The 57,671-nt window shown below is 37.8% G+C and carries 57 protein-coding genes and 5 tRNA genes (1 of these 62 running past the window's edge); 41 read left to right on the forward strand and 21 right to left on the reverse strand.

What is annotated here, in order from left to right; translation table 11 throughout:
- Positions 1 to 231: 231 nt before the first annotated feature.
- Positions 232 to 681 (reverse strand): hypothetical protein, encoded by a 450-nt coding sequence (locus E0W68_RS00005; RefSeq protein WP_135217367.1) that lies wholly within the window; start codon positions 679 to 681, stop codon positions 232 to 234.
- Between the two features lie 449 nt (positions 682 to 1,130).
- On the opposite strand from E0W68_RS00005, the gene E0W68_RS00010 reads away from it, so the two are divergent.
- Positions 1,131 to 2,966: a trehalase family glycosidase gene (locus E0W68_RS00010; protein ID WP_225990321.1), complete on the forward strand. Its 1,836-nt coding sequence runs from the start codon at positions 1,131 to 1,133 to the stop codon at positions 2,964 to 2,966.
- Positions 2,967 to 3,193: 227 nt separating this feature from the next.
- Positions 3,194 to 3,682 (forward strand): hypothetical protein, encoded by a 489-nt coding sequence (locus tag E0W68_RS00015; RefSeq protein WP_135217369.1) that lies wholly within the window; start codon positions 3,194 to 3,196, stop codon positions 3,680 to 3,682.
- 42 nt (positions 3,683 to 3,724) lie between these two features.
- On the opposite strand, the gene E0W68_RS00020 is transcribed toward E0W68_RS00015, so the two are convergent.
- The gene (locus tag E0W68_RS00020; protein ID WP_135217370.1) at positions 3,725 to 5,224 is read right to left on the reverse strand and encodes a reverse transcriptase domain-containing protein; all 1,500 of its coding nucleotides are present in this window, start codon (positions 5,222 to 5,224) and stop codon (positions 3,725 to 3,727) included.
- A 459-nt stretch (positions 5,225 to 5,683) separates the two neighbouring features.
- Between E0W68_RS00020 and E0W68_RS00025 the strand changes: the two genes are divergently transcribed.
- The 5 genes from E0W68_RS00025 (at position 5,684) to rplT (ending at position 9,782) form a co-directional block, all read left to right on the forward strand.
- Positions 5,684 to 6,394 (forward strand): hypothetical protein, encoded by a 711-nt coding sequence (locus tag E0W68_RS00025; RefSeq protein WP_135217371.1) that lies wholly within the window; start codon positions 5,684 to 5,686, stop codon positions 6,392 to 6,394.
- Between the two features lie 90 nt (positions 6,395 to 6,484).
- On the forward strand, positions 6,485 to 8,431 hold the full coding sequence (gene thrS, locus E0W68_RS00030) for a threonine--tRNA ligase (RefSeq protein ID WP_135217372.1): 1,947 nt from the start codon (positions 6,485 to 6,487) through the stop codon (positions 8,429 to 8,431).
- A gap of 32 nt (positions 8,432 to 8,463) precedes the next feature.
- Positions 8,464 to 9,012 carry a translation initiation factor IF-3 gene (gene infC / locus E0W68_RS00035; protein ID WP_205435313.1) on the forward strand — a complete coding sequence of 183 codons (549 nt, stop codon included), beginning with the start codon at positions 8,464 to 8,466 and terminating at the stop codon, positions 9,010 to 9,012.
- A gap of 132 nt (positions 9,013 to 9,144) precedes the next feature.
- The gene (gene rpmI / locus E0W68_RS00040) at positions 9,145 to 9,342 is read left to right on the forward strand and encodes a 50S ribosomal protein L35 (protein ID WP_135217374.1); all 198 of its coding nucleotides are present in this window, start codon (positions 9,145 to 9,147) and stop codon (positions 9,340 to 9,342) included.
- Positions 9,343 to 9,437: 95 nt separating this feature from the next.
- Positions 9,438 to 9,782 (forward strand): 50S ribosomal protein L20, encoded by a 345-nt coding sequence (rplT, locus tag E0W68_RS00045; RefSeq protein ID WP_135217375.1) that lies wholly within the window; start codon positions 9,438 to 9,440, stop codon positions 9,780 to 9,782.
- A 118-nt stretch (positions 9,783 to 9,900) separates the two neighbouring features.
- Here rplT and E0W68_RS00050 read toward each other — a convergent pair whose 3' ends face one another.
- A complete protein-coding gene (locus tag E0W68_RS00050; RefSeq protein WP_162845780.1) occupies positions 9,901 to 10,413 on the reverse strand; it encodes a DUF4833 domain-containing protein in 513 nt (170 codons plus the stop codon).
- 89 nt (positions 10,414 to 10,502) lie between these two features.
- On the opposite strand from E0W68_RS00050, the gene E0W68_RS00055 reads away from it, so the two are divergent.
- Positions 10,503 to 10,823, forward strand: coding sequence for a hypothetical protein (locus E0W68_RS00055; protein WP_135217377.1), 321 nt, complete (start codon positions 10,503 to 10,505; stop codon positions 10,821 to 10,823).
- Between the two features lie 254 nt (positions 10,824 to 11,077).
- On the opposite strand, the gene E0W68_RS00060 is transcribed toward E0W68_RS00055, so the two are convergent.
- A complete protein-coding gene (locus E0W68_RS00060) occupies positions 11,078 to 12,340 on the reverse strand; it encodes an asparagine synthetase B (RefSeq protein WP_162074517.1) in 1,263 nt (420 codons plus the stop codon).
- A 252-nt stretch (positions 12,341 to 12,592) separates the two neighbouring features.
- On the opposite strand from E0W68_RS00060, the gene ppsA reads away from it, so the two are divergent.
- Positions 12,593 to 15,040 carry a phosphoenolpyruvate synthase gene (gene ppsA, locus E0W68_RS00065; protein WP_135217379.1) on the forward strand — a complete coding sequence of 816 codons (2,448 nt, stop codon included), beginning with the start codon at positions 12,593 to 12,595 and terminating at the stop codon, positions 15,038 to 15,040.
- Between the two features lie 80 nt (positions 15,041 to 15,120).
- Here ppsA and E0W68_RS00070 read toward each other — a convergent pair whose 3' ends face one another.
- From E0W68_RS00070 to tgt, 6 genes are all read right to left on the reverse strand, one after another.
- Positions 15,121 to 15,315 (reverse strand): tRNA pseudouridine synthase A, encoded by a 195-nt coding sequence (locus E0W68_RS00070; RefSeq protein WP_135217380.1) that lies wholly within the window; start codon positions 15,313 to 15,315, stop codon positions 15,121 to 15,123.
- 143 nt (positions 15,316 to 15,458) lie between these two features.
- Complete coding sequence (gene dnaB, locus E0W68_RS00075) at positions 15,459 to 17,006, reverse strand: replicative DNA helicase (RefSeq protein ID WP_135217381.1); 1,548 nt, start codon at positions 17,004 to 17,006, stop codon at positions 15,459 to 15,461.
- A 153-nt stretch (positions 17,007 to 17,159) separates the two neighbouring features.
- The gene (locus E0W68_RS00080; protein WP_135217382.1) at positions 17,160 to 18,113 is read right to left on the reverse strand and encodes an acetyl-CoA carboxylase carboxyltransferase subunit alpha; all 954 of its coding nucleotides are present in this window, start codon (positions 18,111 to 18,113) and stop codon (positions 17,160 to 17,162) included.
- 78 nt (positions 18,114 to 18,191) lie between these two features.
- The gene (locus E0W68_RS00085; protein WP_135217383.1) at positions 18,192 to 19,076 is read right to left on the reverse strand and encodes a DMT family transporter; all 885 of its coding nucleotides are present in this window, start codon (positions 19,074 to 19,076) and stop codon (positions 18,192 to 18,194) included.
- Positions 19,063 to 20,136 (reverse strand): LptF/LptG family permease, encoded by a 1,074-nt coding sequence (locus E0W68_RS00090; RefSeq protein WP_135217384.1) that lies wholly within the window; start codon positions 20,134 to 20,136, stop codon positions 19,063 to 19,065. Before E0W68_RS00090 ends, E0W68_RS00085 begins: the two co-directional genes overlap by 14 nt.
- A gap of 97 nt (positions 20,137 to 20,233) precedes the next feature.
- Positions 20,234 to 21,364, reverse strand: a complete 1,131-nt coding sequence (gene tgt / locus E0W68_RS00095; protein WP_135217385.1) for a tRNA guanosine(34) transglycosylase Tgt — start codon at positions 21,362 to 21,364, stop codon at positions 20,234 to 20,236.
- 145 nt (positions 21,365 to 21,509) lie between these two features.
- Here tgt and E0W68_RS00100 point away from each other — a divergent pair, with 145 nt between their 5' ends.
- From E0W68_RS00100 to E0W68_RS00115, 4 genes are all read left to right on the forward strand, one after another.
- The gene (locus E0W68_RS00100) at positions 21,510 to 23,087 is read left to right on the forward strand and encodes a DUF4435 domain-containing protein (protein ID WP_135217386.1); all 1,578 of its coding nucleotides are present in this window, start codon (positions 21,510 to 21,512) and stop codon (positions 23,085 to 23,087) included.
- A gap of 88 nt (positions 23,088 to 23,175) precedes the next feature.
- Positions 23,176 to 24,024: a transketolase gene (locus E0W68_RS00105; RefSeq protein WP_135217387.1), complete on the forward strand. Its 849-nt coding sequence runs from the start codon at positions 23,176 to 23,178 to the stop codon at positions 24,022 to 24,024.
- 100 nt (positions 24,025 to 24,124) lie between these two features.
- The gene (locus E0W68_RS00110; protein WP_135217388.1) at positions 24,125 to 25,078 is read left to right on the forward strand and encodes a transketolase family protein; all 954 of its coding nucleotides are present in this window, start codon (positions 24,125 to 24,127) and stop codon (positions 25,076 to 25,078) included.
- Between the two features lie 74 nt (positions 25,079 to 25,152).
- Complete coding sequence (locus E0W68_RS00115; RefSeq protein WP_135217389.1) at positions 25,153 to 25,779, forward strand: hypothetical protein; 627 nt, start codon at positions 25,153 to 25,155, stop codon at positions 25,777 to 25,779.
- 54 nt (positions 25,780 to 25,833) lie between these two features.
- On the opposite strand, the gene E0W68_RS00120 is transcribed toward E0W68_RS00115, so the two are convergent.
- Positions 25,834 to 26,724 (reverse strand): FKBP-type peptidyl-prolyl cis-trans isomerase, encoded by an 891-nt coding sequence (locus tag E0W68_RS00120; RefSeq protein ID WP_135217390.1) that lies wholly within the window; start codon positions 26,722 to 26,724, stop codon positions 25,834 to 25,836.
- An 80-nt stretch (positions 26,725 to 26,804) separates the two neighbouring features.
- Between E0W68_RS00120 and E0W68_RS00125 the strand changes: the two genes are divergently transcribed.
- Genes E0W68_RS00125 through E0W68_RS00135 form a run of 3 tightly spaced genes read left to right on the forward strand, consistent with a single transcriptional unit; the run spans position 26,805 to position 28,278 of the window.
- A complete protein-coding gene (locus E0W68_RS00125; RefSeq protein ID WP_135217391.1) occupies positions 26,805 to 27,200 on the forward strand; it encodes an RNA-binding S4 domain-containing protein in 396 nt (131 codons plus the stop codon).
- A complete protein-coding gene (locus E0W68_RS00130) occupies positions 27,187 to 27,771 on the forward strand; it encodes a methyltransferase (RefSeq protein WP_135217392.1) in 585 nt (194 codons plus the stop codon). Before E0W68_RS00125 ends, E0W68_RS00130 begins: the two co-directional genes overlap by 14 nt.
- A gap of 9 nt (positions 27,772 to 27,780) precedes the next feature.
- Positions 27,781 to 28,278 (forward strand): phosphoribosyltransferase family protein, encoded by a 498-nt coding sequence (locus E0W68_RS00135; RefSeq protein ID WP_135217393.1) that lies wholly within the window; start codon positions 27,781 to 27,783, stop codon positions 28,276 to 28,278.
- Here E0W68_RS00135 and E0W68_RS00140 read toward each other — a convergent pair.
- Complete coding sequence (locus E0W68_RS00140; protein ID WP_135217394.1) at positions 28,275 to 28,790, reverse strand: shikimate kinase; 516 nt, start codon at positions 28,788 to 28,790, stop codon at positions 28,275 to 28,277. The two genes, E0W68_RS00135 and E0W68_RS00140, sit on opposite strands and share 4 nt — an antisense overlap.
- 129 nt (positions 28,791 to 28,919) lie before the next feature.
- Here E0W68_RS00140 and E0W68_RS00145 point away from each other — a divergent pair.
- The 3 genes from E0W68_RS00145 to E0W68_RS00155 all read left to right on the forward strand — a co-directional run bounded on the left by E0W68_RS00145 (position 28,920) and on the right by E0W68_RS00155 (position 29,231).
- A tRNA-Lys gene (locus E0W68_RS00145) sits at positions 28,920 to 28,992 on the forward strand.
- A 29-nt stretch (positions 28,993 to 29,021) separates the two neighbouring features.
- Positions 29,022 to 29,094: transfer RNA gene (locus E0W68_RS00150), tRNA-Lys, on the forward strand.
- Positions 29,095 to 29,149: 55 nt separating this feature from the next.
- Positions 29,150 to 29,231: transfer RNA gene (locus E0W68_RS00155), tRNA-Leu, on the forward strand.
- A gap of 64 nt (positions 29,232 to 29,295) precedes the next feature.
- Here the strand turns inward: E0W68_RS00155 and E0W68_RS00160 are convergent.
- Positions 29,296 to 29,664: a winged helix-turn-helix transcriptional regulator gene (locus E0W68_RS00160; RefSeq protein WP_135217395.1), complete on the reverse strand. Its 369-nt coding sequence runs from the start codon at positions 29,662 to 29,664 to the stop codon at positions 29,296 to 29,298.
- Between the two features lie 157 nt (positions 29,665 to 29,821).
- On the opposite strand from E0W68_RS00160, the gene E0W68_RS00165 reads away from it, so the two are divergent.
- From E0W68_RS00165 to E0W68_RS00195, 7 genes are all read left to right on the forward strand, one after another.
- A complete protein-coding gene (locus E0W68_RS00165) occupies positions 29,822 to 30,460 on the forward strand; it encodes a DUF2306 domain-containing protein (protein ID WP_135217396.1) in 639 nt (212 codons plus the stop codon).
- 106 nt (positions 30,461 to 30,566) lie between these two features.
- Positions 30,567 to 30,890: an ArsR/SmtB family transcription factor gene (locus E0W68_RS00170; protein ID WP_135217397.1), complete on the forward strand. Its 324-nt coding sequence runs from the start codon at positions 30,567 to 30,569 to the stop codon at positions 30,888 to 30,890.
- Between the two features lie 7 nt (positions 30,891 to 30,897).
- Positions 30,898 to 31,365 carry an SRPBCC family protein gene (locus tag E0W68_RS00175; RefSeq protein WP_135217398.1) on the forward strand — a complete coding sequence of 156 codons (468 nt, stop codon included), beginning with the start codon at positions 30,898 to 30,900 and terminating at the stop codon, positions 31,363 to 31,365.
- A 7-nt stretch (positions 31,366 to 31,372) separates the two neighbouring features.
- Entirely contained in the window at positions 31,373 to 31,759 is a 387-nt protein-coding gene (locus tag E0W68_RS00180; RefSeq protein ID WP_135217399.1) for a DoxX family protein, read from the forward strand.
- Between the two features lie 172 nt (positions 31,760 to 31,931).
- Positions 31,932 to 33,050 carry a M20 metallopeptidase family protein gene (locus E0W68_RS00185; RefSeq protein ID WP_135217400.1) on the forward strand — a complete coding sequence of 373 codons (1,119 nt, stop codon included), beginning with the start codon at positions 31,932 to 31,934 and terminating at the stop codon, positions 33,048 to 33,050.
- Positions 33,050 to 34,195 (forward strand): alanine racemase, encoded by a 1,146-nt coding sequence (alr, locus tag E0W68_RS00190; RefSeq protein WP_135217401.1) that lies wholly within the window; start codon positions 33,050 to 33,052, stop codon positions 34,193 to 34,195. Before E0W68_RS00185 ends, alr begins: the two co-directional genes overlap by 1 nt.
- 347 nt (positions 34,196 to 34,542) lie before the next feature.
- Positions 34,543 to 35,325: an endonuclease/exonuclease/phosphatase family protein gene (locus E0W68_RS00195; RefSeq protein ID WP_205435303.1), complete on the forward strand. Its 783-nt coding sequence runs from the start codon at positions 34,543 to 34,545 to the stop codon at positions 35,323 to 35,325.
- 9 nt (positions 35,326 to 35,334) lie between these two features.
- On the opposite strand, the gene E0W68_RS00200 is transcribed toward E0W68_RS00195, so the two are convergent.
- The 5 genes from E0W68_RS00200 to proS form a co-directional block, all read right to left on the reverse strand.
- A complete protein-coding gene (locus E0W68_RS00200; protein WP_135217403.1) occupies positions 35,335 to 35,667 on the reverse strand; it encodes a hypothetical protein in 333 nt (110 codons plus the stop codon).
- 212 nt (positions 35,668 to 35,879) lie between these two features.
- On the reverse strand, positions 35,880 to 36,131 hold the full coding sequence (rpsT, locus tag E0W68_RS00205; protein WP_135217404.1) for a 30S ribosomal protein S20: 252 nt from the start codon (positions 36,129 to 36,131) through the stop codon (positions 35,880 to 35,882).
- Positions 36,132 to 36,168: 37 nt separating this feature from the next.
- Positions 36,169 to 36,240, reverse strand: a tRNA-Glu gene (locus E0W68_RS00210).
- 58 nt (positions 36,241 to 36,298) lie between these two features.
- Positions 36,299 to 36,370 (reverse strand) — tRNA-Glu (locus E0W68_RS00215).
- A gap of 80 nt (positions 36,371 to 36,450) precedes the next feature.
- A complete protein-coding gene (gene proS / locus E0W68_RS00220; RefSeq protein ID WP_135217405.1) occupies positions 36,451 to 37,926 on the reverse strand; it encodes a proline--tRNA ligase in 1,476 nt (491 codons plus the stop codon).
- A gap of 103 nt (positions 37,927 to 38,029) precedes the next feature.
- Between proS and E0W68_RS00225 the strand changes: the two genes are divergently transcribed.
- From E0W68_RS00225 to E0W68_RS00240, 4 genes are all read left to right on the forward strand, one after another.
- Positions 38,030 to 39,079 carry a hypothetical protein gene (locus tag E0W68_RS00225; RefSeq protein ID WP_135217406.1) on the forward strand — a complete coding sequence of 350 codons (1,050 nt, stop codon included), beginning with the start codon at positions 38,030 to 38,032 and terminating at the stop codon, positions 39,077 to 39,079.
- 66 nt (positions 39,080 to 39,145) lie between these two features.
- Positions 39,146 to 40,627, forward strand: coding sequence for an OmpP1/FadL family transporter (locus tag E0W68_RS00230; protein WP_225990319.1), 1,482 nt, complete (start codon positions 39,146 to 39,148; stop codon positions 40,625 to 40,627).
- Between the two features lie 147 nt (positions 40,628 to 40,774).
- Complete coding sequence (gene rimO, locus E0W68_RS00235) at positions 40,775 to 42,094, forward strand: 30S ribosomal protein S12 methylthiotransferase RimO (RefSeq protein ID WP_135217407.1); 1,320 nt, start codon at positions 40,775 to 40,777, stop codon at positions 42,092 to 42,094.
- Positions 42,095 to 42,167: 73 nt separating this feature from the next.
- Positions 42,168 to 42,596 (forward strand): hypothetical protein, encoded by a 429-nt coding sequence (locus tag E0W68_RS00240; RefSeq protein ID WP_135217408.1) that lies wholly within the window; start codon positions 42,168 to 42,170, stop codon positions 42,594 to 42,596.
- Here E0W68_RS00240 and E0W68_RS00245 read toward each other — a convergent pair.
- Positions 42,593 to 44,809: a B12-binding domain-containing radical SAM protein gene (locus tag E0W68_RS00245; protein WP_135217409.1), complete on the reverse strand. Its 2,217-nt coding sequence runs from the start codon at positions 44,807 to 44,809 to the stop codon at positions 42,593 to 42,595. The two genes, E0W68_RS00240 and E0W68_RS00245, sit on opposite strands and share 4 nt — an antisense overlap.
- 93 nt (positions 44,810 to 44,902) lie before the next feature.
- On the opposite strand from E0W68_RS00245, the gene E0W68_RS00250 reads away from it, so the two are divergent.
- From E0W68_RS00250 to E0W68_RS00270, 5 genes are all read left to right on the forward strand, one after another.
- Positions 44,903 to 45,619 (forward strand): hypothetical protein, encoded by a 717-nt coding sequence (locus tag E0W68_RS00250; RefSeq protein ID WP_135217410.1) that lies wholly within the window; start codon positions 44,903 to 44,905, stop codon positions 45,617 to 45,619.
- A gap of 79 nt (positions 45,620 to 45,698) precedes the next feature.
- Entirely contained in the window at positions 45,699 to 46,502 is an 804-nt protein-coding gene (gene rluF, locus E0W68_RS00255) for a 23S rRNA pseudouridine(2604) synthase RluF (protein WP_135217411.1), read from the forward strand.
- 17 nt (positions 46,503 to 46,519) lie between these two features.
- Positions 46,520 to 46,687 (forward strand): alkylphosphonate utilization protein, encoded by a 168-nt coding sequence (locus tag E0W68_RS00260; RefSeq protein WP_306786357.1) that lies wholly within the window; start codon positions 46,520 to 46,522, stop codon positions 46,685 to 46,687.
- A gap of 394 nt (positions 46,688 to 47,081) precedes the next feature.
- Positions 47,082 to 47,984, forward strand: coding sequence for a helix-turn-helix domain-containing protein (locus E0W68_RS00265; RefSeq protein ID WP_135217412.1), 903 nt, complete (start codon positions 47,082 to 47,084; stop codon positions 47,982 to 47,984).
- A gap of 96 nt (positions 47,985 to 48,080) precedes the next feature.
- Positions 48,081 to 48,929 (forward strand): SDR family NAD(P)-dependent oxidoreductase, encoded by an 849-nt coding sequence (locus E0W68_RS00270; RefSeq protein ID WP_135217413.1) that lies wholly within the window; start codon positions 48,081 to 48,083, stop codon positions 48,927 to 48,929.
- Between the two features lie 181 nt (positions 48,930 to 49,110).
- Here E0W68_RS00270 and E0W68_RS00275 read toward each other — a convergent pair whose 3' ends face one another.
- Both E0W68_RS00275 and ffh read right to left on the reverse strand, forming a co-directional pair.
- On the reverse strand, positions 49,111 to 49,995 hold the full coding sequence (locus tag E0W68_RS00275) for a bifunctional 5,10-methylenetetrahydrofolate dehydrogenase/5,10-methenyltetrahydrofolate cyclohydrolase (RefSeq protein WP_135217414.1): 885 nt from the start codon (positions 49,993 to 49,995) through the stop codon (positions 49,111 to 49,113).
- A 78-nt stretch (positions 49,996 to 50,073) separates the two neighbouring features.
- Positions 50,074 to 51,414 (reverse strand): signal recognition particle protein, encoded by a 1,341-nt coding sequence (gene ffh / locus E0W68_RS00280; protein WP_135217415.1) that lies wholly within the window; start codon positions 51,412 to 51,414, stop codon positions 50,074 to 50,076.
- Between the two features lie 402 nt (positions 51,415 to 51,816).
- On the opposite strand from ffh, the gene E0W68_RS00285 reads away from it, so the two are divergent.
- The 6 genes from E0W68_RS00285 to E0W68_RS00310 form a co-directional block, all read left to right on the forward strand.
- Positions 51,817 to 53,361, forward strand: coding sequence for a hypothetical protein (locus E0W68_RS00285; protein WP_135217416.1), 1,545 nt, complete (start codon positions 51,817 to 51,819; stop codon positions 53,359 to 53,361).
- Between the two features lie 17 nt (positions 53,362 to 53,378).
- Positions 53,379 to 53,885 (forward strand): hypothetical protein, encoded by a 507-nt coding sequence (locus E0W68_RS00290; protein ID WP_135217417.1) that lies wholly within the window; start codon positions 53,379 to 53,381, stop codon positions 53,883 to 53,885.
- Positions 53,886 to 53,891: 6 nt separating this feature from the next.
- A complete protein-coding gene (locus E0W68_RS00295; protein WP_135217418.1) occupies positions 53,892 to 54,422 on the forward strand; it encodes a DUF6705 family protein in 531 nt (176 codons plus the stop codon).
- Between the two features lie 588 nt (positions 54,423 to 55,010).
- Complete coding sequence (locus E0W68_RS00300; protein ID WP_135217419.1) at positions 55,011 to 55,532, forward strand: RNA polymerase sigma factor; 522 nt, start codon at positions 55,011 to 55,013, stop codon at positions 55,530 to 55,532.
- A 44-nt stretch (positions 55,533 to 55,576) separates the two neighbouring features.
- A complete protein-coding gene (locus E0W68_RS00305; protein ID WP_135217420.1) occupies positions 55,577 to 56,479 on the forward strand; it encodes a FecR family protein in 903 nt (300 codons plus the stop codon).
- Positions 56,476 to 57,671, forward strand: partial view of a TonB-dependent receptor plug domain-containing protein gene (locus tag E0W68_RS00310; protein WP_135217421.1) — the 5' end (the start) only. The gene runs 1,345 nt beyond the window's last position; 1,196 of the gene's 2,541 nt are visible here — the first part of the coding sequence; the start codon lies at positions 56,476 to 56,478; its stop codon lies off the right edge, out of view. The genes E0W68_RS00305 and E0W68_RS00310 overlap by 4 nt, the downstream gene beginning before the upstream one ends.

The raw sequence follows: 57,671 nt of genomic DNA on the forward strand, positions 1-57,671 counted from the left end.
TTTGCCTTTTTTTATTCTCAGTTTTTTTCAGAGCGTTGCCTTGATTGCGGGTGCAAATGTAAGTACTTTTTTTTCTCTCGCAAGGAATAGTATGGCTTTTTTTAATACACTCTCGTAACTTTTTTTTAATACTCTGGCTACTTTATGGTTACATTGAAATATTTTTTACAAAATTTTAAAAGCAATAAAAAAACCTTGCAAAGGCAAGGTTTTATGGAATACAAAAATTTATTATTTATTTTTCTTACCAAACAACTTATCAACTTGTTTGTAATTTAGCCAAGGTAGTTTGCGAGTACCGTAAATATCTTTGTGCTCTACATAAGCATAGACTTTTCCCATGGTTTTCCTGTATGAAATAAACAAAATGCTTTCATCTTCCAATTCAATCGTTTTATCAACCCCGTCCTCAGCATTTATGTTATTTCTAAACATATCATATAGCGCGTCTAAATCTGACTCTTTAAATGTAAATGATTTGTAAACATCAGTAGTTTGGTAATTCGAATCCTTGTATTCAAACTTACACACACCATTACTTTTAGTGATTCTTGCGTTGTAAGGAAGTCCAAACGCACCAACTTTACCAACTTCGTCTATGTATTCTGTATCGCTAACTTTTAATTGCGCAAAAGATGATAAAGCAATAAACATCATTAGAATTGTAGTAATTTTCTTCATTGTTAAATATTTTACTGGTTTGTTAATTTTTATGCTGCTAATATAAAAATTAATTTAAAAACAAAAAATCGTCAATTCGAATTTTGATTAAAAGTTAATATTGGATTTCAATCTACGATTTCTTCGATAACAAAGTATTTCCGTATTTACTATTAAACAATAACAAATATTTAAAAATTACGCCAAGAATTTTTCAATCCGTTAAAAACGCGCTAAGGATATGTTAAGCAAAGCGTGTAAATAGTTTAAACTACAGAAATTTATTACTTTTATGGTTTAGCTTTTTTTTAATTTATTTAATGATTGCCTACCCAAAAACAATATTAATTTATAACATTAAGAAGGTTGGTTTACTTTTAGCCACGCTTCTTACAGTATGCTTGTGTATGAATTGCAGTAAAAAATTTATTGAAAATCAAACTGTTTTTAACTTACCTGTAAATAAGACTATGGAGGACTTACTGGCAGGCTATGATACTGACGGTGATAAAAAAATAACTAAAGATGATGCTCCGCAAAAGGATTATTATATGGTGAGCACTAATGGCGACACTGTGATACTACGGAATATTTACTATTTATCTAACCTTTTGCAGGAACTTGCCATTGCCCATGAGGAGCATCAGGAAAACCTCATTATTACATTAAGCCAAATACAGGAGCCTCCTGCCGAGCGTATATCCCGGCGCATTCGCACTCATTTTTGGGACGACCTTACCCGCACCATAGATGCAACGGGGTTGGAGCGTATTATGGAAGATGAAAAAATGCACGATGAGCATCAGCGCATTTATGTACCTTATAAGGATAGTGTGGGTATTGATTATTTTATGGAACTGCAAAAAACGAGGCGTAACCTGGAAGTGGTAATACTGCCACCTGTAATTACTCCTGAATATGTACGCTCTATTAATAGGCATCCCGGTATATTATCGTTAAAAATAGAAAATGGTAAAGGCGTGCCTTTTGTAGTACCCGGCGGACGCTTTAATGAGATGTACGGCTGGGACAGCTATTTTGAAGGCGTAGGGCTTCTTTTGGATGACAGGTTAGACCTTGCCAAAGCAATGGTAGATAACTTTTGCTATCAGGTAGAACATTATGGTAAAATATTAAATGCCAACCGTTCGTATTACCTTACGCGTACCCAACCGCCATTTTTATCATCTTTTATACGGGAGGTATACGCCGCTATGCCCGATAAAGAAGCAAACAGAGAGTGGCTTGCCTACAGCCTTTCGATAGCCATAAAGGAATATGAGCAGGTATGGATGAGCGGTAAACGTTATACGCCGAAAACGGGACTGAATCGGTATTATGCCGAAGGTATTGGCATTCCGCCCGAAACGGAACCGGGTCATTTCAGGACTATATTACAGGAGTATGCCGACGATTATGGTTTATCTGTACTTACTTTTGAAGAAAAATATAAAAGTGGCGAAATTAAAGATGCCGACCTCGACCGCTATTTTGTGCATGACCGCACGCTTCGCGAAAGCGGGCACGATACTACATGGCGATTGGATAATGTGGCTGCCGACCTGAACTGTGTAGATATCAACTCATTATTATATAAGTATGAAAAAGATTTTGAGTTTTTAATCACTACTTATTGTAACGGGAGTTTTACCGCCCAAAACGGAACAACTTATACTGACAAATACTGGCACGAAAAAGCCGCTACTCGAAAAGTGCGTATGAAGCAGTACTTGTGGGATAACAAAAAACAATGCTATTTTGACTATAATACCAAAACGGAAAGGCGAACCGATTTTATGGCTGCCACTAACTTCTTTCCGCTTTGGGCAGGTTTGTGTACCGATGAAGAGGCTGCTAAAATAGTACCCATATTAATGAGTGAGCTAAAAGCACAAGGCGGCATACTTGCCTCGAGCAGGGCTTCGACAGAAAAATATGCTGCCAACGAGGTGCAACGCCAGTGGGACTACCCCAACGGATGGGCTCCGCACCAAATGCTGTTATGGAAAGGACTTATAAATTATGGATATAATGACGAAGCTATCGAAATGATATACCGCTGGCTGTGGACCATAACCCAAAATGCGGTAGATTATAACGGTACAATACCCGAAAAATATGACGTAGTGGCAAGTACCCATAAAGTATATGCCGAATATGGCAATGTAGGTACTGAGTTTGCCTATATAACCAAATCGGGTTTTGGGTGGATGAATGCTTCCTACCAGTACGGGCTTAGCCTACTGCCACAGGAGTATGTGCAAAAGCTGGATAATTTAGAAAACCCTAATGCGGTGTTTAAATAGTTTCGGGTTGCGGATTTGTCATGCTGAGGAACGAAGCAGCTATATGAAGAATATGCTGCAAAAGGAACGCGGATAACACGGATTTAGCTGATTGAACGGATTTTTATATGCTAATTGATAATCAACAAAGTATCCTGCCCGATTCTTAAAGGTTGCTTATTTCTTAACGCATCATACACGCTAAAGTATAAAAATCGCTACTTTTATACTATCAAAAATCAGTTATTATGAACGATGCACATTTTCATCTTGTGGTAAACCACCTCCCTATTATTATTCCTGTAGTTGGCTTTCTTGTTATGGCTGGCGGTTTGCTTACGCGTTCGGCTATTGTACAGCGTGTGGCATATTGTATTTTTATACTGGGTGCGCTATGCACTATACCCGCTGCGGTTTCGGGCGAGGGTGCCGAAGAAGTGGTAGAACACCTTAACCTTGCCGACCACTCTATTATACACGAACACGAAGAGGCTGCCGAAGTTTTTATACTGTTCTCGTACGCGCTTGGCGGGCTGGCACTGTTGGGGCTTTGGGCTAATATAAAAAGAAAAACATTTGACAACACTATAAGCGTGCTTACACTGGTGCTTAGCCTTGTGGTTATATATTTGGGCAGTAATGCCGGTACAACAGGAGGCGAAATTCGTCATACCGAGATACGTAATGACAGCGGAGGCAATACCAATACTAGCCAAGACGACGACGACGATGATTAAAATATAAAATCCGCTTTACAGCGGATTTTTTTTATGAATAACTTATTCTTCTTTCACATTTGAAAAATCATACTTTTTTAAAGTAGCCTGTAATATTTTCCAATGATTTCGAACTTGCTTCTTAATTTCTGGAGCCTCTAATTCTTCAGATGCCCTGTATGCATACCGAAGATAATTCCCCCTAAATTTCCTATCATATTTTTTTACAACTAGCTTACCATTTTTAAACTCGGCTCTCTTTGCAGGTAATTTTCTCGTTTTAACCCCCTTAAAACTATACAGTCTGTAAACTTTCCTTTTAAAAACAGGAGCATCATCTAAAAGATACTTTTCTTTTATTTTTTCTACTCTCTTATGCTTTCTTCTTATAGTGTCTTTCATATCACGATAAAAGCTAGCCAGATTTTTAGATTTAATTAATGTTTGATAACCATAAAACTCAAAACCTAAATAATTTAATGGTACATTCTCTTTTAACACCTCTCCTTGTTTTCTAAAACTTTGTAATCTACCATTGTGATACTTAAAAACAGTAATCTCTGTTTTAGGAATTGAAATAATGAGATTAATATTTTCAATCTGATTTTTTACAAAATCTTCAACAAAGTCTATTTGACTTTGTTTGCAAAGTATTACTATATCATCAGAATAGCGACGATAAAAAATATTATATTTCTCAGTAAGTTCTTCTATAATCGCAGTATCAAAAGGTAGCATATAAATATTCGCTAAAATTGCACTAATAGGAAGCCCTTGCGGAATACCCATTAATTTCCCTTCACTATTTTTCTTTTGATTTTTATGAATGATTATATCTGATTCTACTAAATCCCTTATACTCTCGAAGAATGTATTTTTACCAAGTTTTCTATATTTAGATAATTCTTTTTCATCAAAATGTCCATGCTTGATTTTTAAATCATTAAGCTTAACATAAGAAAATCTTGTTACAGCCTTATAAACATTGTAATGGTCTTTAGGGAGTGCTTTGCAGCCCAGCATTTTTGCCCATATTAACTTTAACCTTCTATGGTCTAAGCTCGGAAAGAAATTTTCAACATCAAAACACAAGGCAACACAGTCTTCTCTATTCTTTATCTCGTCGAAAATATCTTTTGCAAAATGAACATTATTTTTAAACTTGGTATCGCATAATGTTCTTATTTGCCTATATGCTGATACAGAATTTGAAATATGAATATTTTGCTTTAAATATTCTTCATATTTTTCAGATAGCTTTTGAGTATAAAATGAGTAAATATGTGCATCGATATGAGTTGCATATAAAATCTCTCTAATTTTGGTATTGCTTACTGCTTTACCATCTTTAAGTTTTTTGTGTGAACGCAGCTCTCTACCATTAAAATCTGAGAGCTTATACCTCCTTTGCTTAATCTCTTTAAAAATAAGGGGATAAAAAGAATGCTTCGCAACATTATCAGCATTCGAAATATATTTTTCAACATCATTTCGTACTGATAAAGGCGTTTTATTAGAAAAATGAGGATATCCTCTGTCTTTAAACCAATCTTTTTGTTCCATAAAAGATAAGGAAAGTTCTAAACGGATTTATTAGAGTAAAACTTACATCATTAATAATGATTGAACCATTAACCGAGTTCTCGATTCCCGCTTCATTTGTACGTAACTTTACCAGTCCATATAGACCTTAGTATATATATAATCAATACCTTAATAATAATGTTTCAAATACACACTCTCCTAAAGGGAAAGCCTGCTGCTCACAGAATTGTAGGCAGATTACTAAAGTTTCTGACATTAGCAATGATTAAATCGATTTCTTCATTGATAATTCAGAAAGTTTACACATTACCTAATCCACATATTTATTATCCCTATATATTATTAGGTCTGAATTAAGTGAAATATAAATTTACATTAGTTCAATAAATGTTTTATTCTTGACTAAAGAACTTTCCTTACATCTGTAAAAGTATCATTTTTTTGCTATTTTTAACAAAATTATTAAACAATTATATTATGCCTAATCTAGAAAATAAATTCAATCTTGGTGATTTAGTTGTATTAAAAAATCATCAGTTATTATATAGCAATACAATTAAAGGTGATGGAAAATATATTCCACCTATTATGATTGTTAAAGAGGTGCTATTTGAAAATAAACAGAAAAAAACTCATGATGATATTACAGGAGAACAAATAGCTGAAAAAGTAAAATATATCTGCTTATATTTTGATGATAATAAGAGTGAGTTTATAGAAAGTCATCTCTATGAAAGTGTACTTGAAAAAGCAGAGGCACTAAACTTAGGGAATAATACTAGCAGTTTTAGTTACAAGTATGGTGAGAGAATTTTTTTTAGAACCCAAAAATTAGAATTATCAAAAAAGCGATCTTCAACTGTAACTATAACTACTACACAAATAAGTAAAGACAATGAGGAGCCTACTACTATTGAGCGAGAAACAGTACAATATGTTGTAAATTTTGCAACGCCTGATTTTATTGCTATTGGATATAAAAAGGAAAACTCTAATGATTTATTTTACAACGACGGAAAGCCTAAACGACTTACTTGCTCTGATTTTGTAAAAGTTCAATGGTATAACCCTATACAGCAGAAATTTAGTGAAAACTATTTACCAACTGTATGTTTTAATAGTGCCGATTCATCCCTTTCAAATACAACGCATGAAGCGACACATAGAGAAGGACAAAATGAAAATTGAATTATTGCATAGAATATTTAAATCAACATCAATATCATATTGCATCAATCCCCCTAATCCCCTATCTTTGCTATCCATAAAATTTTAACCATGATAAATATTACATTACCGGACGGTTCAGTCAAGAAGTTCGACGCCGGGGTAACTCCCCATGACGTTGCCATGAGCATTAGTGAAGGTTTAGCAAGAAATGTTATTTCGGCTACTTTTAATGGTACAACGGTTGAAACCAAAACCCCACTAACGACGGACGGTTCGCTAATATTATATACATGGAATGACAAAGAGGGTAAAAAAGCTTTTTGGCACTCCTCTTCGCACGTTTTGGCACAGGCATTACAGGAGTTGTATCCGGGTGTTAAGCTCACTATTGGTCCTGCCATTGATAACGGATTTTATTATGACGTAGATTTTGGCGACCATGTGGTTACCGATAAAGATTTTAAAACCATAGAGGATAAAGTACTTGCCATTGCGAGAGAAAAACACGAGTTTACCATGCGTTCGGCTACCAAAGCGGAGGCATTAGAACTATATAAAAACGAAAACAACCCTTATAAAGTAGAACTGATAGAAAACCTGGAAGACGGTACTATTACGTTTTGCGACCACAGCACCTTTACCGATCTTTGTCGTGGCGGGCACATACCCAACACAGGTATCATCAAAGCAATGAAAATTATGAGCGTTGCGGGTGCTTACTGGCGTGGCGACGAGAAAAACAAACAGCTTACGCGCGTGTATGGAATTTCGTTCCCGAAACAAAAGGACTTAACCGATTACCTTGAGTTATTGGAAGAGGCAAAACGCCGCGACCACCGCAAGCTGGGTAAAGAATTAGAATTGTTTACTTTTTCGCAAAAAGTAGGTCAGGGGTTACCCTTATGGTTACCAAAAGGGGCTGCGCTGCGCGATCGCTTAGAACAGTTTTTGAAAAAAGCCCAAAAGAAAGCCGGATATGAGCAGGTAGTAACACCGCACATTGGGCAAAAAGAACTATATGTAACATCGGGGCATTATGCCAAGTACGGTGCTGATAGCTTTCAGCCGATACACACACCTAACGAGGGTGAAGAGTTTTTACTAAAACCGATGAACTGTCCGCACCACTGCGAGATATACAACAGCAAGCCTTGGTCGTACAAAGATTTACCAAAGCGTTACGCTGAGTTTGGTACCGTATATCGTTATGAGCAAAGTGGCGAGCTGCACGGTTTAACGCGTGTACGTGGCTTTACTCAGGATGATGCACACATTTTCTGTACACCCGATCAGCTTGACGAAGAGTTTAAAAAAGTAATCGACTTGGTATTGTATGTATTCGGTTCACTTGGCTTTGACAACTTTAGCGCACAGATATCGCTTCGCGACCAGGAGAACAGGGATAAATACATTGGCTCTGACGAAAACTGGGAGAAAGCAGAGAGTGCTATTATTAATGCCGCGAAAGATAAAGGTCTTAACACGGTTGTAGAATATGGTGAGGCTGCTTTTTATGGTCCTAAGCTCGACTTTATGGTTAAGGATGCACTGGGTCGCCAATGGCAGTTGGGTACTATCCAGGTAGATTACAACCTGCCGGAACGTTTTGAACTAACCTACAAAGGTGCTGATAACGAGTTGCACCGCCCGGTAATGATTCACCGCGCGCCATTTGGCTCAATGGAACGATTTATTGCAATTTTGCTTGAAAATACGGCAGGAAACTTCCCGCTTTGGCTCATGCCGGAGCAGGCTATTATACTGTCGCTTAGTGAGAAATATGAAAATTATGCTAAAAAAGTTTTAGAATTGCTGGAAAATCACGAAATTCGCGCCCTAATTGATAACCGAAACGAAACTATTGGTAAGAAAATTCGCGAAGCTGAAGTACAGAAACTGCCGTTTATGCTGATAGTTGGTGAGGAAGAAGAGAAGAATGGTACGATTTCTGTACGTCGTCATGGCGATGCAGGTAAGTCGAACCAAAGCATGACAATTGAAGAATTTGCTTCTGTAGTAGCAGAAGAAATCAATAAAACATTAAAACCTTTTTAAGAAGTTTAATTTAAAATTTTAAAGCCATAGCTATAAGAAACAACAGAGGTTTTCAACCTCGAGTAGAAAAGAAAGACGCACACAGGACTAATAATGCCATTCGTGTACCTGAAGTGAGGCTTGTGGGAGAAAATATAGAAACCGGAGTGTATAAAACATCGGTTGCCCTGCAAATGGCCGAACAACAGGAGCTTGACTTAGTAGAAATATCCCCTAATGCCGAGCCACCCGTATGTAAAATAATGGATTATAAGAAGTTTCTTTACGAACAAAAGAAACGCGAGAAGATGCTGAAGGCGAAATCTACCCAGATTACGGTAAAAGAAATACGTTTCGGGCCGCAAACGGATGAGCACGATTATGAATTTAAGAAAAAGAATGCTGAAAAGTTCCTTAAAGAAGGTTCTAAATTAAAAGCATTTGTATTTTTCAAAGGGCGTTCCATCATCTATAAAGAGCAAGGGCAAATATTACTCCTTAGGTTGGCACAAGACCTTGAGGAATATGGCAAGGTAGAATCGATGCCGGTACTTGAAGGTAAAAGGATGATTATGTTTATCGCTCCTAAGAAGAAGAAATAAACAAAGACTGTCTTAAAGAAAGTTATAAGTCATAATGTCTAAAGTCCTGAACAGGGCTTTATGACTTTAAAAAACTTAAAACTTTATGACTAAACAAAAAGTAAGTAAGAATAAATTAAATACAGGAAGAAAATGCCTAAAATGAAAACTAAATCCAGTGCCAAGAAACGCTTTAAAGTTACAGGCTCCGGAAAAATCAAAAGAAAGCACGCTTATAAAAGTCACATCCTGACTAAGAAAAGTAAAAAGCGTAAGCTTGCACTTACTCACTCAACGCTGGTACACAAAACAGATGAGAAGAGTATCAAACAGCAATTACTTATAAAGTAATATCCTGTTTCGGTTAACTAAATTAATAACCCTGGAGTATGGCCTATTAAGTTTCTGTAAACAACAGAACGCCTGCTACAAAAACAAAGAAAATTATGCCAAGATCAGTAAATTCAGTAGCATCAAGAGCTCGTAGAAAAAGAGTATTGAAGCAAGCCAAAGGATACTTTGGAAGACGTAAAAACGTTTGGACAGTAGCCAAAAATGCGGTAGAAAAAGCAATGGTTTATGCTTACCGCGACAGAAAACAAAAAAAGAGAAACTTCCGCGCTTTATGGATTATGCGTATTAATGCAGGTGCAAGGCTTCACGGTATGAGTTACTCTCAATTTATGGGTAAAGTAAAAGCATCAGGTATCGAATTGAACCGTAAAGTTCTTGCCGACCTTGCCATGAACCACCCTGAAGTGTTTACTGCAATAGTAAACCAGGTTAAATAAAAAACGTTTTATAACAACAATATATTTATTTCTTACTTATAAATAAACCCGCTCAATGAGCGGGTTTATTGTTTTTAATATAAAGTATTTTTTATAATTACTATTTCTCTCCTTAATTTTATGAAGGATAAAACCGTTCTACAACATCTTTTCCCTTCGTTATATCTTTTCCGTAAAAATCAATATACTCTACTTTAGTTCCTGTTTTATTGGCAAACAAAAACATTTTTTTCAGGATAATGTTTTTACCGTTTACGTTTACTGTTACATACGGTTCGCCATTTTTACCTATCTCTAACCGTAATTTTTTTTCCGGATAGGCTGCTAATGTAAACGTACATAATTTTTCAGCAGTTGTATCAAGCTCTACACCATAAGCCATTGTTCGTTGTATGACGGTTAAATCATCTTTAATACCTCCTTTGGTATAAACAATGCGATATACTACAACAGGTTCTTCATCATCTAACTTTCCGTTTTTAATCCCCGCATCATATACATAAGTATTATGGTTATTACTATGCTGTATATAAAAAAGCCTTTTGGAATCTACAGGTGGCACCGGATATCCATTTTGAGCTTTTGCGAACTGGGCAATAAAGCAAAGTAATAGTATTAATACTTTTTTCATCGATAATGATTTTACCAAATATATAAAATTAACGCTCATATATTGTTGATTTTAAGTATTTTTAGCAATTAAAACTTAAAATTCATAGTATGAAAACCGATCGTTATACCAAAATTGTTCTTACCGTTATTGCTGCTTGCTTAGTAATTAACATTCTGGAAAAAATTGATATTATACCTAAAGCCTATGCCAATAGCTCTGATAATTTCATAGCTCCGATAAATAGTAACTATGCAGTAGTACCTGTTAATGAAGACGGGAGTATTAATGTAACAGTAAAATCTGCTGCTCCAATGGACGTAAACTTAGTTAAGATAAGCACTAACGATGACCTTGATGTAAATGTGAATGTAGAGAAAATAGGCGGGCGTTATGTATATGGAGAAATACCTGTAACGGTTAAACAATAAACAAAACAGCTATATAGGTAACAATAGCGAAAGCAACTATAGTCAGGTAAAAAATATATAAAAATTTAAATCTGATTATTCTGTTTCTTACCATCGGTAGTATCTCCTCTCCGGAAAGGACGCTATTAATCTCTTTAAGGTTTGGTCTCTTTGAAACAAAAATAACACGCTTATGATTTAAATTACCATAGACTGTAAAGATAAATATTGTATTAGGCAGTAGTATAAGTATTAGGCTTAACAGCAGCATAAAATCAGGTTTTCAATTTCTTTTTCCTTGCAGCAGGGAAAAGTACATTATTAAGTATTAGCCTGTATCCGGGCGAGTTAGGGTGCAAGTCCAGCACCGTTGGAGCATCCCCCACCCTGTGTTGATAATCCTCAGGATCATGACCGCCATAAAAAGTAAACATACCCTTACCCTTAGTACCGTGTATGTAGCGGGCTTCATTATTCTGCTTATTCTCTCCCATTACTAATACATTCGATTTTACTTTATCACCTCTAAAAGCCGTAGTCTGCCCCATAAAGCCTTTTACCAACTGGGTATGGTTTTGACAAAGCATTGACGGTATAGGATCCCACTTGGCAGAATATTCCATTAAAGTAAAATAATCATTATCGGGTAATATCCGCCTGTCGTTTGTTGTGTCAATATCCGAAAACTCATATGCCATAGGATTACGCTCCAGTATAAAATCTTTAAAAGCAAAAGAGTTATTATAGTCTATTTTCGACTGATAGTTGGCATCACTGGCATCATCGTCAAACATCGGCTCACAAATATCTACTCCTTCGGCAGAGAGTGCAATATCAAAACTATCAGTAGCCGAACACATGGCAAACATAAAACCTCCGCCTATAACATAATCGCGTATTTTATCGGCAACAGCCATTTTTTCTTCCGACACCTTACTATACCCCAGTTTTGCAGCAAGTTCTTCCGCCTCCCTTTTCTGTTCCATATACCACGGTGCATTGCGGTATGCCCCGAAAAATTTACCATACTGCCCCGTAAAATCTTCATGGTGCAGGTGCAACCAGTCATATAGCAATAATGCATCACTTAATACCTCTTCATCATATATGGTAGTAAACGGAATTTCGGCATAGGTAAGTACCAGTGTAACCGCATCATCCCAAGGTTGTTTGCCCGGTGGTGAATAGACTGCTATTTTAGGAGCTTTTTCCAGTATTACCGTTTCCATATTTTGCGACGGGCTGCTTATTTCATCCAATATACCATTGGCTTCAGCATCGCTCAATATTTCAAAACTAACCCCGCGTATTTGGCATTCACGTCTTATCTCTTCAGTGTCGGGCAATAAAAAAGAACCTCCTCTGTAATTGAGCAGCCAGCTTGCCTTGTAGTTTTTATCGAGTGTCCAATAGGTAATACCGTAGGCTTTCAGGTGGTTTACCTGAGAGGTTTCATCCATAGGCAACAATATCATCGATGCTTTTGCGCCTATGGTCATTACCGTCAGGAAAAACATTATAATAATATTCTTCTTCATTTTCAGCAGATTTATTTCAAAGATAGGAAAATGATTTGTCTTTATTATTAACTCCGTCAGTGCTCGTTTTATTTTAGTTTACATTAAAAATACATAGATGATTACAAAAACACCTGTTTTTGAGAATTATTTAATAAAAAACTAAACTAAAACGTTTTCGTTAACCTAAAAAAGCACATACATTTGCGCATTATTTAACAAAGAGGATTTATTAAATAGATTTTAATAACTTACTAACACTCACAACACACTATGGAATTTACACTGCTATTAAAAAATGTAGGCATTAACGACATTCATCGCGTTGGAGGCAAAAATGCCTCATTAGGAGAAATGCTGCAAAACCTTACAAGCCTTGGGGTTAATATACCCGACGGATTTGTAGTTACTGTAGCGGCATACAGGGCATTTATTGATTATAATGCGCTCGACAAAACCATTAACGAAACCGTTGATAGTATTGATTATGAAAATATAGAGTCGCTGCGAAGGGGCGGTATGCACATCAGGCAGGCTTTCCTGAATGGTAAGTTTCCTGAAACCATGAGTTTTGAAATTACAGCTCAATATGAAAAACTTTCGCAACAGTACGGACAGGAAATGACAGATGTTGCCGTGCGCAGCTCGGCTACTGCCGAAGACCTGCCGGATGCGTCTTTTGCAGGACAGCAGGAAACCTATCTGAATGTTCGCGGACCGCAAATGCTTATGGACAGTATCCGTAAATGTTTTGCCTCTTTATTTACCGACAGGGCGATAAGCTACAGGCATCGCTTCGGATACGACCTGTTAGATTTAGGACTATCAGTATGTGTACAAAAAATGGTACGTAGTGATTTAGGCACTTCGGGCGTTGCTTTCTCTATCGATACCGAAAGTGGTTTTAAAGATGCCGTAGTGATAAATGGTACTTACGGGCTTGGAGAAATGCTGGTACAGGGGGCAATATCGCCGGATGAGTTTATCGTATTCAAACCTTTATTGAAAGAAGGCTATGAAGCTGTAATCGAAAAGAAGCTGGGCAACAAAGATAAAATGATGATATATGGTGAAGGTGGTGACGAAAGGGTTAAAATAATTCCTACGGAAGAAAAATTCCGTACACGCTTTTGCCTAAACCAAGAAAATGTTATAAAACTTGCCAAATGGGTTGTTATTATTGAAGATTACTATACTAAAATAAGAGACAAATGGACTCCTATGGATGTAGAATGGGCAATAGACGGGTTAACTAAAGAACTGTTTATAGTACAGGCAAGACCGGAAACCATACACTCGCAAAAAGAGCAGATTACTACCATTACCGAGTATATAATGGAAGATGAAACACGCCATGATAAAATAATTACCGAAGGTATAGCTGTAGGTGACAAAATAGGCAGCGGTAAAGCCAACATCATATTCTCTATGGATAAAAGGGTTACCGAAGGGCATGAGTTTACTCCGGGTTCTGTATTGGTAACCGAAATGACCGATCCTGACTGGGAGCCTATTATGAAAATGGCTTCGGCTATTATTACCAATAAAGGCGGGCGCACCTGCCACGCCGCTATTATAGCCCGCGAAATGGGTATTCCTGCCATTGTGGGTTGTGGTAATGCTACCGAAATAATAAAAGAAGGGATGATGATAACAGCATCATGTGCCGAAGGTGATAAAGGTTACATTTATGAAGGGGAAATAAAGTATGTTGAAAAAGAACATGACCTTAGTCTTTTACCTAAAGTAAAAACTGATATTATGCTGAATGTAGCCTCTCCCGGTAAAGCATTCCAATTTTCTCACCTGCCTAACAAAGGTGTAGGATTAGCACGCGAGGAATTTATTATAAACAACTATATAGAAGTACACCCGCTGGCATTGATGAACCACCGAAGCCTTAATGATGCAGCACTAACAGCTGAAATAGAAAAGAAAATTACAGGATATCCTGACGAAGAAACCTTTTTTATAGACAAGCTTGCTGATGGTGTTGCCAAGATTGCCGCTTCGTTTTACCCTCACAAAACCATAGTACGTTTCTCTGACTTTAAAACTAATGAATATTACAACCTGCTGGGTGGTAAATATTATGAGCCTAATGAAGAAAACCCAATGATAGGATGGCGTGGTGCTTCGCGCTATTACTCTGAGGCGTATAAAGAAGCTTTTGGGCTGGAATGCCGAGCTATTAAAAAAGTGCGTGAGGAAATGGGGCTTAAAAATGTTACGGTTATGATTCCTTTCTGTCGTACGGTAGAAGAGTTAATCCGGGTGACGGAAGTAATGAAAGAGTATGGTTTAGTACGTGGTGAGCAGGAACTTGAACTATTCCTGATGGCAGAAATACCGTCGAACATACTTATGGCTGCCGAGTTTGCAGAACACATTGACGGGTTCTCTATAGGAAGTAACGACCTTACGCAACTTACATTAGGGCTGGACAGGGATTCATCATTAGTGGCACACCTGTATGATGAGCGTAACCCTGCTGTAAAACGAATGCTGGAAATGCTTATTACTTCGGCTAAAAAAGCAGGTGTAAAAGTGGGCATTTGCGGACAAGGACCATCAGATTTCCCTGATTTTGCGCAATTCCTGGTAAGTTTGGGTATCGACAGTATATCGGTAACGCCCGACTCTGTTATAAAAACAGTAAACGCCATTGCAGAAGCTGAACAGCTAATTGCTGACAGAGAAGCTGCAATGCAGCTCAATTAATATTTTTTAGTTAAGTAAATAAAAAAAGCGTATCGGTGTTATACCGATACGCTTTTTACTTTATATTTTCTCTATGTTTATTAATCCTCAAATTCACTAACTGAATATAACTTCATATCCTTAGATTCAATTAACTTCAGGGTTTCGTCAAGTTCTGCTTTTGCTGTTAAATATTCCTCCGATACAATTTGCACATCTTTAGGATTGAACTGCTGTAACAACGCTATTACACGGTCATAAACACCGGGATTTATTTTTAAATGAATCGTTTCCATAGCCCATACATTTTATGTAAAGATACAAATTTATTGAGCAACAAGTAACTCAGCTTCAAAAACTGCCATTTCGCGTATCTCTTCTGTTATTATCTGTATATCATTGTTGTCATTCATAATCGTTCTCTTAAAATATTATTTTATTAAAATGGTACATCATCATCATTACCACTGTTACTATTCATGTTACTGCCAAAAGCATCATTTGCCGAAGGGAGGTTTTTAGTGATAAACGCAGTACTATTGTCGTTCATACTGGAGGGTAGCTCATCAAACGGCGAACCGAAATCGTCAAGATTATCAAATTTACCAAGATTCCCTATAAACTTAAGCCTTATGTTGTCCAAACCACCATTACGGTGTTTAGCCACAATAAATTCTGCCTGCCCCTGCGTAGGCGAACGTTCTTCATCATCCCACTCATCTATTTTATAGTACTCCGGACGGTAGATGAACGATACAATATCCGCATCCTGCTCTATCGCTCCTGATTCCCTCAAATCCGAAAGTAAAGGTCTTTTACTCGAACCACGTGTTTCTACCGCACGCGATAACTGCGACAGTGCAATAACCGGTACATTAAGCTCTTTTGCCAGGGCTTTCAGGTTTCGCGAAATAGTAGATATTTCCTGCTCTCTGTTACCGCCATTTTTACCGTTGCCACCCGCTGTCATCAACTGCAAGTAATCAACTACAATCAGTTTTATTCCGTATTGCGAGGAAAGCCTCCTTGCTTTTGCCCTTAGGTCGAATATTGATAGCGACGGTGTATCATCTATATAAAGCGGGGCTTTCTCCAAATCTTTCACTTTGATGCTCAATTGCTCCCACTCATGCTTTTCGAGTTTACCCGTTCTCAACTTCTCTGATGATAAACCTGTTTCGCTTGATATTAAACGGGTAATTAGCTGTACTGATGACATCTCCAACGAGAATAATGCCACAGGATGCCCAAAATCTATAGCAATATTACGCGCCATAGAGAGTACAAATGCCGTTTTACCCATACCCGGTCTTGCCGCTATAATAATCAGGTCGCTGGGTTGCCAACCGGATGTTAGTTTATCTAAATCGTTAAAACCTGTTGCAACACCGCTTAAACCTTCTTTACCGGCTATTTCTTCAATACGTTTTTTCGCTTGTATTACAAGGCTTTGCGCGGTTTCAGAGCTTCGTTTGATGTTACCTTGTGTTACTTCATATAGTTTCGATTCGGCTTTATCTAATAAATCAAAAACATCGGTAGTTTCATCATACGATTCCTCAATGATTTCACTCGAAATTTTTATCAGACTGCGCTGTATAAATTTCTGTAATATAATTCTTGAGTGGAACTCAATATGTGCGGACGATGATATTTTTTGGGTAAGCTGTATCAGGTAAAAATCACCTCCTGCCAATTCCAGTTTTGCACTCTTTTTAAGTTGTGCCGAAACTGTTAATAAGTCTATGGGCTGTGTATCGTTGAATAACTGAACAATAGCCTCATAAATATGCTTATGGGCATCTTTATAAAAAGCATCGGGCTGAAGAATATCGATAACCTCATCAACCCCCTTTTTGTCGATCATCATTGCTCCCAAAACAGCTTCTTCCAAATCAAGAGCCTGCGGGGGCAATTTACCTTTCTCCAAATTGATAATTGTTGATTTGTCAACTCTTATCGGGTTCATACTTCTGATATTTTCCATGCTGCTAAAGTAATTAAAATTGAAATGGGTAGTTTAAGAAATTGTTAAGGCAAATGTGTTGATAAGGTGTTCATAAATCATGCCTTAACTGTTGATAAGTCAAAAAAAATCCGAAGCTGTAAGGCTTCGGATGTATTTTCCCGAAATGGCTTACTATTCTTTAAATTCGCCCATATTACTGTACTTATCCATTCTTTTTGCCAATAAATCGGTTGTTGATAAGTCTTTTAATTCGGCATATGCTTTCATGATGTATTTTTCCACATTTTTAAAGGTCGTTTCCCTGTCATAATGAGCACCTCCAAGCGGTTCAGGAATAATATCATCTATCAGTTTTTGTTTCTTCATATCAAAAGAAGTCAGCTTCAATGCTTCGGCTGCCTGCTCTTTAAACTCCCAGCTTCTCCATAGTATGGATGAACACGATTCGGGAGATATAACAGAATACCATGTATTCTCCAACATATATACCCTGTCGCCCACACCTATACCTAATGCTCCGCCGGATGCCCCTTCACCGATAATAATGGTAATGATAGGCACTTTCAGTCGTACCATTTCGAAAATATTTCTGGCAATGGCTTCTCCTTGTCCGCGCTCTTCAGCTTCAAGCCCCGGATAGGCACCGGGAGTATCAACAAGGGTAATAACGGGAATGCCAAACTTTTCTGCCATTTTCATAAGGCGCAATGCTTTGCGATATCCTTCGGGGTTAGCCATACCAAAGTTGCGGTATTGCCTTGTTTTGGTATTGTAGCCTTTTTGCTGCCCAACAACCATAAAGGACTGACCTGCTATTTTACCAAGCCCGCCTATCATTGCTTTATCATCTTTAAAGCCCCTGTCGCCAAACAGCTCTAAAAAAGTATCGCCCATAAGTGCCCTTACATGATCCATAGTATAAGGTCTGCTGGGGTGTCTGGACAGTTGTACCCTTTGCCAGGCGGTAAGATTTTTATATATCTTCTTCTTGGTTTCTTCCAGTTTTTTTTCGATCTGTTTGCATGTATTAGATACATCAACATCCGATTCCTCACCTATAAGTGTACACTTTTCGAGCTGATCTTCAAGCTCTTTTATAGGCAGTTCAAAGTCTAAATATTCCATAGTACCAACAAAATTTTACTTTTGGTTCGAACTACAAAGATAAAAGTTTAAGATTACATAGAAACTAAACCTTATCAATTACTTTGCGGTTTTGGTATATTTTTTAAGTACACCGTTCATAATCACCGTTGTTATTATTATTGCCGCACCAATATAAAAAGTCCAACTCATCTTTTCTTTCTCTTTAAACACAATCAGGGCAAGAATAATACCATATACAGGCTCTAAATTTATAGTAAGCATTACGGTATAGGGGCTAAGAAACTTCATTACATCTACCGATACGATAAAAGCATATGCCGTGCAAAAAGAGCCAAGTGCAAAAAGCCAAATCCAGTCGGTTGCCGAAACTTGAAAAAACTCAGCAGTAAAACTTCCTGCAAATAATAAATATACGGAAAGGAATAATACTCCTCCGAAAAGTTCATACAACGATATTACTGACGGATTGTGCAGCTTAGCGTATTTACCGTTAATTATGGAAAAAACGGCTGAGAGGAATGCAGATGTGAGTGCCAGTATGATACCATCGATATAATTTCCTTCGAAACGGAAAATGAGGTATAACCCCGCCACTACTAACAACCCGAAGACAACTTCATACCATATAATTTTTCGTCCGAAAAAAACCGGTTCTAACAACGAGGTGAAAAAAGCCCCTGTACTGAGGCAAGCCAGCGTAACGGACACATTGGAAACCTTTATGGCTTTAAAAAATGTGAGCCAATGCAACGCTATAATTAAGCCTGCTATAAGAAAACCTATGAGTGTTTTGGGAGGAATTTTTAGCGGTATTCGTTTGATGAAGATATAAAGTAAAATAATCAATACTGCAATAGACATCCTGAACCATACCAAGGGTAAGGCATCAAGCGATATTAATGCTCCCAGCACTGCCGTAAAGCCCCATATAAATACTATAAAATGAAGCTGTAAGTAACTCTTTTGGTTATCGCTTAGCATTGCGCAGCAGGAAAATGGCAAGTATGCCGAATGTTATATTAGGAAACCATACGGCAATAAGTGGCGGAATACTCGACTTTTCAGCCATTGTACCAAAAACCTTGTCAAAGAATATATAGGTAAAGGCAAGCCCTATACCCATAGCAAGGTTTACGCCCATACCGCCCCTGCGTTTCATAGACGAAACAGCAACGGCAATAACCGTAAGTATAAATGCAGAAACAGGTATGCTGTATTTTTTATATTTAACTACAAGGTAGGTGTTAATATTAGCCGAACCACTCGCCCGCTCCTTTTCTATAAAGCGGTTTAACTCGCCCAGTGTCATCGTTTCGGCTACATATACTGCGGGAGTAAGATCGTCAGGTTCAAAATTAAACTTAAATTTCTTTTCGGCAGCAGACTGGAGCGAATCGTTAACTTTACCTATGGTTCTTTTATTATATCCATATAATGTATAAGTACTGTCTTCAGGATTCCATTTTATAGATGTTGCACTGATTTTGTAGAGCATCTTATTATCCTTAAACTTTTCCAGGTTAAAGTTATATCCTCTTTTTTGTACATAGTTAAAGCTGCTCACATATATCTGCTCGTCGGGGCTTATTTGTTTGTACACTTCCTGACTCTGCCTAACCTCTTTACGACTAAGGTATTTGTACCTGAAATCGTTAAACCCTTTACTGGCTTTTGGCACAAAAAAGAATCCCATCATTAAAGCGAGTAACGAAATGAATGTAGCACCGATAATATAAGGGCGAAGGAAACGGTTGAATGATATTCCTGAGCTTAATATGGCAATAATCTCGGTATTATTGGCAAGTTTGGATGTAAACCAGATAACCGAGAGAAAAAGAAAAATAGGAAAAAGCAGATTGGCAAAATAAATCGTAAAGTCGAAATAATAAGATGCAACCATTATAAAAGGAACTTTATTAGCAAGTATCCTGTTTATTTTTTCTGATACATCTATTACTATACCAATAGGAATAAACAGCAGCAACATTACAAAAAATGTTGCCAAATACCGTTTCAGGATATACCAGTCTATTATTTTCATGTAATTAGTAATGAGATATTAGTATTGAGTATTTCACTTTATTCATCTTCAAATAAAACTTGTTTAACATCTCAATTCTAAAATCTGAATTCTAAAATTAAAGCCTCTGGCTCATATTTTTTACCATCATATCTTTCCACTCGCGGAAATCTCCCGCTAAGATATGCTTTCTTGCTTCACGAACCAACCACATATAAAAACCAAGGTTATGTATCGTGGCTATTTGCTTGCCCAAATACTCGTTGGCAGCAAAAAGGTGTCGCAGGTAAGCCTTGGTATATTCGGTATCTACAAAGGTTATGCCCATTTCATCGATAGGAGAAAAATCATCCTCCCACTTTTTATTCTTGATATTGATAGTACCATTGGCAGTAAACAGCATACCATTACGCGCATTACGCGTAGGCATTACGCAGTCGAACATATCTATACCCAGTGCAATATTCTCTAAAATATTAATGGGTGTACCCACTCCCATCAGGTAGCGAGGTTTATCTTCGGGCAGTATGTTGCATACTACTTCGGTCATAGCATACATCTCCTCGGCAGGCTCACCTACCGATAATCCGCCAATGGCATTACCTACCGCTCCGGCATTAGCAATATACTCTGCCGATTGTTGTCGTAAATCAGTATAAGTACTCCCCTGCACTATCGGGAAAAATGCCTGGCTGTAGTCATATTTATACGGTAGTTTTTCCAAATGTGTAATACACCTGTCCAGCCAACGGTGCGTCATGTGCATCGAGCGTTTGGCATAGCGGTAATCGCATGGGTAAGGCGTACACTCATCAAAAGCCATAATAATATCAGCCCCTATGGTACGCTGGATTTCCATCACATTTTCAGGTGAAAAAAAATGGTACGAACCATCTATGTGCGATTTAAACTTTACGCCTTCTTCTTTAATCTTTCGGTTTGCCGAAAGCGAATATACCTGATACCCTCCGCTATCGGTAAGTATCGGTCTGTCCCAATTCATAAACTTGTGCAGCCCTCCCGCCTTTTCCAGTATTTCCGTTTGCGGACGCAGGTATAAGTGGTAAGTATTTCCTAATATAATATCAGGGTTTATATCATCTCTCAGTTCACGCTGGTGTACCCCTTTTACCGAGGCTACCGTACCCACAGGCATAAATATAGGCGTTTCTATAACCCCGTGGTCGGTAGTTATAGCTCCGGCTCTTGCTTTGCTTTGCGGGTCTTTTGTAAGTAAATCAAATTTCATGGCTCTCTTTTACAGCCCGCAAAGATACATTTTAGATTTGAGAATTTAGAAGGGAGATGTTAGATAATAGATATATAGACATAAAGACATTTGTATTTGTAGCAGATGTTAAAATATTTGTTAAATTTCGGAAAACTAAAAAATTATGCCTTTCAAAATAAATCTTCCTAATAAAGAAGGAAATAATACACAATTTTCATTTGAAACCGAAAATAATATTGTATTTGTTGGAGCTAATGGATCTGGAAAGACCAGATTAGGGGCTTTTATCAGTGCGCAAAAAGAAGAAGTATTTAGAATCAGTGCGCAAAGATTTTTAAGCATTCCAACATCTCTTGAGCCAAAGGCTATTTCAACTGCACAACAAGATTTGAAAAATAAATTTAAAAATTTAGGTCAAGGAAATGCCTCCGTTAATGTTCTTAATAATTATACAGCTTTAATAACACTAATTTTTGCATTACAGAATAAAAGAGATAGTGATTATGTCGCTGAGGTTAAAGAAAATACAAGACTTAACATCGATACAAACATACCTATACCAGAAGGTCCCGTAGAAATTATTGAAAAAATTTGGACAGATGTTCTACCACATTCAATAATTCATTTTAAAGATCATCAAATATTTGTTGTGAATAATAACACAGAAATAAAAGGCAGAGAACTTAGCGATGGTGAGCGAGTTATCCTTTATTTAATTGCTCAATGTATAGTAGTTTCTGATCAATCCATTATTATAATTGATGAACCTGAAATTCATCTACATAAATCAATAATTAGCACTCTTTATAATAAAATTGAACAATACTGTAAAGATAAATTGATTATATATATAACTCATGATTTAGATTTTGCAGCTTCACGAACCGATTGCCATAAATTTTGGATAAAATCATATAATGGTGGAACATCATGGAATTATGAAGAAATAAATGATAGTACAATTTTCCCTGAGCCTCTATTATTAGAAATTTTAGGCACCAGAAAAAAAATTATATTTTGTGAAGGAGAGTATGGTAGTTACGACGTTTCCATTTACGAATTAGTTTATCCAGATTTTAATGTAATTCCTAGAGGAGGAGCTGATAAAGTTATTGAAGCCACAAAAGCATTAAGAAATAATCAAACCCTACATCATTTAGATGTTTTTGGAATAATAGATAGTGATTATAAAGAAAACGAAGAAATAGATTCATTAAAATCTCATGGGATATTTACTATTTCAGTAGCAGAAATCGAAAATTTATTTTGTATTGAGCCTATATTGAGAATAATTGCTCAACATCAAGCATTTACAAATATTGAGGAACAAATCACTAAAGTTATTGACTTTCTTATAAATGAATTAGTTAAAGAATTTGATGTACAAGTATCTTCAAAAGCTGAAAGAATTATTCAGTACAAATTACAAGCTTATACAAAGAATGATTATAATTTACAAGGAATAAAAGGTGGATTAAATGATGTTTTATCTTCTATTGATGTAGATAAAATCTATGAAGAATGCAGGGCTTTATTTCAAGATGCAATTGATTCCAAAGATTTGAAGAAACTATTATTAGTCTATAATCGAAAGAGTTTACCAGATAGAATATCTACTATATTTCATTTGAGTAAAGGAGCTTACAGCAAACTTTTAATCAGATTGATGAAAGGGGATAAAAAAGATGAAATCATAGCTGCTTTCAAAAACTATTTACCTGTTTTTGACAAAGAAAATTAGACACAGATAGAATTACACTTATTCGATTTAAACTTGCCCCACATAAAAATTAGAAGTACTTTTGCACCTGTTTAACTAATTTCTACAAATGAAACCTAATACACAACAACTTAACGATTTAACTACACAGGTAAGGAGAGATATTCTTCGTATGGTGCACGCCGTAAACTCGGGTCACCCGGGTGGCTCACTAGGCTGTACCGAATTTATGGTGGCACTCTACCAAAACCTAATGGAGCGCAAGGAAGGTTTTGATATGGACGGTATAAATGAAGATATTTTCTTCCTTTCTAACGGGCATATCTCTCCTGTATTCTATAGCGTACTGGCGCGCAGCGGATACTTCCCTGTAAGCGAACTGGCTACTTTCCGCCATATCAACTCAAGACTGCAAGGTCACCCTACTACTCACGAGGGGTTACCGGGTGTGCGTATTGCATCAGGCTCATTGGGGCAAGGCATGAGCGTGGCACTGGGTGCTGCACAAACCAAAAAACTTAATGGTGATAATCACCTGATATACAGCCTGCACGGCGATGGCGAACTACAGGAAGGGCAAAACTGGGAAGCTATAATGTATGCTGCTGCCTATAAAGTAGATAATATTATTGCTACGATAGACCTTAACGGCAAACAGATTGACGGAGCAACAGATGATGTATTACCTATGGGTAGCCTGAAAGCCAAGTTCGAAGCCTTTGGATGGGATGTGCTGGAAATTAAAGAAGGTAACAACCTTGAAGCTATCATTGCCGGTATGACCGAAGCTAAAGCTAAAACAGGAAAAGGCAAGCCCGTTTGTGTACTGCTGCATACCGAAATGGGTAACGGAGTAGATTATATGATGCATACCCACGCATGGCACGGTAAAGCTCCTAACGATGAGCAGCTTGAAAATGCACTGGCACAAAATGCAGAAACTTTAGGGGACTATTAAGCCCCTATACCCCCAAAGGGGGTTATTACCTAAACTTGCAACGATAAAAATCCTGTTTACCCCTAACAGGAATTCTCCCTTCGGGAGATAGGGGGCTAAAATGAAGAAATACACAAATACAGGAAATAAAGATACACGCTCCGGTTTTGGAGCAGGGCTTACCGAACTGGGTAAGACTAACGAAAATGTAGTGGCACTTTGTGCCGACCTTATCGGGTCGCTTAAAATGGATGATTTTAAAAAAAATCATCCTGAGCGTTTCTTTCAGGTAGGTATTGCCGAAGCCAATATGATAGGTATGGCTGCGGGTATGACTATTGGCGGAAAAATACCGTTTACAGGTACTTTTGCCAACTTCTCTACCGGTAGGGTTTACGACCAAATACGCCAGTCGGTTGCTTATAGTGATAAAAATGTAAAAATATGCGCTTCACATGCCGGGCTTACGCTGGGTGAAGATGGCGCTACCCACCAAATACTGGAAGACATCGGCTTGATGAAAATGCTTCCGGGTATGACGGTTATTAATACGTGTGATTATAACCAAACCAAAGCGGCGACCATAGCCATAGCAGAACATCATGGTCCTGTTTACCTGCGTTTCGGTCGCCCGTCTGTACCTAACTTTACGCCTGAAAACGGCGAGTTTAAAATTGGTAAAGGCGTACTGCTTAATGAGGGCACTGATGTTACTATAGTTGCTACAGGTCACTTAGTATGGGAAGCACTTGTTGCTGCCGAGGCGCTGGAAGCTAAAGGTATCTCTGCCGAAGTTATCGATATACACACCATCAAACCGCTTGATGAGGAAATGATATTAAAATCTGTTGGTAAAACAGGTTGTATTGTTACTGCCGAAGAACACAATATATTAGGCGGTCTTGGCGAAAGCGTAGCACGTACGCTATCACTTAACCATCCTGCTCCACAAGAGTTTGTTGCTGTACAGGATAGTTTTGGCGAAAGCGGAACGCCTGCCCAGCTTATGGATAAGTATGGCTTGAACAGCGATGCTATTATTGCTGCTGCCGAAAAAGTGATAAAAAGAAAGTAATTGTTTTATTTACTATATTTAAAATCCCAATCGATAAGGTTGGGATTTTTTATTTTCATCCTGCTTATTTCACTATGAGAAGAATAATATCACTTGTTATGACTATATTGTTGCTTATTTGCTCCTGCAAAAAAGAAGTGGTGCAAAAGCCTCTTAAAAAACAAGAAGAACAAATTCTTATCAAAGAAGATACTATCTCTGATGAAATAAAAACATCATTACTTGATGAAGATATTGATGTTAAAGAGGTGCTCTCTCAAATTGATGATTTCACCAGCGGTTTTATACCCAAAGCAGCAACACAAATTTATCCTGCAAATAAGAAGAATAAGTTTTTTGTGCATTATTTACTTATAAAATATAATTCAGAAATAGATAATGAAATAGCAGGAAGATTAGTGGTATATGACAGTATTAATCCGCAATATTATGGTGTGGGTGTAGAAGATTTTATGGACATTTACTTGTATAATGAAAGTTTAAGTCTCTATAACGGTTCTGTAAAAGTAGGTATGAAATATCAGGATGTAATAGAGAAATTTGGTAATGACTTTATAAGAGTAGACAGCACTCTTGTTTATAGAAGAAATGAGCGCATAGCCTTTTTCAAAATTAAAGATAGTATTGTTTCAAAAATCAGAATTGGTAATTACAGAAATGATTTAAATGAAAATGAAATTTTGAACGATCGTTTATGGTAATAAAAAAAACCTGTTCATGTATGAACAGGCTTTTTATTTAGGATTCTAATTGCTTTAAAAACAAGAAGCATCTAAGTGTTTTTTAATCGTACCACCATTACAGGCAGGTATATCTTCAAAATCATAAATATCGTTAGTTCCCGGTATAGTTATTTCCAAACGGGTAGAATAGCCATCGCCATCATCATCAATATCAAGATAATTTGGCGTTTCGTCACCATCTGTATCATAATCGTTTATATCAATACCGTTTTCTGTTTCGTCTTTATTCAGTATGCCGTCGCCATCGCTATCTACATATTGCAAATCATACAGCTTAAAGCTAAAAATAAGCGGGCTGTATGCGGGTATGTTTATCTGAGCGCGCTCATAGTAACCGTATGCCGATGGCAAAAACATTACTCCTGCTCCATAGTCTTCAAAATAAGCGGGGTCAGGACTATTCGGTATATCCACATAAGTACCTGTATTGAACAACGGTATAATTTCCTGCCATCCCAATATGGTTTCAGCAAGCGATGGATACGTTTCCGGATAGGGGTTATAGTCAAACTGTGTTCCGTCAAGTGTAGTACCCCTATATGCTGTACGTACCCTGTCGGCTCTTGTTGGCGACTCGCCTACTCCTTGCTGCAATACCAAATAATATAATGTAAACGGAACATTATCAAGCGTTACTGCTTTGCTCTGCAACGGGTATTCGGTCTGATCCCAAATCGAAACTTGATCGCCATCCGCAGGTATTTCCTGCAAGTCTATATTAAAATCTTCGTCAACACTTGCAATATAATGGGTTTTCAGGTAGTTTTCTATTTCAGGTTTCTCTACTGCATATTGCTCATCATAGGGTCTTGGCGGTGCTATCGATGCTCCGTCATCCTTTTTACAAGCATTGAAAAATGTAATCAGTAAAAGCAGGCTGAAAACCTTTAAAAATCTATTCATTTTAATTTTTATTTTAATGGCGCAAGATACAATTTTCCTTTATTTTTGTACAGCTATAACAACGATTTTTAAGAATTAGTATGAGGATTGACAAATATTTATGGTGTGTGCGCTACTATAAAACACGCAATATAGCAACCGAAGCCTGCAAGAAGGGGCACATAGCTGTAAACGGGCAGCAGGTAAAGCCCTCGCGAGAGGTTTTCCCTACCGATAAAATAACGGTTCGGCGTGACCAGATTAATTATAAACTTACAGTAATAGATATCCCCGCCAACCGTGTGGGACCTAAACTAGTAGATATTTACCGTAAAGATGAAACCCCTGCAGAAGCCTTTGAACATCTGGAACTGCTTAAACTCTCTAAAGAGCATTACAGGGCAAAAGGAAGTGGCAGACCTACTAAAAAAGACCGCAGGGATATTGATGATTATTCTGATGACACTTTAGACTTTGATTTTGATGACAACATTTGATAGAAACTACTGGGAAAATCGTTATGTAAGCGACTCAGTACCTTGGGATATGGGCGAAATTACACCTCCTATAAAGGAATATATTGACCAGCTTACTGATAAATCGTTAAAAATACTCGTACCCGGAGCCGGTAACGGTCATGAGTTTGAATATTTAATTCAAGAAAGATTCAATAATAGTTATGTGTTGGATATAGCACCAACTCCGTTAGAGAATGTACGGAAAAGATTGCCTGAATTAGATAACGGGCACTTCATTCTCGATGACTTCTTTACACACGAAGGTCAATATGATTTGATTGTGGAGCAAACTTTCTTTTGCGCTCTCGACCCTTCTTTAAGAAAGCAATATGCTGAAAAAATGCACAACCTTTTAGCACCCAACGGAAAGCTGGCGGGATTATTCTTCCGGTTTCCGCTTACAGAAAAAGGCCCTCCATTTGGTGGTAGCGCCGAGGAGTATAGGGCTATTTTTGAAGATTTGTTTACTATCCATATAATGGAAACAGCGCATAATTCTATTAATCAAAGAGAAGGTAAAGAACTCTTTTTTATCTTTGAGAAAAAATAACATTACTATATAATGAGCCATATCATACTTACACAACAGGAAATAGAGCACAAAACAACCCGTATGGCATACCAGATATACGAAACCTTTGCTGATGAAAAAGAGGTAGTATTGGCGGGCATAGCCAGTAACGGCTATATTTTTGCACAAAGGTTGGCAGCCGTGCTGGAAAAAATATCAGACCTGAAAATAATTTTGTGTGAAGTAAAAATAAACAAACAGCAACCGCTTGATGATGTACACACATCATTAACACAGGAAGAATATACTAACAAAGCACTTGTTTTGGTAGATGATGTACTCAACTCCGGTACTACGCTTATATATGGTGTAAAACACTTTCTTGATGTACCGCTTAAAAAGTTTAAAACAGCCGTTTTGGTAGATCGTAATCATAAGCAATATCCTGTAAAAGCAGATTTTAAAGGGTTGTCATTATCTACCTCACTGCAAGAACATATCAAAGTGGTATTTACCGATGATGAGGCCTATGCCTGCCTCAGTTAAAACAGGCTCATTATTTCATTAACTATATTTTCGGTCGTTTTGCCGTCTGTAATCACTTTATGTTTTGCCTGCATATAGTAATAGCTTCGCTCAAAAAGATGCTGACCTATAAACTCTTTAAGCTCTTCCCCTTTCAGGTTGTTAAGCATAGGGCGTGGTGTAACATCATTTGCCAATCGACTTATAATCTCAGGTATTGAGGCTTTTAAATATACAGAGATTACATCGTCCCTCTGTAAAAATTCATGATTATTAGCGTAACAAGGTGTGCCACCACCAAGGCTTAATACAAAAGCTTCATTATTATTTACAATTTCTTGTAATACTACATGCTCTTTTTTTCGAAACTGTATTTCTCCCCCTTCTGCAAAGAGCTCCTGTATCGTTTTTCCGGTTTGTAGTACAATTATTTCGTCAAGATCTATATAATTAAACCCCAAAGCCTGAGCCAATAAACGTGCTATTGTGGTCTTACCGGAAGCCATATACCCGCACAAAATAATTTTTTTCATATAATAAGCTGCTATATATTAAGTCCTTAAACAATTTTAGTCAAAAAAAACTCAAATTTATAACAAAATGGCTTTGAATAATAAATAATACATCCGTATATTTGCACCCGCATTCAGGGAATGATAAATGACTCGATAGCTCAGTTGGTAGAGCACAACACTTTTAATGTTGGGGTCCTGGGTTCGAGCCCCAGTCGGGTCACTATAAGACCTTGATTTTCCTAATGCCATGACTCGATAGCTCAGTTGGTAGAGCACAACACTTTTAATGTTGGGGTCCTGGGTTCGAGCCCCAGTCGGGTCACAAAAAAGTTAAGCTGTCAATACGCCTGCTTAACTTTTTTTATTTAAATTAATACGGCCACGTGGAGAAACTGGTAGACTCGCCATCTTGAGGGGGTGGTGCTGCAAGGCGTATGGGTTCGAATCCCATCGTGGTCACTTCGGGACACATCGAAAACATCTGATGTGTCCCGTTTTTTTTTCATTATGCACCCGAGCCGTATCAATCCTCTCCCGCCCTCTCCAACTCATATTGCCTTAATTTTACAAATGCTGAATTGGCTGTACCCCAATTGTCTATCTGTTTTAATACAGGGAGTATTGTTTTTCCCATTTCCGTAAGTTCATACTCTGATTTTTTGGGATATACATCTTCCGAGCATTTCTCTACAACACCATAGGATAGCAACTCCGCAAGCTGCATTTCTATAACACGCTGCGAAGCAATCCTTATTTCTTTCTGGATATCTATGGGGCGGGTTATTCCTTTGTTTATAGCGTCAATAATGCACAGCTTCCACTTACCTCCAAATATTTTAAAAGCAACACGGATGCCGCAATCCAAATCTTCCTCTATCTTTTTTGCATACATAACTACCTCTATTTATTATCTACAAAATAATCAAATAAACGTATTACAACCAATACATTACATACCGAATCTTTTTTCGGTTATTGTTTAAAGTTCTTATTGTTAAGAATTTTGCTGTGCTTATTTATGATTCTTAAACCTAAAATTCACAGTAATTATGAAAAATAATACAAACAGTAATAAACTCAAATTAGACAAAACAGATATTGTACCTGTACTTATATGGATAACAATACTATTCCTTACCTGGTTATTTATGCATGGGGCAGACCATTTTTTAAAACTAACGCCCGAGGCGCTGGGGAAATACTTTAACCTCAAATGGTTTTTAATAGCTCATATTACAGCAGGAGGAGGCGCGCTTGTGTTAGGACTTGTCCAGTTTTGGCGTAAGCTGAGAAACTACAGTTGGAAGTTACATCGGATTATAGGTTTTCTATATCTGTTAGCCATTTTAGTAAGCAGTACCTGTGCAGTAATATTAGCTTTTACCACAGCCTATGAGGTTAACCGGACCTATGCTTTTTCCCTGCAAATATGGGTTAGTGTATGGATAAGTGCTGCTTTTATTGCCTACTATGCCGCCATTAAAAAGAAATTTAAACTTCATGAAGAGTGGATGGTAAGGAGTTATATTGTAACGCTGGCTTTTATTATTTCGGGATTATCGTTAAAGCTTAAATTTATACAAGATTTAGGCAGCTTTGAAGATATATCCCCTTCCCTATTCTGGATGGGATGGGCGGTTCCGTTATACATATATCAGGTTATATTAAGCGCTAAGCAAAAAAGATAACCGGCACAGTTATCACTTCTTCTTAAAATAGTTTTCATTAAAAATTCAGAAAAATTTGCGTAGTTAAGTAACTACATATATATTTGCGTAGTTAAATAACTACACGATGAATTTAAGACGCGATGTTTTTCAGGCGATAGCCGACCCTACCAGACGGGCTATACTCCTGCTGGTCTCATCACAGTCTATGACTGCCGGAGCTATTGCCTCAAACTTTGATACGGCACGCCCCACAGTATCAAAACACCTCCAGATACTTACCGAATGTGAGTTGCTGAGGCAGGAACAAAACGGAAGAGAGATACATTATCATCTCAATCCTAAGAAAATGAAAGAAATAGCCGAATTTATTGAACCCTTCCGTAAAATGTGGGATGACAGGTTTAATAAACTTGAGGATATCATGAAAAACTATAAACCAAAAAAATAAATCAATTATGTCGCAAAAAACAACAGTACACGCCGAAGACGGCAAACAGGAATTGACAATAACAAGAGTATTCGACTTACCGTTAGAACTACTTTTTAAGGCTTATACAGATGCCGAAATTATTGCCCAATGGATGGGCACTAAGGTATTGAAACTGGAAAATAAAAACCATGGCGGCTACCGGTTTGAAACCGCAGATGCTCAGGGGAATGTAGTGTTCAGGGCTAATGGCACAATACATGAATTCAGCCCTAATCAAAAAATTATCCGCACATTCGAAATGGAAAATACTCCGTTTGCTACCCAACTCGAATTTTTAGAATTTGAATCACTTTCTGAAAATACCAGCAAAATCAATATCCACATACTATACAAATCGGTTGCACTAAGAAACCAGATACTGCAATTACCTTTTGCACAAGGTATAAATATAGCTCATAACAGGCTGCAGGATATAGTACAGAAATTAAAATAACTGAGGTATGAAAAATAGAAGTAAAATCATCTACTGGGTTGCCACCATCTGGCTTGCTTTGGGCATGATATCAACAGGAATAGTGCAACTGATAAAAATGGAGGAAGAGGCAGAGGGCTTTGAAAAGTTAGGCTATCCTGATTATTTATTATTGCTGCTGGGAGTCTTAAAAATTACAGGAGTTGTAATAATCCTTATTCCCAAACTGCCCCTAATAAAGGAGTGGGCTTATGCAGGCTTTTTCTTTGCTATGCTGGGTGCTGTGTATTCTCATATCATGAGCGGAAGCGAAACTGTCGAACTGTTTGGTCCTGCACTATTATTAATACTTACCTTACTATCGTGGTTTTTCAGACCTGTGGGCAGAAAAATTGCTTTAATCGGTAATGACTAAAAATGAGTCTGAAGCAGCTTTTCTTTATCGAAGCTAAGCCGATAAAATTTCGAACTTATCTTTAAAAATAAACCATTATAAAGTTAAAATGCGCGAGAAAACTTAAAGATTTCTTATTTAATTTCCTCCCTTATCTCATTTTTCGTATTATTATAAAAATTAAAAAATAAAGATGGAGGAACTTACCGCCTTGAGGCACTATTTACACCAACACCCCGAAGTATCGCAAAACGAATATGAAACCCAAAAGTATATACTATCGCTGTTAGATAAACTAAATACTGACAGAGTAGAAAAAACAGCCAATACCGGCATATTGGTTAGTTTTTATGGTAAACAGCAAGGCAAAAACATATTGCTGCGTGCCGATATAGATGCCCTCCCCATACAGGAAACCATAACAACCAATTACAAATCTACCATTGCGGGAGTATCGCACAAATGCGGTCATGACGGTCACACTACCATTATGTATGGCGTGGCTCAGCACTATGCCATGCAACGACCTGAAAAAGGCAATGTATATTTATTATTTCAACCTGCGGAAGAAAACGGTTGGGGTGCGCGCAATGTAGTAGCCGATGGTTTATTGGAAAACCTGAGTATCGATATGGTTTTTGCCCTGCACAATTTACCCGGTTTTCAAAAGCATAAAGTTATTTGCAAAACAGGCAGTTTCACCTCAAGTGTTGTCAGTCTTGCCGCTTACTTTAAAGGTTATACGTCCCACGCTGCCGAACCCTGGAACGGAAGAAACCCCGCCGGAGCAATAAGCGAATATATGCTGAATGCTTTATCGTTAAATGCTGAAAACAAACCTGCCTACATAACCGTAACACCTGTTTACATAGAGATGGGTGAAAAAGCCTATGGCATATCAGCAGGCGAAGGCTCTGTACACTTAACCGTTCGTGCTGATAATAATGAAAGGCTTAATAAAGCTATGGAAGTGATGAAAAACATGGCTATGGAAGTTGCCGAAAAAGAAGAGCTGGAAGTCACTTTCGAAGTGATTGAACCTTTTGAGTCCAACCAAAACCATCCTGATGCGGTAAGTGTAATACATAAAGCTGCCGATGCTGCAGGGTTGGAATATCAGGAAATAGCAGAAGGGTTCAGGTTTGGTGAAGATTTTGGCATATTTACCAATATATATCCCGGTGCTATGTTCGGCATAGGCTCAGGAGAAGATTGCTTCCCACTGCACCACCCTGCTTACGATTATCCTGACGAACTTACCGCAACAGGAATTACAATGTTTACCACCATACAAAAAGAGGCACAACAATAATGAAAGCATCATCAGTAATAAAACTTAATCAAACTGCATTACAATCAAATTGGGATTTTTTAAGAAGTTATTTTAAAGGGAAACAAATAAGTGCTGTGGTAAAAGGCAATGCCTACGGACACGGCATAACTACCTATGTGCCTATGGCAGAAGCCTGTGGCGTTAACCACTTTTCTGTTTTTAATGCCGGAGAAGCCTATGAGGTATATAAAGTAGCCTCGCCTGATAGTACTATTATGATAATGGGATCGCTGGATAACGATGATATAGAATGGGCAATACAAAACAATATTGAGTTTTATGTTTTTACTATGGAGCGTTTGGCAACCGCCATACATACTGCTGAAAAGCTGGATAAAAAAGCGATAATACACATAGAAATAGAAACGGGTATGTACCGTACAGGATTTGAACATGAAGAAATTCCGGAATTAATAGCTCACTTGAAAAATAATAGTGAAAAATTAGTCTTTAAAGGATTGTGTATGCATTTTGCCGGAGCAGAAAGCATTGCTAACTATGTACGCATCAAAAAACAAAAAATAATCTTTAAAAAAGCATTAAAAACATTTAAAGAAGCAGGGATACTACCCGAAATTGTCCACACCTGCTGTTCGGCAGCCGCAGTGCGCCTGCCCGATATGCATTATGACATGCTGCGTATAGGCATTATGCAATATGGTTTTTGGTCGGGTCCGGAGGTTTTAATAGAATACCTTAATAAACATAAGGCAGAACAATCGCCTTTAAAGCGGATAATAAGCTGGGAAAGTAGTATTATGAGTCTTAAAGAGGTGCCCCCTGGAGAATATATAGGCTATGGAGCTACTTTCTTTTCGCAACAAACCATGCATCTCGGCATTGTTCCCGTAGGCTATGCTCACGGATTTAGCAGAAGCCTGAGCAATACAGGTATTGTCCTGATAAACGGAAAGCGGGCGCCTGTAGTGGGTATGGTTAATATGAATTGCATAGCCATAGATGTAACCCATATACCAAATGTAAAGCCTAAAGATACAGTACTCCTTATAGGTACACAAGGCGAGCATGAAGTCAGCGTAGCATCGTTTGGAGAAATGAGTAACCAGCTCAACTATGAGTTGTTAACCCGCTTACCGCTTGATATTGAAAGAAAAAGGATTTAACCGATTAAGTTATGTTATAATAAAATAGCATAAATTAACTACAGCAGTACTATATTTGTGCACATCAACTAATACGAGAAATTTTGAATACATTTCTTATTGTCCTAACCGTAACTTTATTACTGTTTACAATTTTATCTTTAATAAGAAACGATTATTGGACATTTCGTGTTTTCGATTATCCGCGTTTGCAAAAGCTGACATTATCAGTACTATGTCTCGTATTAATACTCTGTTTCTACAAAGATAAAAGCGTATTATATTGGATACTGATTACCCTTATAAGCATTAATATAATTTACTTACTGTACCTGATACTTCCTTTTACAATATTAGGAAAAAAACAGGTGCTTAAATCCGGCAGCAATGAGCCTGAGCAATGTATCAGTATCATGATTAGTAATGTATATCAACACAATACTAATACTCAGGGTTGTATTAAAGAGATATATAAAGCAAACCCGGATGTAGTACTCTTACTGGAAACAAATAACCTGTGGAAAGAAGGTACTGACGAACTTAGTGAAAAATATCCCTATCATGTAAAAGTACCGCAGGAAAACACGTATGGTATGCTCCTGTATTCTAAATTAAAACTAACGGACAGCGAAGTAAAGTTTATGGTAGAAGATGATATTCCTTCTATACATACCAAAGTAATTTTAAAAAGCGGTACAGCAATACTGCTTTGCGGGGTTCACCCTACTCCTCCCTCTCCTACCGAAAACGAACGATCTAAAGAGCGGGATAAAGAATTGTTATTAATAGGCGATATTGTAAAACAACAAAATATGCCGGCAATAGTAGTTGGCGATTTAAATGACGTGGCGTGGAGCCATACCACAAGCCTTTTTTTAAAAATGAGCGGATTACTTGACCCAAGACGTGGCAGAGGATTCTTTAACTCATTTCATGCAGGCTACCCGTTTTTACGCTTTCCGTTAGATCATGCTTTTATTTCACCCGACTTTAAACTTAATACTATAAAAAGGTTGGATAACTATGGTTCTGACCATTTTCCGATATTCATCGAAGTACAGTATGAACCGCATAATAAAAATCATGAAAACGTAATGCAGCCCGATGCAGACGATATAAAGGAAGCGACTGAAAAGAAAAATAAAACGTAAAAGCGTAATCTATCTTCTTCCTGCTAATTCTTCTTCTCCTTTAACTGCAAGGGTACGGATAATAAAAGAGCCGCAAAACAAATAATAAACCATAGGCTGGGCTCTTGCATATGCATAACCTTCATAAAAAACTACTAACAGAAGCCCGCCAAGTACAATTTCGGATATATAGGGTTTCCTGAACTTGAATTCCGATTTAAAAACGGTAATAAGCATCAGTATTGCATAAGCAATAGTAGCGCTTACAACAACCGTTTCTGCCAAATAAACACGCCCTATAAAAGCAAGCCCAAAACTACACACTATTGCTGCAAAAGTTAAAAATAAAAGAATCCTGAGCATATAAAAATAATAATTATTGATAGTACAAGTGTTAGTAAGGTCTGATAATTGAATTTGTAAAAATTATTGGACTAAAATATAAAAATATTCTAATTTAAAAACGCTTTCGTTTATTTTATCTCTTGTATAAAATCAGTAAAAATAAGTAAGTATGCAAACAAAAAAAGCTCCCGTAACGGGAGCTCAATATATTTATGAACCGCAGATGCTTATTAAAGGGCAGCTACGTGCTTAGTAAGTTTCGATTTAAGGTTCGAAGCTTTGTTAGCGTGAATAATGTTTTTCTTCGCCAATTTATCGATCATAGAGATAACACCGGAAAGTTTCTCCGAAGCTTCATTTTTATCAGTAGCCACACGTATCGCTTTAATAGCATTACGGGTAGTTTTGTGCTGATATTTGTTCAACACTCTTTTCTTTTCGTTGGTTCTTATTCTTTTTAGAGCTGACTTATGATTTGCCATTTTCTTATATCTTAAATGTCTTAATTATTCCTTGTTGTAGTCCGTAGGGGAATCGAACCCCTGTTACCAGGATGAAAACCTGGCGTCCTAACCCCTAGACGAACGGACCATTAAATGTTCCTGAAGTCTTGGTGATCATTCAAAAAAAATCCTTCAACTTCTTTTTGTAGCCCGTGGGGGAATCGAACCCCCCTTACCAGGATGAAAACCTGGCGTCCTAACCGATAGACGAACGGGCCATTTTGTTTCTCTAATGCGGATGCAAAAATACAACTATTTTTTATTTACGCAATAGTCGAAACAAAAAAAATATAAATTTTTAATATGCCTTTGCAAACAGTACTCTGCCGACAGACGGGCTGCCTGTTAACATGCACTTTCCTGGCTCTTCTTTTCTATCTAAGGCTATGCATCTTATGGTAGCTTTAGTAAGTTCTTTTATTTTCTCTTCCGTTTCTGTTGTACCATCCCAGTGGGCTGCTATAAAGCCTCCTTTGCCCTCCAATACCTCTTTAAACTCGTCAAAACTGTTTACTTCGGTTATATGCGAGTCTCTGTAGCTTTTTGCCTTATCATACAGGTTAGTTTGTATCTCTTCAAGCAAGTCTTGTATATAAGCTACAATAGCTGTATTGGCAACAACTTCTTTGGTTAATGTATCTCTGCGGGCAACTTCAAAAGTACCGTTCTCTAAATCCTTAGGTCCAAGAGCTATACGTACCGGCACGCCTTTAAGCTCATATTCATTAAACTTAAAGCCCGGTTTATGAGTATCTCTATCATCATATTTTACAGAGATATTAAGTTTTTTCAACTTAGCCATCAATGTTTTAGCCTCTTCGGATATCGCTTCAGACTGCTCATCTGTTTTGTATATAGGTACAATAACCACCTGTATTGGTGCAAGGTTGGGCGGTAGCACCAGTCCGTTATCATCAGAATGTGTCATAACCAAAGCTCCCATCAATCGTGTAGATACTCCCCACGAGGTAGCCCATACATACTCCTGAACACCTTCTTTAGTGGCAAATTTAACATCAAATGCTTTTGCAAAATTTTGCCCTAAAAAATGCGATGTGCCTGCCTGCAAAGCTTTACCATCTTGCATTAACGCTTCTATACAATAGGTTTCTATAGCACCTGCAAAACGCTCGTTGGCTGTTTTAACTCCTTTAATAACAGGTATTGCCATAAAGTTCTCGGCAAAATCAGCATATACATTCATCATTTGCTCCGCTTCGGCAATAGCTTCCTGTTGTGTGGCGTGTGCCGTATGCCCTTCTTGCCAAAGAAACTCAGCAGTACGCAAAAACAATCTTGTTCTCATTTCCCAACGCACCACGTTAGCCCATTGGTTTATAAGTAAAGGTAAATCGCGATACGATTGTATCCACCCTCTGTAAGTATCCCAAATAATAGTTTCAGAAGTTGGGCGCACTATAAGCTCCTCCTCCAGTTTAGCATCCGGATCTACTTCTATTGTTTTCCCGTCTGCAGCCGTTCTGAGTCTGTAATGAGTAACCACAGCACACTCCTTGGCAAAACCATCTACGTGGCTTGCCTCTTTACTGAAATAGGACTTGGGTATAAACAACGGGAAATAAGCATTTTGATGTCCTGTTTCTTTAAACATCCTGTCTAATTCTGCCTGCATTTTTTCCCAAATTGCATAGCCGTATGGCTTTATTACCATACATCCCCTTACGCCTGAATTTTCAGCAAGGTCTGCTTTTACAACCAGTTCATTATACCATTTGGAATAATCTTCTGACCGTTTAGTTAAGTTCTTACTCATTTTATTTTAGATTGGCACAAATATTGTTTATATTTATAATAGTAGAAATCGTTTGGCAAAAATAACTATTTTGCGAAGCCCAACAATAAAAAAATGCAGAGATATGAAAACTAATTACTACATACTGCGCCGAATTTCCCTTTATTCCGTACTGAGTATATTAGGGCTTGCTATAACTTCGTGCAGTTCCTACCAAAACACTTCAACGTATAATAACGACGGGATATATGGCTCCGTACCTCATGATGAGAATAATGAGCCTGTATATACTTATAATGATGGTAATGTTGACGAATACCGCGATGGCGATGTATCGGGGCAAAACATGAATTATACCACTTACTTTAAATCGCTTCAAAATCAGTATCCCGCAACAGCTTTTACTGATGTAGAGGAATACAGCTCCTATGAACAGGATACTATAGTACAGGAAGGCGACAGTTATACTACCTACAGCAATAACGCATACCCCGGATGGGGCGAGCAAAACGACAATGTAATTGTAAATGTTTACGGCGGCTATGGAGGCTGGAATAACTGGGGCTGGGGTCCCGGATGGAACAACTATTGGGGTTGGAACGGCGGCTGGGGCATTGGCTGGAATAACTATTGGGGTTGGAATGCCGGCTGGGGCTGGGGTCTTGGATGGAACAGTTGGAACTACCCTTACTATGGCGGATGGGGCTATGGTGGTTGGGGTTACTATAACGGATGGGGTAACAACTACTATTATGGCAATAACCATTACTATGGCAACAGATCCAGATCGACAAGTTATTATGCAGGCGGAAGAGATGCCTATTATAACAACGGTCGTGCAGGAAGAAGTGCAAACTATAACTCAGGACGCAGAAGCGCTACCGCTAACAGTTCCAGAAGAGCTACCAGTACCAATACTGTAAGGAGAACCGAAGGTACATCGCGCTACAACACCTCTACCAATAGAAACAACAGCAGCAGAAATAACAACTTTAACAATTCATCAAGAAATAACAGTACCAGAAGTTACTCACCATCAAGAACCAGCTCTCCCTCAAGGAGCACCCGAAGCAGTACCGTAAGCCCATCCAGAAGCTCAGGAGGTTTTGGCGGAGGCAGATCATCAGGTGGTGGAGGATCTCGTGGTGGTGGATCTCGCGGCGGAAGAGGATAAAAATATTCAAGCCTTATGTATTATTTTCTGTAAATAACATAAGGCTTTAAAGTAAAAATTAAAGTTATGAAAAATATACTATTGGCTGCATTTAGCCTTGCAGCGGTAACATCCTATGCGCAACGGGATTTAAATTCGGCAGCAGACGGTGTTCGTTATGCAATGGATAATTTAACAGGCTCGGCACGTTTCCGTGCTATGGGTGGCGCATTTGGCGCACTGGGTGGCGACCCTTCGGCTATAATGGTTAACCCTGCCGGTTCTGCTATTTTTAACTACAACTCGGGTACATTTTCGCTATCCAACTACAATACCGGTAATACCTCTACCTACTTTGGCACGCAAACCAAGAGAAATGACAGTGCTTTTGACTTGAACCAAATGGGGGCTGTTTTTGTTTTTAACAATACAAATGAGGAAGCCTTTATGAACAAGTTTACGCTGGGCTTTAATTATGACAACATCAACAATTTTGACAATAATATCTATTCGAGAGGTACAAACCCTACCAATTCAGTAGATCGTTACTTCCTAAACTATGCCAACGGTACATCATTAGGTACACTTCAAAACAGTTTTATCGAAGAGCTTAACTTTTCGCAACAACAAGCTTTCTTAGGCTATAATGCCTATATATTTGACCCCGTTAGCGAAGCTCCGAACAATACTGCCTATGTATCGGGCTATGATACTGATGCTAATAATTTTTATCAGGAAGACTTACTTAATACTACAGGTTTTCATGGTAAGGTAGCTCTAAACTTTGGTGCGCAATTAAAGAAACGAATATATGTGGGAGCAAACATTAACGTACACTTTACCGATTATATAAAAACAAGTAACTTTTATGAAGACGCCAATACCCCTTCGGGGCTTAACGGCATTCGCTTTAACAACGAGCGTTATACCTATGGTGGCGGAATATCCTTCAACTTAGGAACTATTGTAAAAATAACGGAAGAATTAAGAGCCGGCGTTGCTTATGAATCGCCCACATGGTTGCGACTGCAAGATGAGATACGACAAAACATAGTATCATACGGAACAGAAAACGGCAATGTGGTGGTTAATCCCTATCTGACTTTTATATTGGATGATTACACATTAAAAACACCTTCAAAATGGACGGGCAGTCTTGCTTATGTTTTCGGCAAAAACGGTTTATTAAGCGTTGATTATTCTATTAAAGATTATGGTAATACCGAGTTTGTAACCAATGGCTACGATGCCGTTAATGCCGAGCTGAGTAACACTCTGGATATGGCCGGCGAACTGCGCGTGGGCGGAGAATATCGTATTAAAAATTTCAGTTTAAGAGGGGGTTATCGTTTTTCCGAAAGCCCGTATAAAAATGGTACAACCGTAGGCGACCTTACAGGATATTCAGGTGGTTTAGGCTTTGCTTTTGGCAACTCAAGGCTCGACCTTGCTTATACTTGGTATCAACGTAAAATGGACGTACAATTTTTCAGCACAGGGCTTACCGATGCTGCCCGAGTAAAAAGCACTAATAACAACGTAACACTATCCTACACGCTGGATTTATAATTATTTATTCGTCTTACTATATATTTCAAAAAAGCCATTCCTAATTTGGGAATGGCTTTTTTATAAAACCAGCCTGTTAAATTTTAACCCTCATACCCTGCTCAGTATCAATAAAAAGCGTAATTTTGCACTCCAATTTTCAACTACATGAGAACCAAATCGTTAAAGAAGAATAAGATAAATGTAATAACCCTTGGGTGTTCCAAAAACGTGTATGACAGCGAAGTACTGATGGGGCAACTGAAAGCCAGCGGCAAAGACGTTACCCACGAAGCTCCTGCACATGAAGAAGGAAACATTATTGTGATAAACACCTGCGGTTTTATAGACAATGCAAAGGAAGAGTCGGTGAACATGATATTGAATTATGCTGACAAAAAAGACCAAGGACTGGTAGATAAAGTATTTGTTACAGGATGCTTATCAGAACGCTATAAACCCGATTTAGAGAAAGAAATACCTAATATAGATCAGTATTTCGGTACTACCGAATTGCCTTTATTACTTAAAGCTCTTGGTGCCGACTATAAACATGAGCTTTTGGGCGAACGCCTTACCACTACTCCAAAAAATTATGCTTACCTGAAAATTGCCGAAGGCTGCGACCGCCCATGCAGTTTTTGTGCCATCCCGCTTATGCGTGGTAAGCACGTGTCGCAACCTATAGAAAAACTGGTTAAAGAAGCTGAAGGGCTGGCACGTAATGGTGTTAAAGAACTAATATTAATAGCACAAGACCTTACCTACTATGGGCTTGACCTTTATAAAAAACGTAACCTTGCCGAACTGCTTGAAAATTTGGTAAAAGTAGAAGGAATTGAGTGGATACGCCTGCATTATGCTTTCCCTACCGGTTTCCCGATGGATGTACTGGAAGTAATGAAACGTGAACCGAAAATATGCAACTATATCGACATTCCGTTACAGCACATTGCCGATAATGTATTAAAGTCAATGCGTCGCGGTACAACTCAGGAAAAAACGACCAAATTATTAAAACAATTCCGAGAAGCCGTACCCGGTATGGCAATACGCACCACACTTATAGTGGGCTATCCCGGCGAAACCGAAGAAGATTTCCAAACCCTGAAAAACTGGGTAGAGGAAATGCGTTTTGAGCGTTTGGGGTGCTTTACGTATTCGCATGAAGAAAATACGCATGCTTATTTACTGGAAGATGATGTTCCTGCCGAAGTAAAACAACAGCGCGCTAACGAAATTATGGAAATACAGTCGCAGATATCATGGGAGCTGAATCAGGAAAAAATAGGGGAAACATTTCGTTGTGTTATCGATAGAAAAGAAGGAAACCATTTTGTGGGGCGTACCGAGTTTGACAGCCCTGATGTAGATAATGAAGTATTAATAGATGCTACAACAACTTACCTGAAAACAGGCGAATTTGTAACTATAAAAATTACCGATGCCACAGAGTTTGACTTATATGGCACTCCGGTTACCGAATAAAACTTAAATGTATGCCAAAGGAAACTTTGGCTTTTTTATTGTACTTTTGATTATAGTATAACACATTACTTTTATGAAAACGATAAAAAATCTTATACTTGTTTTTACATTCCTCATGGGCTCGGTTACTGCGTTTGCACAGTATTACGACCCTTATAACGGTACAGGGGCGGGCGTTGACCGTACTATAGACCGCCAGAGGAGTGCGCCCCGAACTAAAAACAAAGAAAAACTCAATCAGAAAATAGATATTGTTGAAGAAACCGTAAAGCAACTTGACAAAAAACTGAAATTGGACGATTTTCAAAAAGCTGCCATTACTGTTATTTATAACGATAACAAAGATGAAATATTAGGTATTGCTGATGAGGACATTCCTCTAAAGGCAAAAAAGCAAAAGGCAGAAGACATAAGCCAGAAGATTGATAAACAAATTATAAAACTCCTGTCTGAAGGACAAGCCGAAAAATACCAAGAAATAATTGACGACCGAAAATACTAAAGTACCAACAGCCCAAAATCACGCAGGGTATTTATGGGCTTACTGTACCAAAACAATTCAAAATCTTCGCTGCAAGCTGTTTCATAGCTGTGTTTTGCCTGTGTAAAAGTAAGGGGTTTAACAGCAACATCACTTAAAAACGATACAAGCCATTGCTCCTGCTCCTGATTTATTTGTATGGTATAAACTTCTCTTTTGTCATGAAATGTAAGGGATGATACCTCATAGGTACGCCCTTTTTTAGTTTTAGTAAAACGCGAAACAGCAGGCTTCCCTCCCAGCCACACTAATTTAGCGGTAGGTTTTATGGTAAATTCAGTATCTTCCTGTAACACATTATAAATATAATCAGGGTCAATTTTAGTGCGCGGTACTTTAAAGTCAAACCAATCCTGTAGCGGATAATCAAAACAAATACCGTGCATATAGTTGAAGAGTGATTTTTTTAGTCCGAAGCTAAACTTGTCATGTTCTGCGCCTGTCTTGTCGATATGTACAATATCATTATTAGCAAAACTGCCTATACTATCACTTTCCTTAACTACATTAAACTTCTCAGGATATAACCCTACAGGGCTGTGCGCCGTCATAGCAAACTGATGCCAAAACCCCGATTGCAAAATACCAGTTTCAAACATCTGGCGTACCATTTCGAGAGAATCTATCGTTTCCTGCGCTGTTTGGGTCGGGAAACCATACATCAGGTAGGCATGTACCATTATCCCGGGTTCGGTAAAGTTTCGGGTTACTCGTGCTACCTGCGCTACCGTTACCCCTTTTTGTATCAGGTCGAGCAACCTGTCCGATGCTACCTCCAACCCACCCGATACCGCGATACAACCCGAAGCCTTTAGCAGTCGGCAAAGGTCGGCAGTAAAACTCTTTTCAAAACGAATGTTAGTCCACCAAGTCACCGCAAGTTTACGGCGTATTATTTCCAGAGCTACCTCGCGCATTAATGCCGGCGGTGCAGCTTCATCTACAAAATGGAAACCGTTTTGCCCCGTTTGCGCCACCAGTTCTTCCATACGGTCAACAAGCAGTTTTGCAGCAACGGGTTCGTATATTTTAATATAATCGAGCGATATATCGCAAAAAGTACACTTGCCCCAGTAACAGCCATGTGCCATAGTAAGTTTATTCCATCGCCCGTCGCTCCACATACGGTGCATGGGGTTTACAATCTCAATAACCGAAATATAACTATCCAGAGGCAACCCTGCATAATCGGGTGTGCCTACCTGTGCCTGTTTATAATCCGGTTTCCCCGAATTGTCTATATAGGTCACTTTATTATCCTGTAAAACAAAGGTTCGTTTTAGCTGACTAAGCTCTCTCCTGCCCTCTATATATTCAACCAAACACTCAATAGGGGCTTCGCCATCATCCAGTGTAATAAAGTCGAAAAACTCCATTACTCTTGAATCACTAAGCGAGCGCAACTCAGTATTCGGGAAACCGCCACCCATAGCAATTTTTACTTTTGGGAAATGTGCTTTTATATACTGCGCACTCCTGAAAGCTGCATACAGGTTACCGGGAAACGGCACCGAGAAACAAACCAAATCAGGTTTTTCTTCTTCCATGCGCCGGTGTAGTAACCCTATCAGTAACTCATCTATATAGGTATAGGGTTGTTGCAGGCTCTCATACAGTTCATCAAACGAATTTGCCGAACGCCCCAGCCTTTCAGCATAACGGCTAAAGCCAAAATGCGGGTCAACACACTCCACAATCAGGTCAGAAATATCTTCGAGATACAATGTGGCTAAGTGTTTTGCCTTGTCCTGCGTGCCCATTGTACCAAAAGCCCAGTCGAGTTCATCGAGTTGTGCAAAACGTGAGGCTTCGGGCAAAAAATCTTCCTGACAGATAAGGTGTGACAACGTAGGATTTTTGCCCTGCAAAAAAAGCATTACCGAATCGATTGTTTTTAAATACTCCTCTTTCAGGGCAATAATGCGCTCCGAGTTGGGTGTTAAGGGTTCAGCCTCTGCACCTCTCTCAAGGTGTGGGGAGTTTGTTGCTATTGCTGTAAAAAGATGGGTAAGCCCCTGTTTTGAAAACAGTTTATTAATAACATCAATACCCAAATCGGCTTGCGCAGTGGCAATGCATTTGGTATTCAGGAAACCTTTCAAGTAAGCCGTTGCCGGATAGGGCGTATTTAGCTGCGTAAAAGGCGGTGTTATTAAAAAAAGCTTGGCACTCAAAACTCGTATAATTTAAGATTGCAAAAGTAGGAGATATTTTTGGGATTTATAATGAGAATGGATTTTGAGTATATTTACTGAAAATCCAATAGTATGAAAAAAACATATATTCTATTTTTTCTAATATTTTTTGCATCGCTGCTATCATGCCATAATAATGAGAAAAAAGTAAATGATATAGCAGAAGTACTTCTATTGCCTAAAACTACAAATGAAAAATGTAATTGCCCTAAAGATAATATGTCCGGAACTTCCGAAGGTGATAAACCAATAAAAACTTACAATTTCTCTAATGGAAGAGTAATCTTAATGTGTGGTGGCTATACTGAAGATGAAATTATTTATTCAGAATTTATACTTTTGGATTGTTATAAACGTACTAAAATAGATTTTTGGGAGGCAACATTTAATGGAACTATATCTTTTAAAAATGACACCTTGGTTATCAAGGAAATAAAGAATTTACCAACAGGCTCAAAAAGATCTTTTGTTTCCACTGTTTGGAGCATTGAAAAACTATACTTTTCAGAAGCTGAATTAAAGCGTGATTTCGCACCAAACAGAAATATAAAAACATATTCTAAAGCCGAAATAACTAAAACGCTTAATGAGTTTAAAAATATTTCTACTAATAACAGCGAGGCAAACGAGGAACTAATGTACCGGCTTTTTATGTGTGCTATATCCGGTAGCGAGACTGCAAAAAAGAATTTTAATGAATTTCCTGAAAAATTAGATGTACTGGATGGTGCATTTTTAGAAGAATACAAAGAGCTTAAAGCTATGTTGAGAATATGGGGGATTGAATAAACTATAATTCCCGCTATAAAATTAGCTTATATACATCCATATTAGTTTCCAAACATTTTAAAATGTTTATTTTTGCGGAATGGAACAAGAACTCAAACGCCTTAATAAATTTATATCAGAAACCGGCTATTGCTCCCGCAGAGAAGCAGATAAACTGGTAGAAGAAGGTCGCGTTACCATAAATGGCGTAGTTCCGGAGATGGGTACCAAAGTAAGCATGGAAGACGAAGTGCGTATTGACGGCAAGCTCATCCGCGAAAAGACGGGCAGGCAAACCTACCTCGCCTTTAACAAACCTGCGGGGATAGAGTGTACTACCAACCTTGACGTTAAAAATAACATTGTAGATTATATCAACTATCCCAAGCGGATATTCCCTATAGGGCGGCTCGATAAAGCCAGCGAAGGCTTAATATTTATGACCGACGATGGCGATATTGTAAACAAAATACTCCGCGCGCGCAACAACCACGAAAAGGAATATATAGTAACGGTAAACAAACCCATTACCGACCGCTTTATTCAGCGTATGGGCAACGGCATTCCTATTCTGGATACCGTAACCCGAAAATGTAAGGTAGAGCAGATAAGCAAATATATTTTCAGGATAGTATTAACGCAAGGGCTTAACCGACAAATCAGGCGTATGTGCGAATATTTGGGCTATGAGGTTACGGCGTTGAAACGTATCCGTATCATCAATATATCGCTGGATGTGCCTGTGGGCCGTTACCGCGACCTTACGCCTGCCGAAATTAAAGAGCTTAACTCTTTGATTGAACCCAGCAGTAAAACGGAGGAAGCAAGCCTGCCCAAAGCACAACCCGCAAGACCACGCCCCATAAATAATGCTACGCGTAATAACAGAAACCGAAACAAATAACATAAATATACACACCGATGGAAGTAAAAGACAGTAACGGAAACATCCTTAACGACGGCGATACTGTAACCGTAATTAAAGACCTGAAAGTAAAGGGGACTTCGAGCGTAATAAAAAGAGGTACTACTGTTAAAAATATTCGACTTACGGATGACCCTGCCGAAAATAGATTGCCGTGTAAATAAAAACGGCAATGGTATTACGAACGGAGTTCGTGAAAAAATCATAAATAAGTAAAGCTCGCTGATTAGCGGGCTTTTTATTTTGAACAAATCGAATATTGGTTTTTACTGTGTTGAGTAAGAGAAAATAGTATTAAAACGAAGTATAAAAAAACAGGCTCAAACGGTTATCCACTACCTCGCCTGTTTTTACCAACTAAAAAATTACTTAGTAACAAATATAGACAAAACTTGTATCACTCATCAATACTTTTAATTATTTTTTGTTTTTTCGAAAAATAATATTTACAGCTATTTTCTTATCTTAATTAATTCAAATCACCTTATATTGGTAGTAAACCTATAATTACTACCTGCTTTTTTATTACCTTTGGTTGAATTTTGTAATTTCAAGACTATGAAACCTGAAACACTCAACCAGTTTTATGCAAATCATATGCATAAAGACGCCGCACCCCAAAACCTTAACAATAACATAGGTCACTTTAATGTATTTCGTCTTGAAGATTGCTCAATACCGGGTAAGGAGGTAAAATATACCCGCAGGGATTATTACAAAATAAGCCTTATAAGAGGCAACATCCTTTACCATTATGCTGATAAAAGCATACAGATATCAGGCACTACCCTCATGTTCTTCAGCCCGCAAGTACCCTATACATGGGAAACCATTTCGGGAGACACTACAGGCTGCTTTTGCATTTTTACGGAGTCTTTTTTTACCGAGGGTATGCGGGGTACACTTAGTGAGCTGCCCATGTTTGCACCGGGTGGCAAGCCCTCTTATATTCTTGATAAAGCGCAGGAAGCTACTGTTGTAGCTATTTATGAAAAAATGCTTGCTGAGATAAACTCTGATTATACTTTTAAGTATGACTTAATAAGGAGCTATCTTAATGAGATGATACATCTTGCCCTGAAAACAGAACCTGCTGAAAACCTGTATGAACACCCAAATGCCAATTCGCGAATAACAGCGATATTTAAAGAGTTGTTGGAAAGGCAGTTTCCTATAGAAACGCCCATGCAGCGGTTTAATATGCGATCGGCAAGTGATTTTGCCGATAGCCTTGCCGTGCATGTAAACCACCTGAACCGCGCTGTAAAAAACACTACGGGAAAAACTACTACGGCATTAATAAGCGAACGCATTATTGCCGAGGCAAAAGCATTGCTTAAACATACTGACTGGAATATATCGGAAATAGGGCGAAGTCTTGGCTTTGAAGAAGCGGCACATTTTAATAATTTCTTTAAAAAACAAACTACCACTACCCCTTCGAAATACAGGACTGTTTGAATTTTGTAATAATTAGTTTGTATCGGGTAATTACACCCCCGCGCTACCGCCATACATTTGTATCAAATTATTTATATAAATCAAAAAACAAATAGTATGGAAAATCAAACTGCACAAAAAGTATGGTTTATTACCGGAGCATCAAAAGGTTTCGGGTTAGAATTTGTTAAACAGCTATTGGCAAAAGGCGATGCCGTTGCCGCTACTTCACGCAACTTATCGCAACTTAAAGATGCAGCTAAAACGGATAGCCCTAACTTCCTGCCACTGGAAGTAAACCTTGTAGATGAGCAAAGCGTAAGTAAGGCTATAGCCGACACTCTGGCAAAATTTGGTAAAATAGACTATGTGGTAAACAATGCCGGATATGGTATAGCAGGCAGCCTGGAAGAGTTGAGCGATGAGGAAGCAAGGCAAAATTTTGATGTAAATGTATTTGGTTCACTTAATGTTATCAGGCAGGTAATGCCACATCTGCGCAAACAACAATCAGGACACATTTTCAACATTTCATCTATTGGTGGAATTACAGGTAGTTTTCCCGGTTTCGGAATTTATTGTGCTACCAAATTTGCCGTAGTAGGCTTTACCGAAGCACTAGCGATAGAAGGGAAACCTTTTGGCATTAAAGCCACCATTGTGTTACCGGGTTATTTCAGGACTAACTTCTTGGAGTCTGATTCGTTAGCTGTTTCTGCCAAACGAATGGACGAGTATAAAGAAGTAAGTGATATTCTGACGGTACACCAAGATCAGATTAACGGTAACCAGCAGGGCGATCCTGTAAAAGGTGTAGCCGAGATTATTAAAGTAGCCGGTATAGATAATGCACCGTTATACCTGTTTTTAGGCAGCGATGCACTTAAAATAGTTCAGGATAAAAATACTTGGCTGCACAACGAGGTTGAAGCATGGAAAGAGGTAAGTAAAGCTACTGATTTCTAAACCTTAATTTCTTAAAAACCAAAAAAGGGGCTGTCTCAAAAGTGCTTAAACAAGTATTTTTGTAATTCTGACGAAGTAAGAATCTGTTGTTTATCAAACAATTGAGATTCTTCACTCCATTACATTGCGTTCAGAATGACACTTTTGAGACAACCCCTTTTGTTTATTTATACTTTTTGCTTTATTTTTTAAACTTACGCTGTTCTCTTGCTAATAACGTATTTTTAAGCAGCATGGCAATCGTCATAGGTCCTACGCCACCGGGCACAGGCGTAATGAATGACGCTTTTTTACTCACATTTTCAAAATCTACGTCGCCCGTTATTCTGTAACCTTTTTCAGCAGTATCATCTGTTACACGGGTAATACCTACATCAATAACTACCGCATCGTCTTTTATCATTTCGGCTTTCAGGTAATTGGGTACACCCAGTGCGGTAATAATAATATCTGCCTGTGTAGTTATCTGACTAATATTTTTAGTATGGCTGTGTGTAAGTGTTACGGTGCTGTTGCCGGGAAAGCCTTTACGCCCCATGAGTATGCTCATCGGTCTGCCTACAATGTGGCTGCGTCCTATCACTACGGTGTGCTTACCCTCTGTTTGTACATTATAACGTTCTAAAAGCTCAAGGATACCAAACGGCGTGGCAGGTATAAAGGTTGTCATATCCAGTGCCATTTTACCAAAGTTTTCCGGGTGAAAACCATCTACATCTTTACTCGGGTCTATAGCCATAATTACTTTTTGGGTATCTATTTGTTCCGGCAAGGGTAACTGTACTATAAACCCATCAATGTCATCATTTTGGTTGAGCTCTTCTATTTTTTTCAAAAGCTCCGTTTCTGATGTTGTACTGGGCATTTTTATGAGTGTTGACTCAAAGCCTACACGCTCGCAGGCTTTTACTTTACTACCCACATAGGTAAGGCTCGCACCATCGTTACCTACTATAACCGCAGCAAGGTGGGGTACTTTCTCCCCGTTTTTTTTCATTTTGGCTACCTCGGCAGCAATCTCATTCTTGATATCGTTCGAGGTTTTTTTACCGTCAAGTAATTGCATAGTGTGTGTTGTGTATTTAGAATAGTAGTTAATTAAAAAAGACGCGGTTAACCGCGCCTCTGTATCCTCTGTTATCAGTTATGGTCGCATGCCTTTCATGCCGCCCATCATCCGCATCATATTTTTAGCGCCGCCTCCCTGCATCATCTTCATCATTTTGCTCATCTGGTCAAACTGTTTCAGCAGTTGGTTTACCTGCTGTATGGATGTACCTGAACCTTTTGCTATTCGATTTTTTCTTTTGGCATCCAGTACAGATGGTTTGGTACGCTCCGTTGGTGTCATAGAGTGTATAATGGCTTCGATATGTTTAAAGGCATCATCTTCTATCTCTACATCTTTCAGGGCTTTACCGGCACCGGGTATCATACCTACAAGGTCTTTCATGTTACCCATTTTTTTAACCTGCTGTATTTGGTTAAGGAAATCGTCGAAACCAAATTCGTTCTTGGCAATTTTCTTTTGCAGTTTGCGTGCTTCTTCTTCGTCATACTGCTCCTGTGCCCTTTCTACAAGCGAAACAACGTCGCCCATACCCAAAATACGGTCGGCCATACGATTTGGGTAGAACACATCTATAGCTTCCATCTTCTCGCCTGTACCTATAAATTTGATAGGCTTGTTTACTACCGATTTAATCGAAATAGCTGCTCCACCGCGTGTATCACCATCCAGTTTGGTAAGGATAACACCGTCAAAATCCAATCGGTCGTTAAATGCCTTTGCGGTATTTACGGCATCCTGCCCCGTCATAGCATCAACAACAAACAGGGTTTCCTGTGGTTGTATAGCTTTATGCACATTGGCAATCTCCTTCATCATCTCCTCATCAACGGCAAGACGACCTGCGGTATCGACAATAACTACATTAAAGCCGTTTGCTTTGGCATGCTTAATGGCATTTTGTGCAATCTCGACAGGGTTACGGTTTCCTTCTTCGGAGTATACCTCTACCCCTATCTGACCGCCTACTACGTGTAGCTGGTTGATAGCTGCCGGGCGGTATATATCGCACGCTACCAGTAACGGTTTTTTATTTTTCTTGGTTTTTAAATAATTGGCAAGTTTACCCGAAAAGGTGGTTTTACCCGAACCTTGCAAACCTGACATTAGTATTACCGAGGGGTTGCCTGATAGGTTTATGCCTGCGGCATCGCCCCCCATAAGCTCGGTAAGCTCGTCTTTTACCAGTTTTACCATAAGCTGACCGGGCTGTAATGTAGTAAGTACATCCTGCCCCAGTGCTTTTTCTTTTACGGTATTGGTAAATTCTTTAGCAATTTTAAAGTTAACGTCGGCATCCAGTAATGCACGGCGCACTTCCTTAAGGGTATCGGCAACGTTTACTTCGGTAATTTTACCGTGACCTTTAAGTATATGTAAGGCTTTGTCTAATTTATCGCTTAAATTTTCGAACATAAAAATCGAGGGTTTCTTTTATAGAAGTGCAAATTTAAGAATTTGATTTTTAAGTTACGGGATTAGGAGAAAATAAATAGATACATAATCGTAACATGAAAGCCTAAATACGAATAAATTCTTTATAATTATAAACACAAACTGTTAAAATTTAAATTTTTAATAAAAAATATACTATTCGAATTAAAATTATGTTTATAATTGTAAGGCTGTAACCCAACATACAGTCCAATTATCAACTAAAAAATAGTACTATCATGAAATCACACTCCAAAAATCGATACCTCATACTGTTGATTTCTTACCATTAATTTGTTTTACTTTCCAACCTTTTATTATATAACGTGCTCTATAAATAATAAAATGCCTGACAATTATAACCAATTTAAAAATTATTAACGTATGAAGAAAACCCTCAAAAAACTACAACCTGCCTTACTGGTCGTGTTGCTGGCTTTTACTTGTTGCCAGCAGGATGATGTGCACATGAATGACAACAACACATCAGCCAAAGGAAATTCTAGGATGATAACCTATGAGGAATTGAAAGCTATGCCAAAAGCAATTAGTATGCTGGAAAGCCTCAAGGAACAGAGGAGAAAAAAATCGGTATATAACGAACGGTATGATTTTACTGTGGATACTACCGAAATATTTCTTGTTGAAATAGGCGATTATCATTCCCTTACTTTCACAATTTCAAGGGATAGCGCCTATACCGATGTTACGGAAAACCTTGTACTGAATTGGGAGCCATATGAAGATTATAAAACATATATGGCTGAATATATGCTAACAGAAGAGGAAAAAGAAAAAATAGCTGATGGTGAATATGTTGACACCAAAGATAAAGAGCGGTTGTTAGTACTACCGGAATTTTCTCCTTCTACTATACTTAAATCAGCAGGAGGAGCAGGAGAAGACCAAATTATTATGGTAGATGGTATATGCTATAAAGGGATGTGGGTAAGGGATGAAAGTTATAGTGGTATTCCCGGTCAAATAGAGAAATCTAAGTTCAAATGGGTATATCTTCCTGTTCCTTGCCCTGAAGGACATCTTGATCCCAGCTATACGGAAGGTAACCATCCCGGTGGAGGAGGACCTACAAATATGCCTATATTTAATACTCCTTATCCAATTTCTCAAGAGCCGATTACTAATATGCCGGGACCGGGAGGCTATAATGGTGGTACTGGAAACAGTGGCAGCCCCTATAACCCTATATATACCAAACCAAGAGTAGAAATTGCGATAGCCCACCCCAGGGAATGTAAAAAAATAAAAGACGCCTTAGATAGTAATAACTTTAGGCAAGAGGTTGTTGATTTAGCAGGAAAGGTAAATGATCCTGTTAATGAATACGGAGCTGGTTTAGATCGTTTTGGTAATGTTATACCATTTCCTCCCGGTCCTGAAATTCAAGTTCCTATACCATTTGGAACACCCTCATTTCCCAACGGATATATTGTGGTAAGTCATACACACAATAATTCAATAGCAGGAACACTTTCAGTATTCTCAATATATGATTTAAGAAACATTGCACAATTTTTATTTGATAACCATATAAATGATGGTACATTTGTTGCTACGTTAAGTACAGCAAAAGGTACACATTATGCTTTAACTATAAATAATGTAACTAAGTTTAAAGATTTCTTTTTTTATTTAAGTGGTTCAACCAATCCTGCAGATGCTCAAAAAATTCTTATTTCAGCAAAAAATGCAACAAGTATAAGTAAGAAATATTTTGAGAACACAACAGGAAATGCAATAATAAGCGAAAGTGATACAAATAATATGAATGTCCTGAGAGGATTTTTAGAATTTTTGAATGAAGCTAATATGGGAGTTAGTCTTTTTAAAACTCAAGCTAATTTCCAGAATTTTGAACAGGTATCTTTAAAAAGAGATGGTTCTATACAATTTTCAACATGTCCTTAAAAAAAAACCAAATAATTATGAAAAATATACAATTTATATATCTTTTTATGGCTTTTACCATATTATGTACTATAAATGAAGCCAAAGCTCAACTTACCATTATGAGTCCATTTGAAGGGACTTGGGAACATATAGATGGAAACAAAAAGTTTGTTGTCAGTTTATGGAAAGAAGAAAATGATTTGTTAGGTCATTATAAAATGATTAACACTAACAACAATACAATATTATATAGTTCATACAAACTACTTACTACAGGTCAATTAAAATGGACTTTTGCTATTAATACTACTATATACAATTTGGAAGCATCTGGTATAATTATCGATAATTCTGTTTCATTTGAACCTACCGGATTTATTGAAGGATATATTAGAATGGACATTCAATCTGGTACAACTCCTTTAACAATACATTGGAGAGTATATGAACCTGAGGGATTAAAAATAGAAAATCAGCCTGACTTTAATATCCCTACTGATATAGTACTTACTAAAGTTTCAAACGAAATTAATTTGGAGTAAACCAGTATGCAACATAAACGGCACATAACAGGAATACTGTTTTCATTGCTACCTGTATTTTTGGGTAGCGTCAGTCAGGCAAAAGCCCAGCAGCTTAGCGTAGTTTCTCCTTATCAGGGTACATGGCATTACCAAAATGGTAATGAATTGTTTATTGTTACTCTATGGAAAGAGGGAGATAGTTTGCTAGGGCATTATAAAATGGTTACAATAAATAGTTCTGGAGTTATTATCTCTACACTCTATAATTCAAGAAAACTTTATAATGCAAATTCTCAGATAAAATGGCCTCCAGTTATTAATACTTCTATTGTGGATTTTTCTGCTTCCGGTGTCTTTTTAGATAACACTATAAATTATGAAAATGTCAGTTCTCTTGCAGGTGATATTAGATTAGATATGCAGCAAACTTCACCATTGACAATTCATTGGAAAATAAAAAAAGGAAAAGGAATTCGATTAATAAACGAGCCGGAACTAAATATCCCTATTGATATTATATTAACTAAGGTTTCCAATGAAATTGATTTAGAATAAATTAGTTTATTTCAATCAAAACCGCATAGTACTGGCTATGCGGTTTTTTATTAAATAAAAAAACCGACTCCGGGAAATGAGTCGGTTCATTTTTGGAAAAAACCTGAATATTTAAAAAAAAACACAACTATACAATTTATCTTTTGAGTATCTCTTTCAGTACTGTATGCCCTGCCGAAACGGGTAACTAAACCGGATAGCTTATGGATTGGCTCTTCGGCAAGGTGTAACAGTATCTCAAATTAATATTGTAAAAGAAATCTACTTTTTACGTTGTATTACCTCTGGCAAAAACCAACTGTAACAGTTGGTTTTATGTCCAGGGATAAAGAAACTAGCATTTCTTTTTCATAGTATCGTAATCCTTCGTGAGGTACTCCTTTAATTTTCAAAATATAAAGATGGGTAAACACCTCTATATTTAGATTAAACATTCATACCCTAAATTACCCTACCGTGTTAACAAAATTTTAACATTTAGTGATAATACAGTAAATGTGATGCAATAATCTTCGGGTGTTAAAAAACTCCATATTTGCACAGGTCAAAAAAAAATTCATAATTTAACAGCCATTTTTATATGCCAAAATGAAAAAAAATTCGCTATCGGGTATTTGTGAAGAGATTACATTTTCTAATTTTTTTAAAGATCATGTAAAATCGCTTCGCAACTATCTGTTTTATAAATTTGGAAATGAGGAACAGGCTGATGATGTTACCCAGGAGGCTTTTATAAAGCTATGGCAAAACTGTGCGGATGTACCGCCGGAAAAAGCAAAATCTTTTTTATATACAGTAGCCAATAATACATCGCTAAACCACATTGCACACCAAAAAGTGGTATTGCAGTATGCAAAAAGAAATACGCATGTGCATACTGACGAGCAAAACCCTGAGTTCCTGATGGAAGAGGAGCAGTTTAAAGTAAAACTGCAAAAAGCTATTGCAGGGCTTACCGAAGCACAGCGAACCGCTTTTTTGTTGCATAGGATAGATGGTAAAAAATATCATGAAATAGCTGAAATACTTGGTATTAGCATTAAAGCCGTAGAAAAAAGAATTCATGGCGCATTAGTAGAATTAAGAAAAGAAATTGAGAACATGAGGTAGGGAAAATAACGATGTAACTGTTATAGCTATAAAAAAGAGGAAAAATGAAAGAAGAGAAAGAAAATAATAAACTGGCAAAATGGCTTGACGGCAGGATGACCGATGAGGAGTTGCGTGAGTTTGAAGCATTGCCGGGCTTTGAGACCTATAATAAAATCAAAGCATTTTCAGGAGCATTAACTGCCCCTGATGTTGATATAGATACCCTGTACCAAAACGTAACACGCCATAAAAACAGGAAAAGCAGCGTGAGAAAGCTAAACCCATGGTTTGCTAAAATAGCGGCAACGTTATTGTTAACTTTAGGGCTTACTTACTTTTTTTATACCACACACACTACCAATACTGTAGCGGAAACAGGGGCACGTACTGAATTTTTATTACCAGACCATTCATCGATAGTACTTAACGCAGGCTCTGAAGCTGAGTATAGAACTTGGAACTGGGATAATAATCGTATAGTGGAACTTAACGGTGAAGCTTACTTTAAAGTTGCCAAAGGCAAAAAGTTTGATGTAGTTACCCCTTTGGGTACTGTTACTGTAGTAGGAACACAGTTTAATGTAAAAGCGAGAGGAAATCGTTTTGATGTTACCTGTTTTGAAGGTAAAGTAATGGTAAACAGCAATGGTGAAGAGATAATGCTGACACCGGGGCAAAGTGTATCCTTTGAAGATGGTAAAAATATTATTGTACCTTTGGAAGAAGCAAAGCAACCCGGATGGATTACTTATGAAGTAGCTTTTCATAGTGAAAAACTTACTAATGTAATTGCTGAAATGGAACGCCAGTATGGCTTAACAATAAGCTTACCTGAGGATGTTTACAGTCCCTTCAGCGGTGCTTTACCAATGAATGATTTAGATACCGCCCTTGATAACATAACAAGTATATACCACTTAAAAGCAAAAAGGACGGGCGACAGAATCGTATTAACCTCTGAATGAGATTAAACATAAAGTGTTTACTATTTTTAATACCCATTCTATTATTCGCCCCCAAAACCTTTGGGCAGGACGAGCAACGGCTTGTTGCCTTAAAGCAAATACTTGATACTATTGCCCTAAAGCATGATGTAAAATTCAACTATGCCGAAAAAGATATTTTTCAGCACACCCTATATCCGCCCGCAGCAACTATACCGCTACGGGCGAAATTGGTTTATATAACCAATCGTACAGGGCTTAACTATAAAGAAAACGGAAAGTATATAGTACTCTATAAAAGCATTAAGACTCAAGACAAAAAATTTTGCGCCTATATTACTGACGAGAACGGGAATATATTAGAAAATGCTTCTGTACAAATAAGTGACGAAAAAAGTATTGTTGCAGGTACTGACGGTTATTTTGAACTAAATACCCCTTCGTTACCCGAAAAAATTTATATAGCCCACTTAGGCTATAAACCGGTAAGCATATCGGTATCCGAATATACGGGAGATTGCCTTAATATAAAACTGCCTATGGCTCCGCTTGAGCTGAAAGAACTGATTACCGAGCGTTATCTTACTTCGGGTATCTCTAAAAAAAAGGATGGAAGTTTTAGTATTACACCGCAAAAATTTGGTATCCTTCCGGGGCTTATAGAACCCGATGTGGTGTTGGCAATGCAACAGCTACCCGGTATAACCAGTATAGATGAAACAGTATCAAACATTAATGTGAGAGGTGGCACGCACGACCAAAACCTCTTTATGTGGAATGGCATACGCCTCTTTCAAACCGGGCATTTTTTCGGGTTAATATCAGCTATAAACCCCAACATTGCTTATGATGTAAAAATTGCCAAGAACGGCACTTCGGCATTTTATGGTGAAAGTGTTTCGAGTGTGGTTGATATATCTTCGCGAATATCTGATATAGAAGATGGTAACACCAGCATTGGGGCAAATATGATAAATGCAGATTTTTATACCAAATTAAAAATCTCTGAAAAAGCAAATATAGAACTCTCTGCGCGACGTTCGTTTACTGATGTTCTTGACTTTCCTACCTATACAAAATACTCACAGCGTATATTTCAAAATACCGTAGTAACAGAACTGGCCAACAGTACTGATGTAAATTATAAAAGTGACAAGGAATTTTACTTTTATGATTTTACAGGACAATATCATCAAAAAATAAATAATCAGCA

The organism is Flavobacterium salilacus subsp. salilacus (assembly GCF_004634195.1).
GTDB lineage: Bacteria > Bacteroidota > Bacteroidia > Flavobacteriales > Flavobacteriaceae > Flavobacterium > Flavobacterium salilacus.

What these genes read in the sequence shown, in the direction of transcription:
- E0W68_RS00115 (WP_135217389.1), top strand. Translation starts at nt 25,153, where the DNA reads ATGAGAAGAATAATATCACTTGTTATGACTATATTGTTGCTTATTTGC.
- E0W68_RS00120 (WP_135217390.1), bottom strand. Translation starts at nt 26,724, where the DNA reads ATGAATAGATTTTTAAAGGTTTTCAGCCTGCTTTTACTGATTACATTT.
- rplT (WP_135217375.1), top strand. Translation starts at nt 9,438, where the DNA reads ATGCCAAGATCAGTAAATTCAGTAGCATCAAGAGCTCGTAGAAAAAGA.
- E0W68_RS00005 (WP_135217367.1), bottom strand. Translation starts at nt 681, where the DNA reads ATGAAGAAAATTACTACAATTCTAATGATGTTTATTGCTTTATCATCT.
- proS (WP_135217405.1), bottom strand. Translation starts at nt 37,926, where the DNA reads ATGAGTAAGAACTTAACTAAACGGTCAGAAGATTATTCCAAATGGTAT.
- thrS (WP_135217372.1), top strand. Translation starts at nt 6,485, where the DNA reads ATGATAAATATTACATTACCGGACGGTTCAGTCAAGAAGTTCGACGCC.
- E0W68_RS00240 (WP_135217408.1), top strand. Translation starts at nt 42,168, where the DNA reads ATGAAAACGATAAAAAATCTTATACTTGTTTTTACATTCCTCATGGGC.
- E0W68_RS00055 (WP_135217377.1), top strand. Translation starts at nt 10,503, where the DNA reads ATGAAAACCGATCGTTATACCAAAATTGTTCTTACCGTTATTGCTGCT.
- E0W68_RS00260 (WP_306786357.1), top strand. Translation starts at nt 46,520, where the DNA reads ATGGAAGTAAAAGACAGTAACGGAAACATCCTTAACGACGGCGATACT.
- E0W68_RS00295 (WP_135217418.1), top strand. Translation starts at nt 53,892, where the DNA reads ATGCAACATAAACGGCACATAACAGGAATACTGTTTTCATTGCTACCT.
- E0W68_RS00080 (WP_135217382.1), bottom strand. Translation starts at nt 18,113, where the DNA reads ATGGAATATTTAGACTTTGAACTGCCTATAAAAGAGCTTGAAGATCAG.
- rluF (WP_135217411.1), top strand. Translation starts at nt 45,699, where the DNA reads ATGGAACAAGAACTCAAACGCCTTAATAAATTTATATCAGAAACCGGC.
- alr (WP_135217401.1), top strand. Translation starts at nt 33,050, where the DNA reads ATGAAAGCATCATCAGTAATAAAACTTAATCAAACTGCATTACAATCA.
- E0W68_RS00285 (WP_135217416.1), top strand. Translation starts at nt 51,817, where the DNA reads ATGAAGAAAACCCTCAAAAAACTACAACCTGCCTTACTGGTCGTGTTG.
- tgt (WP_135217385.1), bottom strand. Translation starts at nt 21,364, where the DNA reads ATGAAATTTGATTTACTTACAAAAGACCCGCAAAGCAAAGCAAGAGCC.
- E0W68_RS00250 (WP_135217410.1), top strand. Translation starts at nt 44,903, where the DNA reads ATGAAAAAAACATATATTCTATTTTTTCTAATATTTTTTGCATCGCTG.
- E0W68_RS00020 (WP_135217370.1), bottom strand. Translation starts at nt 5,224, where the DNA reads ATGGAACAAAAAGATTGGTTTAAAGACAGAGGATATCCTCATTTTTCT.
- E0W68_RS00060 (WP_162074517.1), bottom strand. Translation starts at nt 12,340, where the DNA reads ATGAAGAAGAATATTATTATAATGTTTTTCCTGACGGTAATGACCATA.
- E0W68_RS00185 (WP_135217400.1), top strand. Translation starts at nt 31,932, where the DNA reads ATGGAGGAACTTACCGCCTTGAGGCACTATTTACACCAACACCCCGAA.
- E0W68_RS00290 (WP_135217417.1), top strand. Translation starts at nt 53,379, where the DNA reads ATGAAAAATATACAATTTATATATCTTTTTATGGCTTTTACCATATTA.
- E0W68_RS00305 (WP_135217420.1), top strand. Translation starts at nt 55,577, where the DNA reads ATGAAAGAAGAGAAAGAAAATAATAAACTGGCAAAATGGCTTGACGGC.
- E0W68_RS00275 (WP_135217414.1), bottom strand. Translation starts at nt 49,995, where the DNA reads ATGCAATTACTTGACGGTAAAAAAACCTCGAACGATATCAAGAATGAG.
- E0W68_RS00085 (WP_135217383.1), bottom strand. Translation starts at nt 19,076, where the DNA reads ATGCTAAGCGATAACCAAAAGAGTTACTTACAGCTTCATTTTATAGTA.
- E0W68_RS00140 (WP_135217394.1), bottom strand. Translation starts at nt 28,790, where the DNA reads ATGAAAAAAATTATTTTGTGCGGGTATATGGCTTCCGGTAAGACCACA.
- rimO (WP_135217407.1), top strand. Translation starts at nt 40,775, where the DNA reads ATGAGAACCAAATCGTTAAAGAAGAATAAGATAAATGTAATAACCCTT.
- rpsT (WP_135217404.1), bottom strand. Translation starts at nt 36,131, where the DNA reads ATGGCAAATCATAAGTCAGCTCTAAAAAGAATAAGAACCAACGAAAAG.
- E0W68_RS00230 (WP_225990319.1), top strand. Translation starts at nt 39,146, where the DNA reads ATGAAAAATATACTATTGGCTGCATTTAGCCTTGCAGCGGTAACATCC.
- E0W68_RS00300 (WP_135217419.1), top strand. Translation starts at nt 55,011, where the DNA reads ATGAAAAAAAATTCGCTATCGGGTATTTGTGAAGAGATTACATTTTCT.
- E0W68_RS00130 (WP_135217392.1), top strand. Translation starts at nt 27,187, where the DNA reads ATGACAACATTTGATAGAAACTACTGGGAAAATCGTTATGTAAGCGAC.
- E0W68_RS00015 (WP_135217369.1), top strand. Translation starts at nt 3,194, where the DNA reads ATGAACGATGCACATTTTCATCTTGTGGTAAACCACCTCCCTATTATT.
- E0W68_RS00010 (WP_225990321.1), top strand. Translation starts at nt 1,131, where the DNA reads ATGGAGGACTTACTGGCAGGCTATGATACTGACGGTGATAAAAAAATA.
- E0W68_RS00175 (WP_135217398.1), top strand. Translation starts at nt 30,898, where the DNA reads ATGTCGCAAAAAACAACAGTACACGCCGAAGACGGCAAACAGGAATTG.
- E0W68_RS00110 (WP_135217388.1), top strand. Translation starts at nt 24,125, where the DNA reads ATGAAGAAATACACAAATACAGGAAATAAAGATACACGCTCCGGTTTT.
- ffh (WP_135217415.1), bottom strand. Translation starts at nt 51,414, where the DNA reads ATGTTCGAAAATTTAAGCGATAAATTAGACAAAGCCTTACATATACTT.
- E0W68_RS00105 (WP_135217387.1), top strand. Translation starts at nt 23,176, where the DNA reads ATGAAACCTAATACACAACAACTTAACGATTTAACTACACAGGTAAGG.
- dnaB (WP_135217381.1), bottom strand. Translation starts at nt 17,006, where the DNA reads ATGGAAAATATCAGAAGTATGAACCCGATAAGAGTTGACAAATCAACA.
- E0W68_RS00090 (WP_135217384.1), bottom strand. Translation starts at nt 20,136, where the DNA reads ATGAAAATAATAGACTGGTATATCCTGAAACGGTATTTGGCAACATTT.
- E0W68_RS00170 (WP_135217397.1), top strand. Translation starts at nt 30,567, where the DNA reads ATGAATTTAAGACGCGATGTTTTTCAGGCGATAGCCGACCCTACCAGA.
- E0W68_RS00200 (WP_135217403.1), bottom strand. Translation starts at nt 35,667, where the DNA reads ATGCTCAGGATTCTTTTATTTTTAACTTTTGCAGCAATAGTGTGTAGT.
- E0W68_RS00160 (WP_135217395.1), bottom strand. Translation starts at nt 29,664, where the DNA reads ATGTATGCAAAAAAGATAGAGGAAGATTTGGATTGCGGCATCCGTGTT.
- E0W68_RS00050 (WP_162845780.1), bottom strand. Translation starts at nt 10,413, where the DNA reads ATGAAAAAAGTATTAATACTATTACTTTGCTTTATTGCCCAGTTCGCA.
- E0W68_RS00265 (WP_135217412.1), top strand. Translation starts at nt 47,082, where the DNA reads ATGAAACCTGAAACACTCAACCAGTTTTATGCAAATCATATGCATAAA.
- E0W68_RS00070 (WP_135217380.1), bottom strand. Translation starts at nt 15,315, where the DNA reads ATGGAAACGATTCATTTAAAAATAAATCCCGGTGTTTATGACCGTGTA.
- ppsA (WP_135217379.1), top strand. Translation starts at nt 12,593, where the DNA reads ATGGAATTTACACTGCTATTAAAAAATGTAGGCATTAACGACATTCAT.
- rpmI (WP_135217374.1), top strand. Translation starts at nt 9,145, where the DNA reads ATGCCTAAAATGAAAACTAAATCCAGTGCCAAGAAACGCTTTAAAGTT.
- E0W68_RS00025 (WP_135217371.1), top strand. Translation starts at nt 5,684, where the DNA reads ATGCCTAATCTAGAAAATAAATTCAATCTTGGTGATTTAGTTGTATTA.
- E0W68_RS00270 (WP_135217413.1), top strand. Translation starts at nt 48,081, where the DNA reads ATGGAAAATCAAACTGCACAAAAAGTATGGTTTATTACCGGAGCATCA.
- E0W68_RS00225 (WP_135217406.1), top strand. Translation starts at nt 38,030, where the DNA reads ATGAAAACTAATTACTACATACTGCGCCGAATTTCCCTTTATTCCGTA.
- E0W68_RS00100 (WP_135217386.1), top strand. Translation starts at nt 21,510, where the DNA reads ATGCCTTTCAAAATAAATCTTCCTAATAAAGAAGGAAATAATACACAA.
- E0W68_RS00125 (WP_135217391.1), top strand. Translation starts at nt 26,805, where the DNA reads ATGAGGATTGACAAATATTTATGGTGTGTGCGCTACTATAAAACACGC.
- E0W68_RS00180 (WP_135217399.1), top strand. Translation starts at nt 31,373, where the DNA reads ATGAAAAATAGAAGTAAAATCATCTACTGGGTTGCCACCATCTGGCTT.
- E0W68_RS00165 (WP_135217396.1), top strand. Translation starts at nt 29,822, where the DNA reads ATGAAAAATAATACAAACAGTAATAAACTCAAATTAGACAAAACAGAT.